This window comes from Enterovibrio norvegicus (assembly GCF_002876705.1).
GTDB lineage: Bacteria > Pseudomonadota > Gammaproteobacteria > Enterobacterales > Vibrionaceae > Enterovibrio > Enterovibrio norvegicus_B.
Window position 1 is genome coordinate 1 of sequence record NZ_MDAG01000011.1, and the last position, 57,671, is coordinate 57,671.

Genomic DNA, 57,671 nt, shown 5'->3' on the forward strand with positions numbered 1-57,671 from the left:
TTTGAGATTTTTCAGCGTGGTGTTCACCGCATCCAAAACGTCTTGTTGACTTCCTTCAACCGCGATAAGCACTGGGCTTTTCCGTTGAAGCAGGCGGGCATTCTACTGATTGAGTTGTTAACGTCAAGCGTTTATTTTCAATCAATTTTGAAGCCGTTTCGCCGTACTGATTCAGTGGCCAGTTCCGTGTGGAGCAGGTCGCCGTGTCAGTGAGGTCGCATTATAGGGATGGTTCAGATCTTGGCAAGGGGTTTTGCGAGGTTTTTCATGAAAAATGGCCTGTTCGGCCATTTTTCAATCAATGTGATGTTAAAGCGAGCCAAATCGCTCTGAAAGCAGCTTCACTCGGGCCCAATTAGTGTACTCAATTTCTTTTGTAGGGTCTGTTTCTCCCCCAGTCATCTTCATAATGAACTGAATCATTACTCTGTCGAAGAATTTATACCGAGGGTAATAGAGTGCACCGGCAAACACATCAAGTAACTTAGGCTGCCACGGAGACAGCGTTAAGAACTTCTTCATATAAACACTGGTTTCTGGCGTGTCTTTCTCGGGCTTTCTCGCCGTTAAGTTCACACAGAAGAACGCCGTCTTTGCTTTATCCAATTCAGAAAGGTGCCTATCAATGAACTTATAGAGCTTCTTATTAAGATGACCATAGCGAATTGATGCACCAATCATGACTTTGTCATACGGTGTAAAGTCGATATCTGGAGTCTCATGGAGATCCACCAGCTCGCACTGATGAGTATCAACCAGCTCCTTCTCTATATAACGAAGGATTTTGATGGTTTGCCCTTCACGGCTAGAGTGAAGTAGAAGCGCTTTTTTCACGAATTATCCTTATATAGCTAAAAGGCGTTTACTGACTAACTGCGCCAGAAGGTCGGGGTGAATAACACCAATAAGGTGAACACTTCTAAACGTCCGAAAAGCATAGAAACAATTAACACCCATTTCGCACTGTCATTAATATCACCAAAGTGCACAGCAACCTCTCCTAAGCCGGGGCCTAAGTTATTAAGCGTTGCGGTGACTGCAGAGAATGCACTCAACTCATCAAGACCTGTTGCGATTAATGCCAACATACATAGAACAAAGACCAACGCATATGCAGAGAAGAATCCCCATACCGCATCAACGACCTGCTGAGGTAATGCCTTGTTCCCAACTTTGATGGTGTAAACCGCCCTTGGGTGAACCAAACGTTTTAATTCACGAGAACCTTGTAGGGAAAGTAACAAGATTCGGATCACTTTCATCCCACCACCGGTTGAACCCGCACACCCTCCGATAAATGAAGAAAAAAGCAAAAGCACAGGCAAGAACAGGGGCCACTCAGAAAACCCTGTCGTGGTATAGCCAGCCGTTGTACTGATAGAAACGGTTTGGAAAATGGCTTGGTTAAAGGCTTCAAACTCAGAATCGTAGGTACTGTGGCTTAATAGCATCCAGAAAACGATAGAAAGCAAAATCAGCTGAATCACAATAAACGCGCGAAATTCGGGATCTTTAAAATAGTACCCAGGGTGTAACTTGCCACTCGAAAACGCAGCAAAGTGCAGTGAAAAGTTACAAGCAGATATAAAGAGGAAAAAGACCGTGATGAAGTTAATCGCCGGGCTATTGAAATAACCGATACTCGCATCATGGGTTGAGAACCCCCCAATCGCGACGGTAGAAAAGCTATGACTGATTGCATCAAAGACGCTCATGCCAGCCAGCCAGTAGGCGAATGCACACGACAAGGTCAACGCTAGGTAGATGTACCACAGCGCTTTTGCGGTTTCCGCAATCCTTGGTGTCATCTTGCTGTCTTTCACTGGCCCTGGGATCTCAGCGCGATACAGCTGCATACCCCCGATACCCAGCACGGGCAAAATCGCCACGGCCAAGACAATGATACCCATACCGCCGAACCACTGCAGAAGCTGGCGATAGAACAAGACCGCTTTTGGTAAGTCATCGAGGCCTACCATTACTGTTGCACCTGTCGTTGTCAGCCCAGAAAAGGATTCGAAAAAGGCATCAGTCACTGACATGGAAGGTTGTTCGGAGAGCATAAACGGGATTGACCCCGCGCTCCCGATAACCGTCCAAAACAACACAACAATAAGGAAGCCATCTCTGGCTTTGAGCTCATGGCGATAGCGGCGGTTCGGAAACCACAACATGCCGCCACCAGCAAGTAGGAGGAAGAAGGTGAGAACGAAAGGGAAACCCTCACCGTCTCGATAGATAAATGCCACCACTGCTGGCGCCAGCATGGTGATACTAAATAGTGCCAGGAGTAACCCGACAATTCGAATTATTGAACGAAACTGCATAGCCTGAGACGGCGCATTCCTTGTATCCAGGGGTTAGCCTGAATCATGATTTATTATCTAGCCCGGTAGCACTTACCTGACCCCGTGTGCGATTGAATATCTCACTGGCGATCTGGTCGGCACTCCGTGCATCCACTTCCACTGTCATCAACACATTATGGCTGAATTCAGTATTAACCTGAACCGCGTTGTGAGATGCCAAGATGGATTCAATCAAGGCAATGTGAGGGTATTCACAGCTTAGTGTGAACTGGACCGTAATTGCCTTTTCGTTTGTTGCAAGTTTTGTCAGCGCTTGTTGAACCCCTCCGCCATAGGCTTTAACCAAGCCACCCGTTCCTAATCGAATACCACCATAGTAGCGAGTAACCACCGCAGTTATCTCACCAACACCTGAACCTGTGAGCTGCGCAAGGATTGGTTTCCCTGCCGTTCCTGAAGGTTCTCCATCGTCACTAAAGCCCCAAGACATCGAATCATCAGGACGCCCAGCAACAAAAGCCCAGCAATTATGGCGGGCATCGCCGTGTCGCGCTTTGATATCTGCAACAAACGCTTTTGCGTTTTCAACGCCCGGCGTATGAGCTAGGTAGGTAATAAAGCGACTCTTCTTTATTTCCTCTTCTGACACCACTGCATCGGCAGGGATCAGATAAGGGGTGATATTCATTACATAGACCTATCATATAAAAGGCGCGGGATGTTAACACAGTAACACCTTTTCACGGCTAACCGCGTTTACGGGTTTCACAATGTCTCCAACGCGTTGAGACACAGATCAAACACTTGATTTAAACAATCGTTTAACATTTTGGTTGCTTTATTGATCGGTGACGTTCAGACTGAATTAACTGGTCTTACCAGACTAATCCTATTTACGGTAAACCAATAACCAGACATAGAGCTGGCAATACGGAGATAGAACATGATTTACCAAGGTGACACGCTGTCCGTACGCTATTTGGAAAATGGCCTTGCGGAACTCAACCTCGACGCACCAGGTTCTGTTAACAAATTTGACCTTGCAACGCTGGAAAGCCTCAACGAAGCCTTAGACGCATTAGCAAAAGAGACAGACGTAAAAGCCCTGCTTCTTACCTCTGCAAAAAGCGCCTTTGTTGTCGGTGCCGACATCACTGAATTTTTAGGTTTGTTTGCCAAACCCGAAAATGAGCTCTCAGAATGGGTCACTCACGCGAACAACATCTTCAACAAGCTTGAAGATCTGCCCTTCCCGACCATATCAGTAATCACTGGGTATGCATTAGGCGGTGGCTGTGAGTGTATCTTAGCGACAGATTTCCGTATTGCAGATTCCACTGCACGCATTGGTTTGCCAGAAACGAAACTGGGCATCATGCCGGGGTTTGGCGGCACAGTTCGTATGCCTCGCCTATTAGGGGCTGATACCGCGATGGAACTCATCACCGCGGGTAAAGAAAGCAAAGCCCCAGCCGCACTGAAACTCGGTTTGGTTGATGCAGTAACTGCACCGGATGACCTTCGTGATGCCGCAATTCAACTGGCGACACAAGCCGTTGAAGGAAAGCTTGATTGGCAATCACGCCGCGCACAGAAAAAAGCGCCACTGCAACTGAACAAGATGGAAGCCACCATGAGCTTCACCATGGCAAAAGGCATGGTTGCTCGTGTTGCAGGCCCACACTACCCCGCGCCAATGACCGCCGTTATCTCTATTGAAGAAGCAGCGCGAAGCGGCCGTGACGACGCACTTGTGGTTGAGAACAAACATTTCGTTAAGCTCGCGAAAAACGAAGTGACCCAAGCCTTGGTCGGCATCTTCCTCAATGACCAATACTTGAAAGCAGAAGCAAAGAAAGCAGCTAAAGCCGGTAAAGCGACAGAACGTGCATCCGTATTAGGTGCTGGCATCATGGGTGGCGGTATTGCCTACCAATCAGCCAGTAGAGGCGTACCAGTACTGATGAAAGACATCAGCCAAGCATCTCTTGAAACGGGGATGAAAGAAGCCTCCAAATTGCTTAACAAGCAATTAGAGCGCGGTCGAATCAACGGCCTAAAAATGGCAGATATTTTGGCATCCATCACCCCTAGTCTTCATTACGCAGGTATTGAACACGCTGACGTGATTGTTGAAGCCGTGGTTGAGAACCCGAAAATCAAAGCAGCTGTGCTCAGTGAAGTAGAAGACATGATCAGTGAAGATGCAGTGCTCGCATCGAACACATCTACCATCCCTATCGACTTGCTGGCGAAATCCCTCAAACGCCCAGAGAACTTCTGTGGTATGCACTTCTTCAACCCAGTGCACCGCATGCCATTGGTGGAAGTTATTCGCGGTAAAGACACCTCCGACGAAACGGTGTCTCGCGTTGTAGCTTACGCCGCCAAAATGGGCAAAAGCCCCGTGGTCGTTAACGACTGCCCAGGGTTTTTCGTTAACCGTGTCCTTTTCCCTTACTTTGCTGGCTTTAGCTTGTTACTGCGCGATGGTGCAGACTTCAAAGCTGTCGACAAAATTATGGAGAAGAAATTCGGCTGGCCAATGGGCCCGGCTTACCTGCTGGATGTGGTGGGTATCGATACCGCGCACCATGCACAAGCCGTGATGGCGGAAGGTTTCCCAGAGCGCATGGCAAAAGACTACAAAGATGGCGTTGATGTCATGTTTGAAAATGAACGCTTCGGTCAGAAAAATGGTTCTGGCTTCTACCGCTACTCCATCGACCGCAAAGGTAAGCCGAAGAAAGACGTGGATGCAGATGCGGAAGCATTGTTGGCACCGGTTGTTGGCAACAGCACGGAATTCAGTGATAGCGATACCATCAACCGAATGATGGTGCCGATGATCAACGAAGTGGTGCGCTGTTTAGAAGAAGGCATCATCGCTACGCCGCAAGAAGCGGACATGGCGCTGGTATATGGTCTTGGTTTCCCTCCTTTCCGTGGTGGCGTTTTCCGCTATCTCGACACCATCGGATTGGCGAATTATGTAGAAATGGCTGACAAGCTTGCTGACCTCGGTGCGGTTTATCACGTACCACAAGGTCTGCGCGATAAAGCAGCCAAAGGCGAAGGGTACTTCGATGCCCAACGACAGTCTGCCTAACCACACGGATTAAGAATAAGAGGGAAAACACAATGAACAACGTAGTGATTGTCGATTGCATTCGAACCCCAATGGGACGCTCCAAAGCCGGCGCGTATCGAAACGTCCGTGCGGAAGATTTGTCTGCACACTTGATGCAATCTTTGCTGGCACGTAACCCACAGCTCGATCCAGCAGACATTGAAGATATTTACTGGGGTTGTGTGCAACAAACCCTAGAGCAAGGTTTCAACGTCGCGCGCAACGCCTCGCTACTTGCAGGTATTCCGCACTCAGTGGCAGCGACCACCGTTAACCGCCTTTGTGGTTCATCCATGCAAGCCCTGCATGATGCAAGCCGTGCCATCATGATTGGCGATGCGGATGTCTGTCTGATTGGTGGTGTGGAGCACATGGGACACGTTCCTATGACCCACGGTGTTGATTTCCATCCAGGCCTGTCAAAATCTGTCGCGAAAGCTGCAGGCATGATGGGACTGACAGCGGAAATGCTCGGCCGCATTCACGGTATCAGTCGCGAACAACAAGATGCCTTTGCTGCGCGTTCACACCAACGTGCCTATGCCGCCACCGTTGAAGGACGCTTTAAAAATGAAATCATGCCAACCGAAGGGCATGACGACAAAGGCGGCCTCATCCTTCTGGAGAACGATGAAGTTATTCGTCCCGAAACGACCGTTGAAGGCTTGGCAGGATTGCGCCCGGTGTTCGACCCAGTGAACGGAACCGTGACCGCGGGAACATCATCAGCCCTTTCCGATGGTGCCGCGGCCATGTTGGTCATGAGCGAAGACAAGGCCAAATCACTCGGCCTTCCAATCCGCGCGCGCATTCGTTCAATGGCAGTTGCAGGTTGTGATCCGTCGATCATGGGTTACGGCCCTGTACCTGCGAGTCACAAAGCACTTAAACGTGCAGGTTTAAGCATTGATGACATTGGCATGGTCGAGCTGAATGAAGCATTTGCCGCACAGTCACTGCCGTGTGCGAAAGACCTCGGTTTGCTCGATAAGGTTGACGACAAAGTGAACCTTAATGGTGGCGCGATTGCTCTGGGTCACCCATTAGGTTGTTCTGGTGCGCGAATTTCAACAACGCTCATTAACCTGATGGAAGCGAACGATGTTGAATTTGGTCTTGCCACCATGTGTATCGGGCTTGGTCAAGGTATCGCAACCGTCTTTGAACGTGTTGAATAACTAACAATACGCGCAATCGAAAAGCCGGACACATCCTACGTCCGGCTTTTTCTTTTGATAACCACACGACAACCCACCCAAACATGTGTTTCATAATCGAACTGCCCCTCAGAAATTCACGTCACGTTGACCAAACACCATCATCTGACCGCATAGCATTGCGCTTAAGTATGCGAAACAAAACAATCTATGCTTTTAGCGCATAGGGCAAATGAATTAGATTCATTATTTTCATGGCGAATTTGGTTCTACACTCTAGGCATCATTTCTTGCCCTTTCCGGAGAATACGGCATGTTCAAAGCTCTCGTGCTGGATCAAGCAGACAAAATCACCACCTCAAGCATCCAAGAATTGGAAATCAGCCAATTGCCAGAAGGCGATGTATTGATTGATGTTGATTACTCATCATTGAACTACAAAGATGGTTTAGCGATTACTGGCAAAGGCCGTATCGTGCGTGATTTCCCAATGGTTCCTGGTATCGATCTTACCGGTACCGTGGTTGAATCTTCTGATGAGCGTTATACCGCAGGTCAGAAAGTGGTATTAACTGGCTGGGGTGTCGGTGAAGGTCATTGGGGTGGCATGGCGCAAAAAGCGCGCTTGAAAGCAGATTGGCTTGTTCCGCTACCAGAAACACTGTCTGGCGACCAAGCAATGAAAATTGGTACTGCAGGCCTAACCGCAATGCTTTGTGTGCAAGCGCTTCAAGATGCGGGCATTACACCAGAGAAAGGTGAAATCCTTGTCACTGGTGCAAGTGGCGGTGTGGGCTCTGTTGCCGTTACACTTCTTTCAACACTGGGTTACCAAGTGGTTGCTGTGACCGGTCGTGCAAGCGAAAACGGTGAGTGGCTGAAAGAACTAGGCGCATCTCGCATTGTTGAGCGCAGTGAATTCGATGACGCAGGCCGTCCACTCGAAAAACAACTGTGGGCCGGTGCGGTTGATACCGTGGGCAGCAAAATGTTGGCACGCGTTTTAGCACAAACAGATTACGACGGTGCTGTTGCAGCGTGTGGTTTGGCTGGCGGTTTTGACCTTCCAACCACCGTAATGCCTTTCATTCTGCGCGGCGTGAAATTGCTGGGTGTGGATTCTGTTTACGCACCGTTTGAACGCCGCCAAAAAGCATGGAAACGCATCTCAGAGATTCTACCGGCAAGCTACTTCGAGCACGGTTGTTCTGAAATCGGCCTAGAAGACGTTGCAGATGCTGCTGAAGCCATCACTAACGGTCAAATTAAAGGTCGCGTGTTGATCAAGCTATAAGCCAAGTCATCGCCCAATAAAAAACGGAGCCTCGCGCTCCGTTTTTTGATCTGCCCTGAGCAACTTCGCTGCTGTCCGCAAGGTCGCTACACCAACCCCATGTCTTTGGTTCGGCTCGCTATCAGTCGGCCACACTCTTCTTTGATCAAATTACGCAGCCATACTTGTGCCGTTGAATGCTCAGTACGCGGGTGCCAAATGAGTGAATAATCAAACGGCTTAAAATCAAATGGCAGCGGCTTGATCACTAAATCGTATTTCTCAGCCACTAAATAAGCGAGATCAGCGGGTACCGTAATGATCAAAGGAATCGAGTCCACCATCGCGAGCGCCGCTTCTAAATGATAAGCACGCAACGCCAATTTTGGTTTTGGGTACCCTCTTAACGCATCATCAATCAGGGTTTTCACGCCATCACTGATGGCTATCACTGCATGCGGATAAGACAGGTAATCGTCTAATGTTAAGGTTTCATCCGCCAATGGATGATGCTTCGCCAATAGGCAAAACACACTGACCAAGCCAAGTTTGTCTGACTCTAACGGGTCCACAGCACCTGTCGAACGACAGATCGCCATGTCGCACCCTTCCGATGCTAACTGTCGTAACAATTGATCGTGTTGCAACGGCGCAAACTCAAGCGACACATTCGGCGCTTCTTCGTAAATACGTGGCAGAGCAAACGGCAAGATCGTTTGCATGGCATAATCCGTCGTCGCTATCTTGAACAACTGATCGCAATTTGTAGGGTCAAACTCCTCGGGTGAAAGAATCGTCCGAAGTGAATCCAAAGGGGCTGTCAGTGAGGTATTGAGTTCCAGCGCACGTTGCGTTGGAATCAACTGCTGACCATGGCGTGTGAATAACGGATCACCCGTTAAACGGCGAAGACGACCCAGCACGCGACTCATCGCCGATTGACTCAAACTTAATCGCACCGCGGCCTTACTGACACTGCCTTCTTCTAGCAGTACCCGCAACGCGATGAGCAAGTTGAGATCACGGCGATAAATATCTTCAAGTTCCATAGATAGCTCAAACAAGGTAATGTGCGGCCATTATACTCAAGCGCGGCCATTATGCTTATGCGTCTGGCACGACTGAGATAGCCAAATTTTAGATAAAAAAAATCCCGCATATAGCGGGGAAGCCCAAGAAACTGGGTGTGAGTGTATCGATGAGTGAGTAGCTTAGCTGCTGAACCAACCTATTATCCGTATCGCGACAGAAGGAGAAGTCTGTCTGCTTAGGGGTTCACAACACAATCGTTAACAGCTTGTTAATTAAATTACACATATATTTTACAATTCCAAGCCCTGTTGAATATTTTGTCGTCATAAGTATGATCAGGTCGACGTTTTTAATGCGACGAAAGAATATGAGTTCAGAATTTGAAAAACCGGATCATTATTTAGACGCTGAAGGCCTGCGTTGTCCTGAGCCTGTAATGATGGTGAGAAAAACAATCCGTAACATGAAAGAAGGCGAATCGTTGTTAATTGTTGCCGATGACCCATCGACGACGCGCGACATTCCAAGCTTTTGCCGGTTTATGGATCATACGCTCGTCGCACAAGAATCAGAATCAGCGCCATATCGCTACCTGATCCGCAAAGGTGTGTGAACAGCGCTACAGTTCACACAATATATGCAGCAGGCAAAACAAGAAAAGGCAGCTTAGGCTGCCTTTTTTATTGTTCAATATTCAAACGCAGAGGACTGTTCAACATCACTTATCTTCTTACGCAGCACAACGTTTTCACGTTCAAGTTCCCGCAACTCTTTTTTCAGCGGCAAAATATACCGAACACGAATCAGCGCATCGATAGATAAGTAAGTGGTCACTATCGCACCAACCACCATGGGTATCCACATATCGGTAAGCATCATACCCAAAATATTGAGCGCTAACGCCGTGTGAAACAACCACAGTTGACTACGTGGACTGATCGCGAGAAACCGCTCCATAACGTGCTCCTTACATCAACCTAACTTCCCTCACGCTACCATGAAGTTTGTCATGGGAGTGTCGATATAATCACACATTTATACGCCGGAAGATGACATTACAGTTTCAATAACACCACCACCGCGAGGACTAAAAACACGGCTGCGGTGATATACCTCATGGTATCCAAAGGCAACGCATTCGCCGCTTTTTTTCCAAACAACACCACAGGTACATTGGCCAGCAACATGCCTATCGTCGTACCGATGATCACCAGCCACAACGCCTCATGATACTGGGCGCCAAGCATGGTGGTTGCCACTTGCGTTTTGTCCCCTATCTCAGCAATAAAAAACGCAATGAAGCTCGCCACAAAAGGCCCGTGTTTTGATTCAGACTCTTCGTCAAATTTATCGGGGATAAGTATCCAGCCCGCCATCGCAACAAAGCTCAGCAACAATACCCAATTCAAAATCTCGGGAGAAAGATAGTCTGCAACCACCACACCCAACCAAGCGGCTAATGCATGATTCAATAACGTCGCGAAAAAGATGGCCAGAATGATAGGTATGGGTTTGCGGTATCGACTTGCTAACAGCAAGGACAAGAGTTGAGTTTTATCACCGATTTCCGCCAAGGCGACGGTCGTGATAGAGACGACAAGTATGCTCATTATTGTTTTCCAGGGCGGGTGATTGATTCGACAACAATGACAGATCCCATGCCCCGCCGGTTCATGTGATATGTCATTGGTCTCGTCAAACTCACAATGTAAGTCGTCATTACCATGAAGCATGTGGCTTCAACTATGTTGATAATGACCTCGCTGGCGCGAGAGACTACTCCCCAAAAACGACCTGCATTCTACGATTATCTGTGGCACAGACTCAATAGTCTCAATTCAAGAGTTCCGACAAACATCGCTTGTCTCATGTTCAACGGACAAAAAACCGCCATCAACGCTACTTATCCCACGCCTAGCGCGTTATAATCGCGTGTTATTTTCCATTCACTAATCGCGCGAACCTGACGATGCAAAAATTCGACGTTAAAACTTTTCAGGGCATGATCCTCGCGCTGCAGGATTACTGGGCCCAACAAGGTTGCACCATCGTGCAACCACTCGACATGGAAGTAGGTGCAGGCACCTCTCACCCAATGACGTGTCTGCGAGCAATCGGCCCCGAGCCAATTGCAGCCGCATACGTTCAACCTTCACGTCGCCCGACTGATGGCCGTTACGGTGAAAACCCTAACCGTCTACAACACTACTATCAGTTCCAGACCATCATGAAGCCATCTCCTGACAACATTCAGGAATTGTACTTGGGTTCGCTACGTGTTCTTGGTATCGACCCAGAAGTGCATGATATTCGCTTCGTAGAAGACAACTGGGAAAACCCAACATTGGGTGCTTGGGGTCTTGGCTGGGAAGTTTGGCTAAATGGCATGGAAGTGACGCAGTTTACTTACTTCCAGCAAGTAGGTGGACTTGAGTGTAAGCCGGTTACCGGCGAAATCACTTACGGTATCGAACGTCTTGCCATGTACATTCAAGCGGTAGACTCTGTTTATGACTTGGTATGGACCGATGGCCCATTCGGCAAAGTGACGTACGGCGATATCTTCCACCAGAACGAAGTTGAGCAATCGACCTACAACTTTGAACACGCAGATGTAGATTTCTTGTTTGCGTACTTCGATCAGTGCGAGAAAGAGTGTAAGCACCTTCTCGAACTTGAAAAGCCACTGTCTCTTCCAGCGTATGAGCGCATTCTAAAAGCAGGCCATGCATTCAACCTATTGGATGCACGTAAGGCAATCTCTGTGACTGAGCGTCAACGCTACATCCTTCGCATTCGTAACCTGACGAAGTCAGTTGCAGAAGCGTACTACGCATCACGTGAAGCACTTGGCTTCCCAATGTGTAAAAAGGATGAGGAGAAGTAAGATGGCAAAGAATTTCCTGATTGAGCTAGGTACAGAAGAATTGCCACCAACGCAACTTCGTACCCTTGCTGAAGCGTTCGCTGCGAACTTTGAAAGAGAATTGAAAGACGCAGAGCTAACGCACGAAGGCATTACTTGGTACGCGACCCCTCGCCGCCTTGCATTGAAGATTGCATCGCTGGACGAGCAACAAGCTGACAAGCTGGTTGAGAAACGTGGACCTGCTGTGTCTGTTGCGTTTGATGCCGATGGTAATCCAACCAAAGCGGCACAAGGTTGGGCGCGTGGTAACGGTATCACCGTTGAACAAGCTGACCGTATTGCAACTGACAAAGGCGAATGGCTTCTGTTTAAACAAGAAGTCAAAGGCCAAGACGCGAAAGAAATCATTGTTTCACTGGCAGATAAAGCACTGGCCAATCTGCCTATCGCGAAGCCAATGCGTTGGGGAGATAAAGACACCCAATTCATCCGCCCTGTAAAAACCCTGACCATCCTGATGGGTGAAGACCTTATTGAAGGCACCATCATGGGCGTGGCTTCTGCACGCACTATCCGTGGTCACCGCTTTATGGGTGAACCAGAATTTACCATCGACAATGCCGATCAGTATCCAGCAATCTTGGAAGAGCGCGGTAAAGTCATGGCGGATTACGAAGCGCGTAAAGCCATCATTCTCGAGGATGCGAAGAAAGCGGCAGAGCTGGTTGGCGGTATCGCAGATCTAGAAGATGACTTGGTAGAAGAAGTCACCTCTTTGGTTGAATGGCCAGTTGTACTGACCGCAACCTTCGAAGAAGCGTTCTTGAAGGTACCTGCTGAAGCGCTGGTTTACACCATGAAAGGTGACCAGAAGTACTTCCCTGTTTACAGCGAAGACAAGCAGCTTCTGCCTAACTTCATCTTCGTATCAAACATCGAGTCAAAAGAGCCACGCCACGTTATTGAAGGTAACGAGAAGGTTGTACGCCCTCGCCTAGCGGATGCGGAATTCTTCTTCAATACCGACCGTAAGCGTCCGTTGATTGATCGTTTGCCACAATTGGAAACGGCGATTTTCCAGAAACAATTGGGCACCATCAAAGACAAAACGGATCGTATCACCGAGCTTGCTGGCTACATTGCTGACAAGATTGGTACTGACGTTGATAACGCGAAACGTGCAGGCCTGCTTGCGAAATGTGATTTGATGACCTCAATGGTTTTTGAATTCACTGACACCCAAGGTGTGATGGGCATGCACTATGCTCGCCACGATGGCGAAGCTGAAGAAGTTGCGGTCGCGCTGAACGAGCAATACATGCCACGTTTTGCTGGCGATGATTTACCTAGCAATGGTGTTTCATCTGCTCTGTCGATGGCTGACAAGCTTGATACTATCGTCGGTATCTTTGGTATTGGCCAAGCACCGAAAGGCTCTGATCCATTCGCGCTTCGTCGTGCATCTTTGGGTGTGCTTCGTATCATCGTTGAATACGGTTACGACTTGGATTTGGTTGACCTTGTTGCCAAAGCAAAATCACTGTTTGCGCTAGAAGATGGCACCAGCCGTCTGACTAACGACAACGTTGAGAGTGATGTTATCGAATTCATGCTGGGTCGCTTCCGTGCTTGGTATCAAGACGAAGGCCACAGTGTAGACGTTATCCAAGCGGTTCTTGCTCGTCGCCCTACTCAACCAGCAGACTTCGATCAGCGTGTTAAGGCGGTTACTCATTTCCGCTCACTAGACGCTGCAGAATCGCTGGCAGCCGCGAACAAACGTGTGGGTAATATCCTGGCGAAATTCGAAGGCCAACTACCCGCAGCCATCGATGCAAACCTTCTGGTTGAAGATGCAGAGAAAACACTGGCAGACAAAGTGACGTCTTTGGTTGAAAGCCTTGCACCGCTATTTGCGGCTGGTGATTACCAGACCGCGCTGACGCAGCTTGCAGACCTTCGTGAACCTGTAGACAGCTTCTTCGATAACGTCATGGTCATGGCGGAAGATGAAGCCCTAAAGGCTAACCGTCTCGCATTGCTGAATACCCTTCGTAGCCAGTTTATGAACGTTGCAGATATTTCTCTGCTTAAGAAATAAACCTAAACACGAAGAAGAAGCCCCGCATCATTGCGGGGCTTTTTTTTGTCCACTTCTCGCTTCTCAGGATAATTGTTCCACGTGAAACATCATTCTTACGTTATCTTTTACTCCCGAAAAACAATAAAGCGTTATACGTAAATCTGAATTCTAAGCTTCTCAGAAAAAGCCTGAAATCTGCGTTCAATTTGAGCAGTGTTTACGGTATGTTTGATGGATCGCGACGAACAATAAATAAAGGATTAAGGTCTCGCACGTATGCAGTTTTCTAAATTTGGGACGAAGTTTTCCCAACACTCTGGCATCACCCAATTGATGGATGATTTGAATGACGGCTTAAGAAACCCGGATGCCATTATGCTTGGTGGTGGTAACCCAGCAGCCATCCCTGAAATGACAAATCACTTCACTGCACTTAGCCAACAAATGCTAGATGATGGAACCTTGGTTGCCGCACTATCAAACTATGATGGCCCACAAGGTAAAACTGCGTTCATTGAATCACTCGCAACCATGCTCAGCGACACCTATGGTTGGCCGATCACGAGCAAGAACATCATGCTGACCAACGGCAGCCAATGTGCATTCTTCTATCTGTTTAATCTCTTTGCAGGTCACTACGACGATGGCAGTTTTAAGAAAGTGCTTCTTCCGCTCACACCAGAATACATTGGATATGCAGACTCAGGCTTGTCACCCGATATGTTTGTTAGCTTTAAACCTACCATTGAGTATTTGAAAAACCGTCAGTTTAAATACCACGTCGATTTTTCAACATTAGAGATTGATGAGTCAGTCAGCGCCATCTGTGCTTCCAGACCAACAAACCCTACTGGCAATGTTTTAACAGATAACGAAATAGCCCAACTCGACGTGTTGGCACGTAAGCACAATATTCCACTTATCATCGACAACGCTTATGGCGTGCCCTTCCCTAATATCATCTTTGAAGACGTAAAACCCTTCTGGAATGAAAATACGATTCTCTGTTCTAGCCTATCTAAATTAGGTTTACCCGGCGTTCGTTGCGGCATCATTGTCGCTGCAGAAGAAACCATTTCAGCCCTCACTAACATCAACGGCATCGTTAGTTTGTCCCCGTGCGGTGTGGGTCCGGCCATTGCCAACCAAATGCTAAATAATGGGGACTTACTCCGTTTGAGCGAAAACGTCATAAAGCCTTTTTATCAAAAGAAAGCACAACGAAGTGTAGAGCTACTTCAAAGTGCCATTCCAGATCCTCGTTTTAAAATTCACAAACCTGAAGGCGCTATATTTCTTTGGCTTTGGTTCGATGAACTTCCCATTACCACCAAAGAACTATACCAACGCCTGAAAGCAAGAGGATTGCTCATTGTTCCAGGTGAGTACTTCTTTATTGGCTCAGACAGCGAATGGGAACATACACGTCAGTGCTTGCGAATGAACTATGTTCAAGATGATGAGAAGATCCAAAAAGGGATCGAAATACTCGCTGTAGAAGTCGCGAAAGCGTATGGCGAGAAATAATGTTTCACGTGAAACGTTGAGTAAAAGCATCTAACTATTCCGAAGCCAGTTATTCATTAACTGGCTTTTTTTCGACCATCCCCTCGCCTCAGCGTGTTTTTATCAATCGCAATATTCCTACTGACATCTATTCGACATTGTTCTCAGTTCACCTAGCTACGCTCACTTCCCTGAGCAACGTTAATATATAGTGGCAAGTAACTGTTGGCGGACTCAAACAGCAAATATCCTCACATCTTTAGACGTTCAGCCGAGTCACTGGACACTGGCAGAGCCATAGCTTCGTGAACGTTAAACCGGCTATCTAGATGAAAATGCATATGAAAAAGTGAGGCCATGAACTTCGGTTAAATTAACAGTAAGAGAAAGCGAGACCCATGATCACGTGTTCCACGTGAAACATTTCTGTATCCGCGTATCAGGGAGGGTGAACAATGACGGAATCAGAGGTCGAAATAGACGTAGATGGTGGATTGATATCAGGGACGCTTGTCACTCATGAAGAAGCTCTCAACAGTGCTGTGTCGATCATTATTGCGGGGTCGGGTCCAACCGATAGAAACGGTAATCAAGAAGGTTTGCGAAATGACAGTTTAGAAAAGATATCCACCAGCCTTCTAAGACACCAATACGCCAGTTTTCGATTCGATAAAAGAGGTGTGGGTAAATCATGTTTCACATCACTATTAGAGTCAGATCTGACCATTGATACGTATGTGAAAGATATACACTCCATCATTCAAACACTTTCAGATGAATACGGATTTAGGACATTTAATCTTATTGGGCATAGTGAAGGAGGGCTCATTGCATTGCTCGTCGCGCAAACGGCATTTATAAATTCGTTAGTACTGATCGCAACGCCTGCCCTATCTTTTGCTGAAAACCTCATCAAACAGTATCAACTACGCGCACCACAATTTACGGAAGATGTTGAGACAATCCTTGAGGCGATTAAGAAAGGTAAAGCCGTTCAATGTGGTTGTGAACATCTATCCCTGGTGTTCCGCCCTTCAGTAATCCCGTATATCAAGTCATGCTATTTTATCGATCCCTTGGCCATAGCATCAACGTTGAGTCGACCCATACATGTGATACAGGGCGACAATGATATTCAGGTTGAGGCAATGAATGGAATGATGTTTGAAGAGGTAGTGGGGAAAAGTTTTGTACGTCTAACAATGTGCAAAGGCATGAATCACGTGCTAGTGCGCTCATTCAAAGATCACGACCAAAACATCCACGCATACAACGATCCAACCCAACCAATACACCCTAAGCTTCAAAACGCACTAATCGACGCCCTATAAACACCTATTAATCAATGGGTTAGATGGACAGGTAACGCTACGTAAAAAAAACGCCGCTAATGCGGCGTTTGATACACAGATTTTAAGCAGCGAACGCTGTAAAACAACTCACTAGACGTCTAGGTTTGCTACTTTCAGCGCGTTGTCTTCAATGAACGCACGACGTGGTTCAACATGGTCGCCCATCAGGGTTGTGAACAACTCATCGGCTGCGACTGCATCATTGATGGTCACACGCAGCATTCGACGAGAATCAGGATCCATTGTAGTTTCCCAAAGCTGATCAGGGTTCATTTCGCCAAGACCTTTATAGCGCTGGCGAGAAAGACCACGGTTCGATTCTTTAATCAACCAAGCCAGTGCATCAGCAAAGCTCTTAACCGGTTGCTTACGCTCACCACGTTGGATGTATGCTGTATCATCTAGCAAACCATCAAGTGCTTCAGACAGGTCAGCGATGCGGCCATACTCTTTCGAGTTCAACAGATCGTAGCTGATGAGGTATTCATGGTCGACACCGTGAGTACGTACGATAAGTTCAGGCTGATACGCATTATGCTCTTCATCAAACTTGATGATTGAGCTGTACTGACTTTCGCCAGAAGAGTTCTTATTCAGAACCGCAACGATGTTCTCAATCCAAGCTTGAACGTTCGCTTCGCTTTGAAGCTGATCAACAGACAAACGTGGTTGGTAAACAAGCTCGTTTAGCAACGCTGAAGGATAACGACGCTCCATGCGGCTAATCAACTTCATGACGCCATTATACTTTTGAATCAACTCTTCAAGTGCTAGGCCGCTAAGTGCAGGTGCATCTTGGTTAACAAACAAAGAGGCATTTTCTAGCGCAAGCGATACTTGGTACTGCTCCATCGCTTCATCGTCTTTGATGTATTGCTCTTGCTTGCCTTTCTTCACTTTATACAATGGTGGTTGAGCGATGTAGATGTAACCACGCTCAATCAGCTCAGGCATTTGACGGTAGAAGAAGGTCAATAGTAGCGTACGGATGTGCGAACCATCGACGTCAGCATCGGTCATGATGATGATGCTGTGGTAACGCAGTTTATCCGGGTTGTATTCATCGCGACCGATACCACAACCCATCGCAGTGATCAGCGTGGTCACTTCTTGAGAAGACAGCATTTTGTCGAAACGCGCTTTTTCTACGTTAAGGATTTTACCTTTAAGAGGAAGAATCGCTTGGTTCTTACGGTTACGACCCTGCTTGGCTGAACCGCCAGCAGAGTCCCCTTCCACTATGTACAGTTCAGACAGTGCAGGGTCTTTCTCTTGGCAGTCAGCCAACTTACCTGGCAGACCACCTAAATCTAACGCGCCTTTACGACGTGTCATTTCACGCGCTTTACGCGCTGCTTCACGCGCACGTGCTGCATCAATAATTTTTGAACAAACGATTTTAGCGTCTTGAGGGCTCTCAATCAGGAACTCACTCAATTTTTCGTTCATTGCCGATTCAACCGCAGACTTCACTTCTGAAGAAACCAGTTTATCTTTTGTTTGGCTCGAGAATTTTGGATCCGGTACTTTTACCGATACGACAGCGGTCAGACCTTCACGCGCATCATCACCTGATGTGGCTGCGTTGGCTTTCTTCGAGTAACCCTCTTTTTCCATGTAGCTATTGAGCGTACGCGTCAAGGCTGCGCGGAAACCTGCAAGGTGTGTACCACCATCGCGTTGAGGGATGTTGTTAGTAAAGCAGTAAATGTTTTCCTGGAAACCATCGTTCCACTGCATAGACACTTCAACGGTCACGCCATCTTCACGCTCATGCTCAAAATGGAACACTGATGGGTGAATTGGGTTTTTGTTGCGGTTCAAGTGCTCTACGAAAGCGCGGATACCACCTTCGTAAGTAAAGTGGTCACTCTTGTCTTCTTCGCGTTCGTCAACAAGACGAATAGACACGCCAGAGTTTAGGAATGATAACTCACGTAGGCGTTTCGCCAAGATGTCATAATGGAAGAGAAGATCAGTGAAGGTCTCACCTGATGGCCAGAAACGGATGCGAGTACCGGTTTCGTCAGTGTCGCCAATCGGGCCCAAAGGCGCTTCAGGAACACCGTGCACATAAATCTGCTGATGCACTTGACCATGACGCCAAATCGTAAGCTCAAGCTTCTCAGAAAGGGCGTTTACAACCGACACACCTACACCGTGAAGACCACCCGATACTTTGTACGAGTTATCATCGAACTTACCGCCTGCGTGAAGTACCGTCATGATAACTTCAGCCGCTGATACGCCTTCTTCTTCGTGGATATCAACAGGGATACCACGACCATCATCTTTTACTGAAACAGAGCCGTCTTCGTGGATGGTAACCACGATATCATTACAATGACCAGCAAGAGCCTCATCGATTGAGTTATCGACGACCTCAAAGACCATGTGGTGCAAACCGGTACCGTCGTCAGTATCACCGATGTACATCCCCGGACGCTTTCGTACTGCATCCAGACCCTTGAGTACCTTGATACTCGATGAATCGTAATTGTTGGACATTGAGTTACTCTCGCTTAATTTATTCTGCGGCTATTTTACCGTGTTCCACATGAAACATCTTACTATTTTCGTCGGACATTTCAGCGACCTGATCGGCACTAATGGCACTTACAAATACTTGCGCACCGGTGGCTTTTAACTGCTCAGCCAAGAGCGCCCGACGCTGGCTATCCAGCTCAGACGCAAAATCATCTATCAGATAGATACATTGCTTACCTTTGTCTTCAGTAAGCTGTTGGCCCTGCGCTAAGCGCAGTGCACACACCATCAGTTTGAGTTGACCACGAGACAGCACGTCTTCGACCGGCGTATTGTTAATACGCAAGCGCAAATCAGATTTGTGTGGGCCACTGACTGTATAACCTAACTGCTGGTCGCGAAGAAAATTATCACGCAGCAATTCGGCATAATCTGTGTCTTTCTCCCAGCCACGTGAATAGCTGAGTTTAATGTCGTATTCAGGCAAAAAAGCCTGACACAATGCAGAAGCACGCTCAGCGAGTTTGTTAATATATTCCCGCCTCCACTGATCGATCTGATTCGCTAACGGGGCCAATTCAGCATCCCAATAACTGAGCTCTCGATAGCTTCGTGCTGTTTTCAACAGTGCATTGCGTTGTTTGGTCAATCGCTTCACACGCGACCAAACTGGGTAAAACTGGGGTTCCACGTGGAACACGCCCCAGTCGATAAAGGCACGACGAAATTTAGGGCCACCTGTCAGCAACTCGAACCCTTCTGGGGTAATCAATTGCATGGGAAGCACTTCCGCCAGTTGCACCAATTTCTGACCCTTTTCTTCACCAATTTTTACGTCAGTGGAGCCATCTCTGTTCTTCTGTAAACCGACGGGCAACAGCGTGTCTGAGTCACTTGAAACCACGCGACCATGCACCACTAATCTCTCTTGCTGATGCCTAATCACACGGCCCGTCAATTGACTTCGAAACGAACGCCCATGGCCTAAATAGTAAACGGCTTCCAAAACACTGGTTTTACCGCTGCCATTCGGCCCGACAAGAAAATTGAAGCCTGATGACAGGCTAAGGTCACAGGCTTCAATATTTCGTAAATCGTGTACGGATAATCGGGTTAGTGCCATGTTATAGACGGATTGGCATTACCACATACATGGCGTCATCACTGTTACTGTCTTCCACCAAGGTACTTGCGGTACCGTCCGTCATAGAGAAACGTACCTGATCGCACTTGAGCGTATTCAGCACGTCGAGCACATAACTGACGTTAAAGCCAATCTCCAATTCTTCGCCTTGGTAATCGACATCAACAAACTCTTCAGCTTCTTCTTGCTCAGGGTTATGAGCAGAAATGCGCAATTGGCCATTGCTGACGTTAAGGCGCACACCGCGGAATTTTTCATTTGATAAGATAGCGGCACGAGAGAAAGCCTGGCGCAATTCATCACACCCCGCTTCCATTGTCTTATTGGAAGACTGAGGCATCACGCGACGATAGTCAGGAAAACGACCATCAACCAGTTTAGAGGTAAAAATAAACTGATTCACTTGCGCACGAATGTTCGCACTACCAATTTGAATCGTCACAGGTGCGTCTGGATGATCCAACAAGCGCATCAATTCCGTCACGCCTTTGCGTGGAACGATGACTTGTTGATTCTCTAGGCTGCTTTCTAGTGCTGTTGTGCCCACCGCCATGCGGTGACCATCGGTCGCTACGCTACGAAGCGTAGTGCCGTCAGTTTCAAGCAACATGCCATTTAGGAAATAACGCACGTCTTGGTTTGCCATTGAAAACGCGGTGCTTTCAATAAGCTGGCGTAACTTGCCTTGAGACAAGGTAAATTCGACCGTGCTTTGCCAATCTTCAATGTTCGGAAAATCAGCGGCTGGCAACGTAGATAGCGTGAATCGACTGCGGCCAGAGCGAATAACCGCACGATCACCTTCCGCCGTAAAATTAATGGGTGCGCTATCAGGAAGACCACGACAGATGTCGAGGAACTTACGAGAAGGCACAGTCACCGCACCATCTTCTACTTCACCTTCAAGCGGCAAAGACGCAATCAATTCAACTTCGAGATCGGTGCACGTCATCGTCAGTTGACCCGCATCTACTTTAAGAAGAATGTTGCCAAGAATCGGCAGAGTTGGTCGACCACCAAGCGCACCAGAAACCTGCTGCAATGGCTTTAAGAATACGTCGCGAGTAAGTGTAAATTTCATATTATGACGACAGAGTCCGGATCAGGTTTGAATAATCTTCTTTTATATCGTGGCTTTCTTCGCGCAACTGTTCAATCTTTCGGCACGCATGAAGTACCGTAGTATGATCGCGCCCACCAAATGCATCACCAATTTCCGGCAAGCTATGGTTTGTGAGCTCTTTTGACAACGCCATTGCCACTTGGCGAGGACGTGCTACGGAGCGGCTACGACGCTTAGATAATAGGTCAGCCATCTTAATTTTATAATATTCAGCAACAGTCTTCTGAATGTTATCGATGGTAACCAGTTTTTCTTGAAGCGCGAGCAGATCTCGCAGTGCTTCACGCACGAAATCAATGGTGATAGCACGGCCCGTGAAGTTAGCATTCGCTATCACGCGGTTAAGCGCGCCTTCAAGCTCTCGAACATTCGAACGGAGGCGTTTCGCAATGAAAAATGCCACTTCATCCGGCAAACGAATGTTGTGGTCTTCCGCCTTCTTCATCAAAATTGCCACGCGCGTTTCGAGCTCTGGTGGCTCGATCGCAACCGTCAAACCCCAACCAAAGCGAGACTTGAGACGATCTTCAACGCCGTTGATCTCTTTCGGATAACGGTCAGACGTTAGAATGATCTGCTGGTTACCTTCTAGCAATGCATTAAAGGTATGAAAGAACTCTTCCTGCGAACGTTCTTTGTTCGCAAAAAATTGAATGTCATCGATAAGCAAGGCATCAACGCTGCGGTAATAGCGTTTAAATTCTTCAATTTGGTTGTTTTGTAGTGCTTTTACCATGTCTTGAACGAAACGCTCAGAGTGCATGTACACCACACGAGCGTCGACTTTACGATCGCTGATCGCATTACCCACAGCGTGTAACAAGTGAGTTTTACCTAGACCTGTCCCGCCGTATAAGAAAAGAGGGTTATAAGCCGCGCCTGGGTTATCGGCGACTTGTCGTGCAGCCGCTAACGCCAATTGGTTTGATTTACCCTCAACAAAGTTGGTGAACTTGTGCTTAGGGTTAACATTTGATCTGTGATTAACGTCTGACTGAACCGGTGAAGGCGCAGGTTCCCATGTGCGACCGACACTCGGTCTCGCAACAGGAGCAGACGGCGCGGGTGCGACGGGTTGACTCGGTGGCGCAACAGGGGCGACACGTTTACTGCCGACTTCAAAACGCAACACAGGCATATCTACACCGCAAAACTCGTTGAGTAGCTGGTTGATACTGTTGAGATATTTATCTCTCACCCAGTCCAGTACAAAACGGTTTGGTGCAAACAAAGTCAAGGTGTTGTCATTTAACTCCGCCTGAAGCGGTCGAACCCACATGCTGAATTCTGTTGCAGGTAGATCCTCTTGAAGGCGCTGAAGGCACTGCAACCAAAGCGAAGATGACACGTCTGACTCCACACTCGATAAATGAAAAGGGAAGCAATTTTATACTTCTACGACAAGGATCGCTAGAGAGAAGATCCCTTTTGCAGTGAATAAGATCGAAGTTATACACACAGATCGCACAATTTACTTGCCGATCTGCACGGGTTTCACCCCAGTTACTCACAGATTGAGGCACTTTACGGTCGAAATAGTGTAGAACTGATCACAGTAGTTTTCAGTTTGGTCCACAAAATATTTCACACGATCAAATTAAACAGATTTGCAGTAAAGATCATATTTCCACTTCTTATACCAGACTTGTCCAATGAAAAGTTACAGCCTTCACACAAGGAAAAGTGGATAAGATCGGTGAAGGATCCTTGCGCTAACTTTTCGAATCCGTATAATTACGCGCCCAAGAGTTCGGATTGTGGCCATTTCTGGTTTATACATTATTGACTATAACTCGGTCAGTGATTACAATCCGCCCTCTTTGTTGAGAGGCGTCGGACTTTAGTCCCACGTCGGGTTAACAAACCTAAAAACTGATCAGTAATTAAGGTAGAAACCATGAAACGCACTTTTCAACCTTCCGTTCTAAAGCGTAAGCGCTCACACGGTTTCCGTGCACGCATGGCAACTAAGAATGGCCGTAAGGTTATTGCCGCTCGCCGTGCGAAAGGCCGTAAGCAACTTTCTAAATAATCACTAGTGATTTGTGAATAAGTTCGCTTTTTGTCGGGAGTTACGTCTGTTAACTCCCGCACATTTCAACTCTGTCTTCCAGCAACCTCATCGCGCTGGCTCACCACACTTAACCATTCTTGCGCGCAATAACACGCTTGACCATCCTCGTATGGGACAGGCAGTGCCAAAAAAACAAATCAAACTTGCTGTCGACCGCAACCGCTTTAAGCGTTTAGTTCGCGAAAGTTTTCGCCTGCATCAACATTCGTTGCCTGCGAAAGATTTTGTTGTAATTGCTAAGAAAAGTGCCAATGAGCTCAGTAACGAAGAACTGAGTGTGCTGCTCGATAAATTATGGCAACGTTTATCTCGACCGCCGCGAAAAAAATAGTCACTGGACTGTTTCGCGGATACCAACTCCTCATCAGCCCCCTTCTAGGGCCTAGATGTCGTTTCACGCCGACATGCTCCCAATACGCCATAGAAGCGGTCAACCGTCACGGTGTTGTAAAAGGGTGTTGGTTCGCTAGCAAACGTCTATTAAAATGCCATCCTCTTAATCATGGTGGGTACGATCCTGTGCCCCCGCGTCATCCTCATAATCGAGACAATTAGCAATGGATTCTCAACGCAATATCCTGTTGATTGCCCTAATGTTCGTTTCATTCATGTTGTACCTCAACTGGAATGAAGCAAACACCCCTCAACCACAGGGACCGGGCGTAACGCAGCAAGCACAACACAGTGGTGATGTACCCGCCAGTTCAGATGCTTCTCAGCCTCTGACTCAGGATTCAGTCTCTAACAAGCTGATCACTATCCATACCGATGTATTGACTCTGACTGTTGATACGCTTGGCGGTGATGTCATTCGTGCGGAATTGGAAAAATATGACGCGGCATTCGGCTCTGAGGACAAATTTGTTCTGCTGAAAAACCAGCCTGATCATGCATTCGTTGCACAAAGTGGCCTCATTGGCCCTAACGGCATCGATACGTTAAATGGCCGTGCACAATTCTCAACCACAGCAACTGAATTTACACTTGCTGATGGCCAAGATGAGCTTCGTGTGCCATTAACCGTGTCGAAAGACGGCATCGAATACACCAAAGTGTTCGTGATGAAACGTGGTGACTACGCCGTTGGCGTGGACTACACCATCAATAATGAAACTGACAAGCCTGCATCTGTTCAAATGTACGCACAACTTAAGCAAAACCTGCTTGATGATGGCGGCAGCTTGACCATGCCTACCTACCGTGGTGGCGCATACTCTGCAGATGACACTAAATACAAAAAATACAGCTTTGACGACATGCAGGATAAGAATCTTAACCTGACTATCGCCAACGACGGCTGGGCTGCCATGATGCAACACTACTTTGTTGCTGCTTGGATCCCACACGCTGAAGGTGAAGCAAATCTGTATACCCGTACCAGCAATGGTCAAGGTTTCATCGGTGTTCGCTACCCAACAACCACGGTTGCTGCTGGTACTGAAACTACGTTGGATTCAACCTTGTGGGTAGGTCCTAAGCTACAAGACCAAATGGAAGCGACCGCACCTAACCTTAACCTAACGGTTGATTACGGTTGGTTGTGGTTCATTGCAAGCCCACTGCACTGGTTGCTAGCAACCATTCATGGCTTCGTTGGTAACTGGGGCTTTGCGATCATCCTATTGACCTTCATCGTTCGTGGTGCGATGTACCCGCTGACCAAAGCGCAGTACACCTCAATGGCGAAAATGCGCATGCTGCAGCCTAAGTTGGCTGAAATGCGTGAGCGTATTGGCGATGACCGCCAGCGCATGAGCCAAGAAATGATGGAGCTGTATAAGAAAGAGAAAGTGAACCCATTGGGTGGCTGTCTTCCTCTTATCCTTCAAATGCCAATCTTCATTGCGCTTTACTGGGCATTGATGGAATCGGTAGAACTGCGTCACGCGCCATTCATGCTTTGGATTCAAGATTTGTCAGCACCGGATCCATACTACGTGCTGCCACTTCTGATGGGTGCTTCAATGTTCCTTATCCAGAAGATGAGCCCAAGCACCGTGACGGACCCGATGCAGCAGAAGATCATGACCTTCATGCCTGTAATGTTCACCGTGTTCTTCCTGTGGTTCCCAGCTGGCCTGGTACTTTACTGGTTGGTATCGAACATCGTAACGCTTATCCAGCAAACACTGATTTATCGTGCGCTGGAGAAAAAAGGCCTTCACAGCCGTAAGTAAGTGGTAACGAATAAAGACGAGGCGGCCATTGGCCGCCTTTCTTCGTTTATGCCCAGACGCATTTTCCAATCTCACTCTTTTTCGCTAGAAGTCTTCAGTCTGCAATGACGCTTAAGTCTGCATATTGATAAAGTTTGAGGTTACACTAGCAGCAATTTTCATCAGTAGGTTTTAACTACCATGAGTTACACAGACACTATCGTCGCACAAGCTACCCCGCCAGGACGCGGCGGTGTGGGTATCGTTCGCGTTTCAGGACCGAAAGCGAGAGAAGTCGCCATGGCAGTCACAGGCCGAGAATTGCCTGTTCGTCGTGCAGAATATTTGCCATTTAAAGATGAACAAGGCGCAGCGCTAGACCAAGGCATAGCCTTGTATTTCCAAGCGCCAAACTCGTTCACTGGTGAAGACGTACTCGAACTGCAAGGTCATGGCGGCCCTGTGATCATGGACATGCTGATCAAACGCATTGTGGCAATTGAGGGTGTGCGCACCGCCAAGCCAGGTGAGTTTTCCGAGCGTGCCTTTTTGAATGACAAGCTGGATTTAGCGCAAGCGGAGGCCATTGCAGATCTGATTGATGCAAGCTCAGAACAAGCGGCAAAAAGCGCACTGCAGAGCCTTCAAGGGGCGTTTTCTAACAAGATTAACCACCTTGTTGAATCACTGATTCACCTGCGTATCTATGTTGAAGCAGCTATCGACTTCCCGGACGAAGAAATCGACTTTCTATCTGACGGTAAAGTGGCGGCGGATCTCAACGGCATCATCGACTCACTGAACGATGTGCGCAAAGAAGCGAACCAAGGTGCCATCATGCGTGAAGGCATGAAAGTGGTCATTGCTGGTCGCCCAAATGCCGGCAAATCCAGCCTACTGAATGCCCTATCAGGTAAAGACAGTGCCATCGTTACCGACATTGCAGGGACGACACGGGACGTACTGCGTGAACACATCCACATTGATGGGATGCCGCTTCATATCATTGATACCGCAGGCCTTCGCGATGCATCTGACGAAGTAGAACGTATTGGTATTGAACGCGCTTGGGATGAAATAACACAAGCAGACCGCGTGCTATTTATGGTTGATGGCACCACAACAGATGCCACATCGCCAGAAGACATTTGGCCAGAGTTTATCGATCGTCTACCTGAAAACATTGGCATGACGGTAATCCGCAATAAAGCCGACGTCACCGGCGAGTCACTGGGTATCTGTCATGCAAGCCAACCTACCTTAATCCGCCTAAGTGCAAAAACAGGCGTAGGGGTGGATGCGCTTCGTGAGCATTTGAAAGCCTGCATGGGCTTTTCAGGTGCAACAGAAGGCGGCTTCATGGCTCGCCGACGTCACCTTGCAGCATTGGATGCCGCGTCACGCCACCTAGATACCGGAAAAGACCAACTTGAGGGCTATATGGCGGGCGAAATATTAGCGGAAGAGCTAAGGATCGCGCAGCAACACCTCAGCGAGATCACTGGAGAATTTAGCTCAGATGATCTGCTTGGCAGGATCTTTAGCTCCTTCTGTATCGGTAAATAATCCTTTAAAGCTGCCTCCGGGCAGCTTTTTTTCTGCCCTCGATATTGTCTCGTCTTTGCTACACTTATCTACACATCCCACCGAAGACAACCGTGAATGATAAATAGCCTTAACCCTATGCTTAATTTGGGCATAGCGCGCTGCGACAAGCTTCAGATACATCATCTTCGCATGGTGAACCTTCTGGCTTGCTTGTGTGCGGGCGGAACACTTCTGTTTTCTGCATTGTTTTGGTTTGCGTTTGGCAGTGCTTCCGCCGCGCTTTTCAATGGTCTCTTCGCGCTCATCTTTGCAATCACGTTCGTGCTCACCCGAGAAGGCATGCTTTGGCTGGCGAAATACTGGATTTTCATGGCGTTCTTCATCCAACAATTTACCCTCCCTTTGTTTGTCTTGTCGGATAATTTTGAAACCGAATTGCTCTTGCTAGTGGTTCCTACAGCTGTGGTTTTAGTCTTCGATCCTAACGACAGAATGCCGAGATATATTCTCTCGTTAATAGCCATCGTTCTGCTTTTTCTGGCCAAAACCATACCAGCACAAGACCCCATATTGGCGCTAACCGATGCTAACGCGCGTGCCGCATACTTGTGTGTTGTACTCGTACTTGTACTTGCCTCAGTGGCATTAACTGACTTTTATCTTGTTGATTTGCATAGTATTGATAAATCTTCGCGAAAACTTATCCACGAAGATTTACTCACAGAAACCACCAACAGTCAGACCATCTATAAACAAGCAGACGAGCTCTATTACCAAGCTCTTCGTAAAGATGCGTCTTTATCTGCGGTCGTCATAGACATTGATGATTTTAGACAAATCAATGAGATGCATGGAAGAACGACAGGTGATCACGTGCTCGTTCACATTGCAAAGCTGTTGAATGAAAACCTTCCTCAAGGCACGCCTATCGGTCGGCTCCATGCCGATGTGTTTGTCATTTTGCTAAAAGAAACCGCGCAAACAGACGCCATGCAGGTGGCTGAACAACTAAAAATTGCCGTCTGCCGCAGTGTCATTTTACTTGAACATACCGCCGTAAAGCGCACTGCAAGCCTTGGCATCTCTTCTCGACATGAAAGCTGCTCATCAGGATCTCAGCTCATAGACGACGCATATCTAGCTGCAAAAAATGCAAAAAAACGTGGTAAAAACAAAATCTTATCTCTCTCCTCTAGGAGTAAAAGTAGCTTAAACTACAAAGACTACGATAAAACGAGTTAGCTTGACTTGCCCTTCTTATCCCTTCAATACTGATTCCACCTAAGACAATCAGACGAAGACAACACATGACAACGATCACTTTGCTAACAGGCAGTACCTTAGGTGGTGCTGAATACGTTGGCGATCACCTTGCAGATTTGCTCACCAATGAAGGACACAATGTCACCGTCGTTAACGACGGTGAATTGTCGGATATTATTGATAGTAAGAGACTTTTACTTATCACCTCTACACACGGTGCTGGCGATTACCCAGAAAACATAGCACCAGTAATGGAAGAACTTGAGCAGCAAGCCCCGAGCTTAAACCATCTCAATTTTGCCGTTATTGCTATTGGTGACTCGAGTTATGACACGTTTTGTGGCGCTGGCCAGCATGCTGATAATCTACTTGCTTCGCTAGGAGCGAAGCGTGATGTGCCACGCTTAGAGATAGACATTCTTAACGATCCGCTTCCAGAAGAACCGGCAGAAGTGTGGTTATCCACGTGGAAAAAGTCATTTTGTGAATAAAGTGGCTTCTTCACTCATCAAAAAACATTCAAAAATGTGACCTTGCCTTTGTGGATAACTATAGATCTAAACGGTGATCAACCTATAGTTATCCCAAGAATAACTTTATCCACATTCTCCCCCTGTTGATAACTAGCCATTTTGATCCCAAGAAGTACCGTGTTTGATCCAAGCTATCACACAGCTAATGATCCTCAATAACTGCATGATCATGTTGATCATTTATCAGTTATCCACAAAGATCGGCTTTCTTAATAGAAGATCTAATAGAAGATCTATCTAAAAGATCTTTATATATTTTAAAGAGCCCCCCTACGATCTAAGATCACACTTTTGGTTCTCTCGCCTCAGGAAAAGCGGTAGAATGATCCTCCTTTGCTCAACCAATCGATCAACCTTTCCTTTTTCGAGGTCACACCATGTTTTACCAGGATAACTTTGATGTCATCGTTGTTGGTGGTGGTCATGCAGGTACGGAAGCTGCACTGGCTGCTGCACGTATGGGTCAACAAACCCTGTTGCTGACGCACAACATTGATACATTGGGGCAAATGTCATGTAACCCAGCCATTGGCGGGATCGGAAAAGGACATCTGGTGAAAGAAGTCGATGCACTCGGTGGCTTAATGGCCCGTGCAATCGACAAAGGTGGTATTCAGTTCCGCACGCTAAATGCATCTAAGGGGCCTGCTGTTCGTGCGACACGAGCACAAGCAGACCGTGCACTGTACAAGGTGGCTGTTCGTGAAACGCTTGAGAATCAACCTAACCTAATGCTTTTCCAACAAGCAGTTATCGATGTGATCGTTGACAAAGATCGCGTAACTGGCGTTGTAACGGAAATGGGTCTTAAATTCCGCGCAAAAGCGGTCGTTTTGACGGTTGGGACATTCCTCGGCGGGAAAATCCATATTGGTCTAGAGAATTATTCAGGTGGTCGTGCCGGTGATCCTCCATCGATCGCTTTGGCTGATCGCCTGCGTGAATTACCGTTCCGTGTTGACCGACTAAAAACCGGTACGCCACCTCGCATTGATGCGCGTACAGTCGATTTTAGTGTGATGGAAGAGCAACATGGCGACACACCACGTCCGGTGTTTTCTTTCATGGGTAGCACTGCTGACCATCCACGTCAGGTACCGTGTTACATCACTTACACGAACGAAAAAACACACGATGTTATTCGTAATAACCTTGATCGCAGCCCGATGTATGCTGGTGTGATTGAAGGTATTGGCCCTCGCTATTGCCCGTCGATTGAAGACAAGGTAATGCGCTTTGCGGACAAAGATAAACACCAAATTTTTGTTGAGCCTGAAGGCTTAACTACCCACGAGCTGTATCCGAATGGTATTTCCACCAGCCTGCCTTTTGATGTGCAGATGGGGATCATTCATTCGATCAAAGGCTTTGAGAATGCACGTGTGATCCGCCCAGGTTACGCGATTGAATACGATTTCTTCGATCCCCGCGATCTCAAGCAAACCTTTGAAACGAAACACATGCAGGGCTTGTTCTTCGCTGGCCAAATCAACGGCACTACCGGTTATGAAGAGGCCGCTGCTCAAGGTTTGTTAGCGGGTGCAAACGCTGCATTGTATGCGCAGGACAAAGAAGGCTGGTGCCCACGCCGTGACCAAGCTTACATGGGCGTGTTGATCGACGATTTGTCGACCATGGGCACAAAGGAACCGTACCGCATGTTCACCTCCCGTGCGGAATACCGTTTGTTACTTCGTGAAGACAATGCAGATTTGCGCCTCACCGAAGTCGGTCGTCAGCTAGGCTTGGTTGATGATGAGCGCTGGGCACGTTTCAACCAGAAATTGGAAAATATCGAGCAAGAAGCACAACGTCTTCGCGGTATTTGGGTGAACCCAACCTCTGAACATGCTGAAGCGATCAATGGCATCTTAAAAGCGCCGATGACACGAGAAGCAAACGGTGAAGATCTACTTCGTCGTCCTGAAGTGACGTACGATCAGCTTGTCGCTCAAGCGGCCTTCGCGCCAGCTCATGATGATAAACAAGCGCGTGAACAAGTTGAAATTCAAGTGAAGTACGAAGGCTATATCAATCGTCAAAAAGACGAGATAGAGAAATCGATTCGCCATGAGAATACGCAATTGCCGATCGACCTTGATTACAAACAAATCAAAGGTTTATCTAATGAAGTAATTGCAAAATTGAAAGATGCTCGTCCAGAAACTATCGGCAAAGCATCGCGCATTTCAGGTATTACACCTGCCGCTATTTCTATTCTTTTGGTGCACTTGAAAAAACAAGGCATGCTGAAAAAAGGAGCCTAACAGGCTGTGAAACAACGTCTAGCGCAACTCATTGAACAAGCAGGGATGGAGATCCCTGCTCATCAACAAGATCAATTGATCGGCTATGTTGAAATGCTTCACAAATGGAACAAGGCGTATAACCTAACGTCAGTACGCGATCCTCAAGAAATGATCATCAAGCACATCATGGACAGTATTGTCGTGAGTCAACACTTGGAAGGATCAACGTTCATTGATGTTGGTACAGGTCCTGGTCTTCCTGGGATCCCGCTCGCGATCGTAAACCCTGAAAAATCATTTACCTTGCTTGATAGTCTGGGTAAACGTATTCGTTTTATTCGTCAGGTCATTCATGAACTGAAAATTGACAATGTCACTCCGGTTCAAAGCCGTGTTGAAGACTTCCAATCGGAAGCTGGCTTTGATGGTGTACTAAGTCGTGCGTTTGCATCGATGAACGATATGATCAGCTGGTGTCATCATTTGCCAGCACCGAACGGTCACTTTCTCGCATTGAAGGGACAAGTCGACCAAGTCGAGATTGATGCCCTACCTGCTGATTGTTCTGTGACCGATATCAAACCTTTGACTGTTCCCGGATTGGAAGGGCAACGTCATCTAGTAATCTTGGCTAAATAGGATTGTCTGGCGAGGTTTACTTGTGGGAAAAGTCATAGCAATTGCGAACCAAAAAGGGGGCGTTGGTAAAACAACGACCTGTATTAATCTGGCTGCGTCTTTGGCCGCAACCCAGCGCAAGGTGCTTGTTATAGACCTAGACCCGCAGGGAAACGCGACAATGGCCAGTGGTGTCGATAAGTACGATGTCGATGCCACGGCCTATGATTTACTTGTTGAAGAAACCCCTTTCAATGACGTGGTGGTGACGGAAACAACAGGCGGGTATCATCTGATCGCTGCAAATGGCGATGTGACAGCCGCTGAAATCAAACTCATGGAAGTGTTTGCACGAGAAGTAAGATTGCGCAATGCGCTAGCGGAAGTGCGTGAAAACTATGATTTCATCTTCATAGATTGTCCACCTTCCTTAAACCTTCTTACAATCAATGCCATGACAGCATCAAACTCTGTACTTGTGCCGATGCAGTGTGAATATTTTGCACTGGAAGGATTAACAGCCTTGATGGATACCATCAGTAAGCTAGCAAGTGTTGTGAATGCAGATTTGCATGTCGAAGGTTTGCTCAGAACCATGTACGATCCAAGAAATCGATTGGCGACTGAAGTGTCCGATCAGATTAAGAAACATTTTGGTGATAAAGTGTATCGCACGGTAATACCGCGCAATGTTCGCCTTGCAGAAGCGCCGAGTCATGGGCGACCTGCCATGTATTATGATAAATACTCAAGCGGAGCAAAAGCATACCTTGCCCTAGCAGGTGAAATGCTTCGCCGAGAAGAACAAGCAAGATTTACGGCAAACGCAGCCAGCGCTTCTTAAGGAATTAAATGAACACTCCCAAACGTGGATTGGGCAAAGGGCTAGATGCCCTCCTTGCGACGAGTGCGAAAGCACAAGCACGCGTCGACATGAATGTTGAGCGCCAGGAAGCCGTTAATCATAGTGAGTTACAACAATTGCCTTTGGCGGTTCTTCGTCCTGGTATGTATCAGCCACGACAAGAAATGGAACCAGAAGCCTTAGACGAATTGGCTGAATCAATACGCGCTCAAGGCGTTATTCAGCCACTCGTTGTTCGTAGAGTTGATGTACAGCAATATGAAATCATTGCTGGTGAGCGTCGCTGGAGAGCATCGAAAAAAGCGGGTTTGACCCACGTACCGTGTTTAGTGCGTGAATTAAATGACAAAGCCGCTAGCGCCATCGCGTTGATAGAGAACATTCAACGCGAAGACCTCAATGCCATGGAAGAGGCAGAAGCCCTCAACCGATTAGTACAAGATTTCTCTCTGACTCACCAACAATTGGCTGAAGCATTGGGTAAATCCCGTACAACAATCAGCAATTTATTACGTTTAAACGGCCTCGAAGCCGGCGTGAAAAAGCTCTTATTTGGTCGCCAATTGGAAATGGGCCATGCGCGAGCACTCCTTTCATTGGAAGGTGAGTCGCAAATCGAAGCGGCGGTGTTAGCGGTGAATAAAAAATTCACTGTGAGACAGACCGAAGCTTTGGTGAAAAAGATGCAAACGCCAGCAGTAGAGTCTGCAGCAAATCAACCTTCACCTCAGATACTGGAAGTGCAAGACAGATTGGCAGATAAACTTGGCACCAAGGTGACGCTCTCACAAAGCCAAAGTGGCAGTGGGAAATTAGTCATCAGTTTTGACCAAAACGAAAAACTTATGCAAATTCTTGCAATTCTCGATAGAGAAGTGTGATTTCACGCGTTGAGATTTTGTTACATATTTTTGCTTACTGTGATCAGGTTACCCTGTTGTAAAATTTAGCCTCGCTTTTTGGAGCTATGAGATTGCATTCAAAAGGGTGACCCGTATAATTTTCGCAGTTTTCCCAGCACGACAAGTGCTACGAGGAAAGGAATCGAGGAACGAATACATGGTATCGACGCTCACGCGACCAGGTCGCAAGCTTGCGAAAAGGTTGCTGCTGTTACAGGTGTGCGTCGTGTTAGCAACGGCAATCTTGATGGTGACCACCATCAATGTCGACTGGGGAATTTCCGCACTCATTGGCGGTGGCATCTTTGTGGTAGCCAACGCAGCCTTTGCATTGTGTGCATTCCTGTTTAGTGGAGCAAGAGCGGCCAAGCTGGTTGTAGCATCTTTCTACAGCGGTGAAGTACTCAAAATTCTATTAACTGTCGTTTTATTCTCCGTTGTTTACCTGTATGCCGAGGTGGAACTTGTTCCCCTCAAACTGACCTATTTGCTGGTACTTGGAATCAACATCCTCGCGCCAGTTTTATTCATTAACAACAACAAATAGGATGAGTTATGGCTGCGCCAGGTGAAGCGCTTACACCGTCTAGTTATATCGCCCACCACCTTTCTAATCTGTCTACCGACAAATTAGGGCTGGTTGAGGGTGGTAGTTTCTGGGCCGTGCACATTGATAGCCTGTTTTTCTCAGTCTTGATCGGTTTTGGCTTTTTATGGCTATTCCGCTCTGTGGCGAAGAAAGCAACCACCGGAGTCCCTGGTAAGCTTCAGTGTTTTGTGGAAATGCTAGTCGAGTTCGTTGATGAGAACGTACGCGAAACCTTCCATGGAAAAAACCCACTGATTGCTCCACTGGCTCTGACCATTTTCGTCTGGATATTCTTGATGAATACGATGGATTTAATTCCTATCGATTTTCTTCCTTATCCGGCGGAACACTGGTTCGGTATCCCTTACCTTAAAGTGGTACCAACTGCAGACGTAAATATCACACTGGCGATGGCGCTGGGTGTCTTCTTCTTGATGATTTACTACAGCATCAAAGTAAAAGGCATTGGCGGTTTTGCTAAGGAACTGGCTCTTCACCCGTTCAATCACCCTGTTATGATCCCTTTCAACCTGCTTCTTGAAGTGGTATCGCTGCTGGCGAAACCAATTTCACTGGGTATGCGTTTGTTCGGTAACATGTTCGCAGGTGAAGTGGTATTTATCCTGATTGCGGCTCTACTGCCGTGGTGGGCGCAATGGTTGGGGGCATTACCGTGGGCAATCTTCCACATTTTGGTTATTACCATCCAAGCGTTCGTCTTTATGATGTTGACTATCGTGTACCTGTCTCAGGCACATGAAGACTCAGATCATTAATACGTTTTTAAGTAAGCAACTTTTGTTAGACCTTCCGGCATATAGGCCGACAACAAGAAACTGGAGATAGTGATGGAAACTTTATTGAGCTTTTCTGCAATTGCCGTGGGCATCATTGTAGGTCTTGCTTCCCTGGGTACTGCGATTGGTTTCGCACTGCTTGGCGGTAAATTCCTTGAGGGCGCTGCGCGTCAACCAGAGATGGCTCCTATGCTGCAAGTTAAGATGTTCATCATCGCTGGTCTGCTGGATGCTGTTCCAATGATCGGTATCGTAATCGCATTGCTGTTCACCTTCGCAAACCCATTCGTCGGTCAGCTGGGTTAAGTCGTCTGAATCGTACCTTTAGCCAACTAATGGAGGCGGTGTTGTGAATATCAACGCAACTCTAATCGGCCAGGCGATCGCTTTTACCATGTTTGTTGTGTTCTGCATGAAATATGTATGGCCACCAATCATGCAAGCGATTGAGGAACGTCAGAAGAAAATTGCTGACGGTCTAGCGGCAGCTGAGCGTGCCGCAAAAGACCTGGATTTGGCCCAGGCTAATGCTTCAGATCAACTTAAAGAAGCAAAGCGTTCTGCAACTGAGATCATCGATCAAGCAAACAAGCGTAAAGCTCAAATTATCGACCAAGCCCGCGAAGAAGCTAACACTGAACGCGAAAATATCCTTAACCAAGGACAGGCTGAACTCGAAGCTGAACGCAACCGTGCCCGCGATGAACTGCGCAAACAAGTTGCAACTCTAGCCGTGATCGGTGCTGAGAAAATCCTTGAGCGCTCAATTGATGAGAACGCTCACCGAGATATTCTCGATAAAATCACTGCAGAACTTTAAGAAGGAGGGGCAGATATGTCTGAACTGACTACCATCGCACGCCCCTACGCTAAAGCAGCCTTCGACCTTGCAGTAGAAAAAGGTGAGTTAGACCAGTGGTCTGAAATGCTTGCCTTTGCTGCTGAAGTCGCCCGTAACGAAACCATTGCAGATTTTCTCAGTGGCATGAATTCAGCGGAAAAGCTGACAGAAATTTTTGTTTCTGTATGTGGCGAACAGCTCAATGAACAAGGCCAAAACCTGATTAAGGTAATGGCCGAGAATGGACGCCTTGCAGCGTTGCCGGATGTATCTATTCAGTTCTTGGCGTTACGCCGTGAACTTGAAAAGCTAGTGGATGTTGAAGTCCTCTCAGCCATCGCGCTTAGCCAAGCGCAAATAGATGCTATTGCCAGCAAACTGGAAGCGCGCCTTGAGCGCAAAGTGAAGCTGAACTGTAGTGTAGACGAGACCCTGGTTGCCGGGGTTGTGATTCGAGCTGGAGACTTGATCATTGATAACTCAGTAAGCGGCCGTGTCCGTAGACTGAGCGATGCATTGCAGTCTTGATTTGGGGAATTGGAGCATGCAACTTAATTCCACGGAAATTAGCGAACTAATCAAACAACGTATCGAAAACTTTAACGTTGTTAGTGAAGCTCGCAACGAAGGTACCATCGTGTCAGTCAGTGACGGTATCATTCGTATCCATGGCCTTGCTGATGCGATGCAAGGTGAAATGATTGAACTACCAGGCAACCGCTTCGCGTTGGCGCTCAACCTTGAGCGCGACTCTGTAGGTGCGGTTGTTATGGGTCCATATGCCGACCTTCAGGAAGGCATGAAAGTAACCGGTACTGGTCGCATTCTTGAAGTGCCAGTAGGTCCTGAGCTACTGGGTCGTGTGGTTAACACCTTGGGTGAACCTATCGACGGTAAAGGTCCGATTGAAGCAAAATTAACTTCTCCTGTAGAAGTGATTGCACCGGGCGTTATCGCTCGTCAATCTGTTGACCAGCCAGTACAGACCGGTTACAAGGCAGTTGATGCCATGATCCCAATCGGCCGTGGCCAGCGTGAGCTGATCATCGGTGACCGCCAGACAGGTAAAACTGCGATGGCTATCGATGCGATCATCAACCAGAAGAACTCTGGAATCTACTCTATCTATGTTGCTATCGGCCAGAAAGCGTCAACCATTGCTAACGTGGTTCGCAAACTGGAAGAGCACGACGCACTGAAGAACACCGTCGTTGTTGTTGCATCTGCTTCTGAAGCAGCGGCACTGCAATACCTTGCACCTTATGCAGGTTGTGCGATGGGTGAATACTTCCGTGACCGTGGTGAAGATGCGCTGATCGTATATGATGATTTGTCTAAGCAAGCAGTTGCTTACCGTCAAATTTCTCTATTGCTACGTCGTCCACCAGGTCGTGAAGCATTCCCAGGTGATGTTTTCTATCTCCACTCACGTCTTCTAGAACGCGCTGCGCGCGTCAATGCTGACTACGTTGAGAAATTCACCAACGGTGAAGTGAAAGGCAAAACAGGTTCTTTGACCGCACTGCCTATCATCGAAACCCAAGCGGGTGACGTATCTGCGTTCGTTCCAACCAACGTTATCTCGATTACCGATGGTCAGATCTTCCTGCAGTCCGAACTGTTCAACGCGGGTATTCGCCCAGCTGTTGACCCAGGTATTTCGGTATCTCGTGTAGGTGGTTCAGCACAAACCAAGATCATGAAGAAGTTGTCTGGTGGTATCCGTACCGCACTGGCGCAATATCGTGAACTTGCGGCGTTTGCTCAGTTCTCATCAGATCTTGATGAAGCAACGAAGAAGCAGCTGGATCATGGTCAAAAAGTGACCGAGCTGATGAAGCAGAAGCAATATGCACCAATGTCTGTGTTTGAGCAGGGCTTGGTAATTTTTGCAGCTGAAAAAGGCTATTTGACTGACGTTCAGTTGGTGAAACTGGCTGACTTCGAAGCTGCTCTGCTTGCATTTGCTAAGGCGCAATATGCTGAGTTGGTTGCCCAGATTGAAGAATCGGGTAATTACAACGGCGAAATCGAAACGCAACTTGCTAAGTTGGTTGAAGATTTCAAGGCAACGCAAACCTGGTAATGCGTAGAAGGCCGCTTATGCGGCCTTCTGACAACGGAGAGTAACGATGGCCGGCGCAAAAGAAATTCGTAACAAGATCGGAAGTGTGAAAAGCACACAGAAGATCACCAAAGCGATGGAAATGGTAGCAGCTTCTAAAATGCGTCGTTCGCAAGACGCAATGGAATCTTCTCGTCCATACGCGACTACTATGCGCAAAGTGATCGGTCATGTCGCCCTTGGTAAATTAGAGTATCGCCATCCTTATTTGGAAGAGCGTGAAGCCAAGCGCGTCGGTTATATCGTCGTATCATCTGATCGTGGTCTGTGTGGTGGCTTGAACATTAACGTGTTCAAGCGTGCTATCACTGAAATGCAAGAGTGGACTCAAAAAGGTGCAGACGTTGAAACTGCACTTATTGGTGCAAAAGCAACGGCATTTTTTAACAGCTACGGCGGAAATGTTTCAGCACAAGTTTCTGGCTTGGGTGATAACCCATCACTGGAAGACCTGATCGGTACGGTCGGTGTGATGCTGAAAAAATACGATGACGGCCAACTGGATCGCCTATATCTGGTGTACAACAAGTTTGTAAACACCATGACGCAGGAACCAGTGATCGATCAATTGCTGCCTTTGCCTAAGTCAGAAGACGAAGAAATGAAACGCAGCCATGCTTGGGATTACATTTATGAGCCTGAGCCTAAACCACTGCTAGATACCTTGTTGGTTCGCTATGTTGAATCACAAGTTTATCAAGGTGTAGTGGAAAACCTCGCGTGCGAACAAGCGGCGCGAATGGTTGCGATGAAGGCTGCAACAGATAATGCAGGTGACATCATTGATGAACTGCAACTGGTGTATAACAAAGCCCGTCAGACTGCAATTACACAAGAGCTCTCGGAGATTGTCTCCGGTGCAGCGGCCGTGTAAGGCAAGGGCCAACGAACTATTTTAGAGGAATAACGATGGCTACAGGTAAGATCGTTCAGATCATCGGTGCGGTAGTCGACGTGGAGTTTCCACAGGAATCAGTACCTCAGGTATATGATGCCCTGAACGTGAAACGTGAAGGCGAGCGTCTGGTGCTGGAAGTTCAGCAACAGCTGGGTGGTGGTATTGTCCGTACCATCGCGATGGGTTCGTCTGATGGTCTGCGTCGTGGACTAGAAATAGAGAACACAGGCAAGCCGATTGAAGTGCCAGTAGGCACTGCAACCCTAGGTCGTATCATGAACGTACTGGGTGACTCAATCGACGAGCGTGGCGATATCGGTGAAGAAGAGCGTTACTCTATTCACCGTGCCGCACCAAGCTATGAAGATCAGTCTAACGCGACTGAGCTGCTAGAAACCGGTGTAAAAGTAATCGACTTGGTTTGCCCATTTGCGAAGGGTGGTAAAATCGGTCTATTCGGTGGTGCTGGTGTAGGTAAGACCGTCAACATGATGGAACTTATCAACAACATCGCACTGCAACACTCAGGTCTATCAGTATTCGCAGGTGTTGGTGAGCGTACTCGTGAGGGTAACGACTTCTACTTCGAAATGCAGGAAGCCGGTGTTGTTAACATCGAAAACCCAGCAGAATCAAAAGTAGCCATGGTTTATGGTCAGATGAACGAGCCACCAGGTAACCGTCTACGCGTAGCGTTGACCGGCCTTACTATGGCTGAGAAGTTCCGTGACGAAGGCCGTGACGTACTTCTGTTTATCGATAACATCTACCGCTACACCTTGGCAGGTACTGAAGTATCAGCACTGCTAGGTCGTATGCCTTCTGCGGTAGGCTACCAGCCTACACTAGCGGAAGAGATGGGTGTTCTTCAAGAACGTATCACGTCTACCAAGAGTGGTTCTATCACATCTGTACAGGCCGTTTACGTCCCTGCGGATGACTTGACTGACCCATCACCAGCAACCACGTTTGCTCACTTGGATGCGACCGTTGTACTTTCACGTAACATCGCCTCTTTGGGTCTATACCCAGCGATTGACCCATTGGACTCGACATCTCGTCAGCTAGATCCATTGGTTATCGGTCAAGAGCACTATGATGTTGCGCGTGGCGTTCAGTCTGTACTGCAGCGTTACAAAGAACTGAAAGACATCATCGCTATCTTGGGTATGGATGAATTGTCAGAAGACGACAAACTTGCGGTATCTCGTGCTCGTAAGATTGAACGTTTCTTGACGCAGCCATACCACGTTGCTGAAGTATTCACTGGTCAACCTGGTGTTTACGTTTCGCTTAAAGAAACCATCGCTGGCTTTAAAGGCCTGATGAGTGGCGAGTACGACGATATCCCAGAGCAGGCATTCCTGTACTGTGGTGGTATGGAAGAAGTACTCGAAAAAGCGAAGAACCTGTAAGGGTTTTTAGGAGGCGATATGGCAGCGATGACCTTCCACCTGGATGTAGTAAGTGCAGAGAAACAATTGTTTTCTGGCCGTGCTGAATCTATTCAGGTAACTGGTAGCGAAGGTGAGCTTGGTATTTTCCCAAGTCACACCCCGCTGCTGACCGCCATTACGCCCGGCATGATCCGAATTACTAAACAACATGGCCATGAGGAAGTGATTTATCTTTCTGGTGGTACGTTGGAAGTACAACCAAGCACAGTTACTGTGCTTGCTGATACCGCGATTCGCGGTGTTGATTTGGACCAAGCTAAGGCGGAAGAAGCGAAGCGACGTGCTGAGGATCGTATCCTCAACAAGCACGGTGATATGGACTTCGCTCAGGCGGCCAGTGACCTGGCCAAAGCGATTGCCCAGCTACGAGTTATCGAGCTGACAAAAAAGGCGCGCTAATATCCGGCCGGATAAACAGCCAAAAATAAAAGGCGACCAAATAGGTCGCCTTTTTTATCACTAAAAATTCTCACTTCGTCGATTTATTGATACAGAGTGACGGAAATCTTTCTTATTCTTAATAATTTGAATCCCGTTCCCCGAGTGAAATCGCTACAATACACAACAATTATATTTGAAGTTGATACTGAGCAATAAGGATACCTCTTCTCATGAATTTCAGTGCCGTCATTCTGGCCGCGGGCAAAGGCACCCGTATGTATTCAAATTTGCCAAAGGTGCTTCATACCCTTGCGGGTAAACCAATGGTGAAACACGTTATCGATACCTGCTGTTCGTTGGGTGCTCAGCAACTTCACTTGGTCTACGGACATGGCGGCGATGACATGAAAGCGGTGTTGTCTCAAGAGCCAGTTAATTGGGTATTGCAGGCAGAGCAACTGGGAACCGGTCATGCGGTTGATCAGGCATCTAGTGAGTTTCGAGATGATGAGCAAGTGTTGGTGCTATATGGTGATGTTCCACTCATCAGCGAGCAAACAATTGAAAACTTGTTAGATGCACAGCCTGACGGCGGTATTGCGCTTTTGACTGTCGTGCTTGATGACCCATCGGGTTATGGTCGTATTGTTCGCCGTAACGGTCCTGTTGTTGCCATTGTTGAAGACAAAGATGCGTCGCAAGAACAAAAACTGATCAAAGAAATCAATACCGGGGTCATGGTCGCAACAGGCCGAGACCTACGCCGTTGGTTATCAGCGCTGAACAATGAAAATGCGCAGGGTGAATATTACCTCACGGACGTGATTGCTATCGCTCACAACGAAGGCCGTGCAGTTGAAGCCGTACACCCAGAAAGTGCGATTGAAGTTGAAGGTGTTAACAACCGTATTCAATTGGCACGTCTTGAGCGTGCTTTCCAAGCGGCACAAGCTGAAAAGCTATTGGAAAGTGGCGTGATGTTGCGTGACCCAGCGCGTTTCGACCTTCGTGGCCAACTTCAATGTGGTACGGATGTCGAAATCGACGTGAATGTCGTTGTCGAAGGTACAGTGACTTTGGGCGATAACGTGGTTATCGGCGCGGGTTGTGTACTAAAAGATTGTGAGATCGATGATAACACCGTTGTTCGTCCTTACAGCGTGATTGAAGGTGCGTCAGTCGGTGAAGATTGCACCGTGGGTCCATTTGCACGTTTACGCCCTGGTGCGGAGCTGGTGGGAGACTCTCACGTAGGTAACTTCGTTGAAGTGAAAAACACCCGATTAGGTAAGGGGTCGAAAGCTAACCACTTAACATACCTCGGTGATGCTGAGATTGGCGATCGTGTGAATATTGGTGCGGGCGCAATTACCTGTAACTATGATGGTGCGAACAAGCATAAAACCATTATTGAAGATGATGTGTTTGTTGGGTCTGATACTCAGCTAATCGCACCTGTTACAGTGAAAAAAGGTGCGACAATTGGTGCTGGCACCACGCTAACCAGCGATGTCGCAGAAGGACAGCTTGTTATCACCCGTGCAAAAGCACGTGCTTTTGATGGTTGGACTCGGCCTGTTAAGAAGAAATAACGCCTGCCATGCATAAAAAAACACCGCAAAAGCGGTGTTTTTTTATTGAAGCGATTAAATCGCCATCAAACGAAAAATAGGGGGTTGACGGCTTTCTGAATCCGCAATACTATACGCGCCTCAGTTGGGATATCGCCAAGCGGTAAGGCAGCGGCTTTTGATGCCGCCATTCCCTGGTTCGAATCCAGGTATCCCAGCCAAATGCGCGCGTAGCTCAGCTGGATAGAGTACCTGGCTACGAACCAGGCGGTCGGAGGTTCGAATCCTCCCGCGCGCACCATCTTTTCTCTTTTGAGAGAGATGAGAGAAACAAAATGCGGAAGTGGCGAAATTGGTAGACGCACCAGATTTAGGTTCTGGCGCCGCAAGGTGTGAGAGTTCAAGTCTCTCCTTCCGCACCATATTAAAGGATCATGCGATAAGCGTGGTTGCTGTTGGGATATCGCCAAGCGGTAAGGCAGCGGCTTTTGATGCCGCCATTCCCTGGTTCGAATCCAGGTATCCCAGCCATATTTTGGCATGGCTACGTAGCTCAGTTGGTTAGAGCACATCACTCATAATGATGGGGTCACAGGTTCGAATCCCGTCGTAGCCACCATTAATTCGAAAGCGTTGGCTTTCAAACAGACTGACGCACTACCAAGTGTCTAGAGTGACAAACTCAAAGTCTGAGCAAAACATGCGGTGGTGGCGGAATTGGTAGACGCGCTAGCTTCAGGTGCTAGTGTCCTAACGGATGTGAGGGTTCAAGTCCCTCCCTCCGCACCAGATTTACTGTCCCTTTAAGGGATAGGCAAAAAGAAACACGCGGAAGTGGCGAAATTGGTAGACGCACCAGATTTAGGTTCTGGCGCCGCAAGGTGTGAGAGTTCAAGTCTCTCCTTCCGCACCATATAAAAAAAGCAGGCTTATTAGCCTGCTTTTTTTTCGTCCAAATTTTATCCTCAGTGTTCAATCTCCCTCGTTGTTACAGTCCCTTGTATAATGTCTCTCTTCACGCTTTAACAAAATTGCTGTGAGTTTTCTCGCATTTGATTCTTGATCTTTAGGTTAAAGTGAATATTATCTTTCGAAACGAAAGTTTGGTGGTTACATGTCGAAACGTAATACTCAACAACGGCGTCACGCCATCGTGGCAATGTTGAGTGAGAAAGGAAAGGTCAGTGTAGATGAGCTCTCGGGCTTATTTGAAACATCCGAAGTTACCATCCGTAAAGACCTTGCTGAGCTTGAGAAAAACGGAATTCTACTTCGTCGTTACGGTGGTGCCGTGCCAGTTCCGCATGAAATGGTTTCGGAAAATGCCGTAAAAGTTTCGGAACAAAAGTTATCGATAGCGAAAATGGCAGCAAGCCGTATTCGGGACCATAATCGTATTGTGGTAGATAGCGGTTCAACAACCGCAGCGCTAATTCCTCTTCTGAATCAAAAACGTGGATTGGTTGTCATGACAAACTCTTTAAGTGTTGCGCAAGCAATCAAAGAGTTGGAAAACGAACCCACCCTATTGATGACAGGAGGCACATGGGATCCGCACTCTGAGGCGTTTCAGGGGCAAATGGCGGAACAAGCACTGCGTGCGTATGACTTTGACCAATTATTTATCGGTGCTGACGGTTTAGATGTCATTCGAGGTACCACGACGTTTAATGAGCTCGTTGGACTCAGCCAAGTCATGGCAGAGGTTTCCAGAGAGATTGTCGTGATGATTGAATCGGAAAAGATAGGACGAAAAATCCCTAATCTAGAATTGCCTTGGCAGGTAATTACGACCGTTATTACAGATAACAATATCGACAGTACCACAAGACTGGCCATTGAAAAGACGGGCACAGAGGTTATCTGCGCCCCAGATTGATAACGGGGATTTGCTATGTGTGGAATTGTTGGCGCGGTGGCGCAAAGGGATGTGGCGGAAATTCTAGTCGAAGGGTTACGCCGATTGGAATATCGCGGATATGACTCCGCGGGTTTGGCGGTGATCGATGCTGACTCGCAACTGAGCCGCTTGCGCCGATTAGGCAAAGTAAAAATGTTGTCTGATGCACTCGACGACCAACTCATTGCTGGTGGTACAGGGATCGCACACACCCGCTGGGCTACACATGGCGAACCCAGCGAAGCAAATGCGCACCCACACATGTCGGGTGAAAACATTGCTGTGGTTCATAACGGCATTATCGAGAACCACGAGCCGCTGAGAGAGCGACTCATTGGCCGAGGTTATACCTTCGCGTCGCAAACAGATACCGAAGTTATCGCGCACCTCGTACATTGGGAGCTCGAACAAGGCGGTTCGCTGCTTGAAGCCTTCCAGCGCACAGTCGCGCAATTAGAAGGCGCTTACGGCACCGTTGTGATGGATCGTCGTGATCCGGACAGATTGATCGCTGCGCGTTCTGGTAGCCCACTGGTGATCGGCTTAGGGATCGGTGAAAACTTCCTGGCGTCTGATCAGTTGGCGTTATTAAACGTGACGCGCCGTTTCATGTTCCTCGAAGAAGGTGATATTGCGGAAATTACACGCCGTAATGTGGACATTTTTGATGTTGATGGCAATGCAGTTACGCGCACGGTTCACGAATCAACGGCAGAGCATGATGCTGCGGATAAAGGAAAATACCGCCACTACATGCAAAAAGAAACCTTCGAACAGCCTTCTGCCATTATTAATACCCTTGAGGGGCGCATCGATTCTGAATCTGTGCTGGTGGATGCACTGGGCCATGGTGCGAAGGACATTTTGCAAAAAGCAGAGCATATCCAGATCATCGCCTGTGGCACGTCATACAACGCAGGTATGGTCGCTCGCTATTGGTTTGAATCGATTGCGGGTGTGGGTTGTGATGTAGAGATTGCCTCTGAATTTCGTTATCGCAACTTTGTGACGCGTCCAAACAGTGTTCTCATTACACTGTCGCAATCGGGCGAAACGGCAGATACGCTGGCGGCGTTGCGTTTGGCAAAAGAGCGTGGTTTTATGGCTGCCATGACGGTGTGTAATGTGGCTGGCTCGTCGTTGGTTCGTGAATCCGATATTGCCATCATGACGCGTGCAGGCACCGAAATAGGTGTGGCATCCACCAAAGCCTTTACGACGCAATTAACGGCTCTTTTGATGATGGTGACAGCACTTGGTAAACAAAAAGGTACGGTGAGCGCGGAGAAAGAAGCCGAGATCGTAAAAGCCTTGCACCGTTTGCCTATGGACATAGAACAGGCATTGAAATTTGATAAGCAAATTGAAGCGCTTGCAGAAGGTTTTGCTGATAAGCATCACGCCTTGTTCCTTGGCCGTGGTGAGTTTTACCCTATCGCCATGGAAGCGTCGCTCAAGCTCAAAGAGATTTCTTACATTCACGCTGAAGCGTATGCTGCTGGTGAGCTCAAACATGGCCCTCTGGCGCTTATTGATGCGGACATGCCGGTGATTGTGATAGCGCCAAACAATGAACTGCTAGAGAAGCTTAAATCGAACATCGAAGAAGTGCGTGCTCGTGGTGGTCAGTTGTATGTGTTTGCGGATGAATCGGCGGGATTCCAAGAAAGCGAAGGGATGACGATCATTGCTATGCCGCATGTTGATGAAGTCAGTGCGCCGATCTTTTACACAGTGCCAATGCAGCTTTTGTCGTATCACGTGGCCCTTATTAAAGGTACGGATGTGGATCAGCCGCGTAACCTAGCGAAAGCTGTAACGGTAGAATGATTTATATTTCAATGAAATAGCGGGCTATCTCTTGCTCGCGAAAATCACATAAAGGCGCTTATAGCGCCTTTTTTGTATCGTAAATAAGACATTCAATTTGCTCTTTGCTATTTGCAACTTCGAAATATTGGCTGATATTTGCATTTTGCAAATCATTTCGCAGTGATAACAAGACATCCCGCCTAGAAAGATAAACACAACACCATTCTGTATATATAACGCTATGATTTTTATTGATTTAACGCTTGTCTAAATAGTTGGCGCGTATTGTGCATATTGTCGATAAAGCAGCAATAATCAAAAACGAGCTGCACGTCGTAGGGAGTGAAGGTGAAGTATGATTGACTCAAAATCACAAGTAGCGAAACGCATCAAAGAAGCACGTGAGTGGAAAGGTATCACTCAGGTAAAAATGGCAAAACTACTGGAAGTAGCGCGCCAAACATATTTAGACATCGAAACCGGTAAAACAGAACCTCGCGTTCGAATGCTGTCTGAGATTGCAGAAATCACAGAACGCCCATTGGTTTGGTTTGTTTACGGTGATGCAGATGTAGAACTGCATGATGTTCAATATAAGCAAGATGTAAATCGTCTGCTTGAACACTTCTCAAAACTGCCTCATGAGGCACGTACTGCCATCCTAAACCAAAGTGTAAACATGGCATCATTTTTAGTAAATTACTCTAAATCAGCCCAAAGAGGTTGAGCACTTACTTACGCGGCAGGCTAGGTCAGACCTTGCCTGCCAAAATAGGTATTGCACTATTTGCTTGTCATCTGGCTTAGGCAACAACGGCCTAGATTCACAATTCAATGACGCTTTACATGTGAAGCCAACGCCGCTGTGCATAATGCAGGATCTAGCTGTTAAGCGCTTTACGGTGGTGTGGCAATTTCGCTACAACGCTTTAGTGTCGAGTTGTGGGGCAAGAAGTGATGTTGATTGTCAAAGCTCACGTTGCGCAGCGCATTCGAGAAGCGCGCGAATATCGCGAAATTACGCAAGTAGAAATGGCGCAACATCTTGATGTTGCACGCCAGACGTATTTGGATATCGAGTCGGGAAAGACTGAACCAAAAATTTCGTCGCTTGCGGTAATTGCTGACGTTACTGGCCGACCATTAAACTGGTTGTTATACGGTGAAAGTACACGCAGTGATATCGCGTTTACGCACAGAGATGAGTTGAACACATTATTAATGTTGTTTAATAAATTACCTCTGTCCGCGCGTCACCTTGTGATGGAGCAAGCTTTATTGTTGGCGGCGTATATGGTTGATATCGGCTCGTCACCAAACAATGAATAACGTGAAAAAAAAACCGGCTGACGCCGGTTTTTTTATCTCTATTTTTTACATTATTGCTTCGCAAGAAAGAAACGATAAGACGGGTTTTCCGTTTCATCTTTCCACGAATACCCAAGCTCACGGAGATGGGTGGTGAACGAAAGCAGATCCGCGTCTTCAAGCTCGAAACCACAAAGTACACGCCCATAGTCAGCACCATGGTTGCGATAGTTAAAGATGCTGATGTTCCAATGTGTGCCCAGTGTGTTGAGAAAGCGTAGCAATGCACCAGGGTATTCTGGAAATTCGAAGCTGTATAAACGTTCCTTCATGACTTTGGTTGGTCGCCCGCCAATCATGTAGCGTACGTGAACTTTTGCCATTTCATCGTCTGATAAATCTTCGACCGCATACCCGCCTTTACGCAAATCTGCAGTGATGCTATCAAGCTCTTCTTGGCCATTAAGCAAACGGACACCGACAAAGATGTTCGCTTCTGCGTCATCGCTGTGGCGATAGTTAAACTCGGTCACCGCGCGTCCGCCTAGCACTTTGCAGAAATCCAAAAACGCACCGGTACGTTCAGGGATGGTAACCGCAAGTAACCCTTCACGTTTTTCACCCAGTTCAGCGCGTTCAGACACGTAACGAAGGCTGTGGAAGTTTGTGTTTGCGCCCGACAGTATAGTGGCAAGGTTCTTATCTTTGAGCTGGTGCTGCTCGACATAACGCTTCAGGCCAGCGAGGGATAATGCCCCTGAAGGCTCTGAAATGGCGCGGGTGTCTTCAAAGATGTCTTTCACCGCCGCACAAATTTCGTCGCTAGACACGGTAATGATGTCATCAATATGTTCTTGGCAAAGACGGAAAGATTCGTCACCAATGCGCTTAACGGCAACACCGTCGGCAAAGGTACCCACATTATCGAGGGTAACGGGCTCTCCAGCGTCGAGTGCCGCTTTCAAACACGCGGAGTCTTCCGCTTCCACTGCGATGATCTTTATGTGTGGCATCAGCTGTTTAACGATGACTGCAACGCCGGCAGCGATGCCGCCTCCGCCTACGGGCAGGAAAATGTAATCTAGGTGGCCATTTTGCTGCAGCATTTCCAGACCGATGGTGCCTTGTCCTGCAATGATCGATGGATGGTCGAATGGTGGAACGAAGGTGTAGCCGTGCGCTTGTGAGAGTTCAATGGCTTTTGCTTTGGCTTCATCAAAGTTATTGCCATGTAAAATCACGTTGCCGCCAAAGCTGCGTACCCCTGACACCTTGATATCTGGTGTCGTTCTTGGCATCACGATCGTGGCTTTCACGCCCAACTTGCTGCCAGACATCGCAACACCTTGAGCGTGATTACCTGCAGAGGCGGCGATCACGCCGGCCTTTCTCTGCGTCTCAGTCAGTTGAGACATCATGTTGTAAGCGCCACGCAACTTAAACGAATGCACCGGTTGGCGGTCTTCACGCTTCAATTGAATAGTGTTGCCTAATCGCTGGGAAATTCGTGGCATGTCCTGTAAAGGACTGATAATCGCCACTTCATACACAGGCGCGCGCAAAATGTCGCGCATGTAATCGGCATCACTAAGCGGTGCAATGTCTTTCGTCTGTTGGTGGGCCTGCGTCATGATTACCCCTCCAGTTTGCTTTTATCGCGAACAGCACCTTTGTCGGCACTGGTCGCAAGGCTTGCATAGGCTTTTAGTGCCAAGGATACAACGCGTTCACGTGAAACGGGCTTCCAACCACGCGCATCCGTTTCTGCACGACGGGTAGTCAGTTCGGCGTCATCAACTTCTAACACAATGGAACGGTTAGGAATATCGATAGCTATGATGTCGCCTTGCTTCACCAAACCGATTGTGCCGCCGCTTGCCGCTTCTGGTGAAACGTGACCGATAGATAAACCACTGGTTCCGCCAGAGAAGCGCCCATCGGTGATCAACGCACACGCTTTCCCTAAGCCCATGGATTTCAGATAGGTGGTTGGGTACAGCATTTCTTGCATACCCGGGCCGCCTTTCGGGCCTTCGTAACGAATAACAACCACTTCGCCCGCTTTCACCGCACCAGACAAAATGCCGCTAACCGCATCTTCTTGTGCTTCAAAGACATGAGCTGGGCCACGGAAGACGAGATTCTCTTCATCTACGCCCGCCGTTTTAACGATACAACCGTTTTCGGCAAGGTTACCGCCAAGTACAGCAAGGCCGCCTTCTTGGCTGAATGCATTTTCACGGGTACGGATACAGCCGCCAACACGGTCATCATCAACGGTGTCCCAACGACAGTCTTGTGAGAAGGCTTTGGTGGTACGAATACCTGCAGGGCCAGCACGGAAGAAGGTTTTCACGTCTTCATCTTCGGTCACCATGATGTCGTATTGCGCAATGTTTTCAGCCATGGTTTGGCCTAGTACGGTCGGTACGTCGGTATTGAGCAAATCTGCACGCGCTAGCTCGCCCAAAATTGCGATAACGCCACCAGCACGGTGCACATCTTCCATGTGGTATTGCTGAGTAGATGGCGCCACTTTACAAAGGTGAGGGACACGACGAGACATGCGGTCGATATCATCCATATCGAAGTCAATCTCACCTTCTTGGGCAGCTGCGATAAGGTGAAGCACCGTGTTACTCGAACCACCCATGGCGATATCGAGCGCGGTGGCGTTCTCAAACGCGGCACGGCTTGCGATGTTACGCGGAAGCACAGATTCGTCGTCTTGTTGGTAGTAACGCTTGGTTAAATCAACGATGCGGTGACCGGCTTTCAGGAACAATTGCTCACGATCGGCGTGGGTTGCCAGCATTGAACCGTTCCCTGGCTGGCTAAGGCCCAGCGCTTCGGTGAGACAATTCATTGAGTTTGCAGTGAACATGCCAGAACATGAACCACAGGTTGGGCACGCAGAACGTTCTATCTGCTCGCTTTGCTCGTCTGACACTTTTGGATCAGCACCTTGGATCATGGCATCTACCAGATCCAGTTTTAAGATCTGATCAGAAAGCTTGGTTTTACCCGCTTCCATTGGGCCACCTGAAACAAAGATCACCGGGATGTTGATGCGCATGGCGGCCATCAGCATTCCTGGGGTGATTTTGTCACAGTTCGAAATACACACCATGGCATCTGCACAGTGTGCATTCACCATGTATTCCACGGAGTCTGCAATTAGCTCACGTGATGGCAGGCTGTAAAGCATGCCGCCGTGGCCCATGGCGATACCGTCATCCACGGCGATGGTGTTAAATTCTTTGGCGATACCGCCTGCTTTTTCAATCTCGCGTGCAACGAGTTGGCCCATGTCTTTTAGGTGAACGTGTCCCGGTACGAACTGGGTAAAAGAGTTCACTACGGCAATGATGGGTTTTCCGAAATCTTCATCTTTCACGCCAGTGGCACGCCAAAGTGCGCGTGCGCCGGCCATGTTACGGCCGTGAGTGGTGGTGGCTGAACGATACTTAGGCATTTCCTTGTCCTCTTTTACTGCTTATTTGGCTTCCGGAGAGACCGGATCGAGCCATCCCCATTTGTCTTCTGTTTGGCCGTTGAACAGGCCAAAGAATGCGGATTGCACTTTTTCTGTGATTGGGCCGCGCGCGCCTTCACCCACGGTGATTTGGTCAACGCTGCGAACCGGCACGATTTCAGCGGCGGTACCTGTCATGAAGACTTCATCAGCCAGATACAACGCTTCACGTGCGATGTTTTCCTCGCGCACTTCATAACCCATGTCACGAGCAAGGATCATGATGGAGTCACGGGTAATGCCCGGCAAAATTGCGCTGGTGGCAGGTGGCGTAGAAATCACCCCATTTCTGACCACAAACAAATTCTCGCCAGCGCCTTCTGATAAATAACCATCCACGCTCAGTGCAATACCTTCAGCATAGCCATGACGGCGTGCTTCACCACCGACGAGCAAGCTCGACAGGTAGTTCCCCCCCGCTTTAGCCGCGGTTGGAATGGTGTTTGGTGCAGCGCGGTTCCAGCTTGAAATCATCGCATCCACGCCGTTTGCCAGCGCTTCTTCACCGAGGTATGAACCCCAGCCGAAAGCGGCAATGATGAGGTCCATTTTGGTTTCTGGTGGTGGGCAAACGCCCAAACCTACGTTACCGACAAAACCCAACGGGCGAATGTAAGCCGAGTTCAGTTTGTTGGCGCGAAGGGTTTCACGACAGGCTTCCATCAGCTCATCGACGCTGTATGGGATCGGGAAACGGTAGATTTTTGCACTGTCTTTCAGACGTTGCATGTGCTCACGATGGCGGAAAACGATAGGGCCATTAGGTGTGTCGTAGCAACGAATGCCTTCGAACACCGATGTACCATAATGCATCGCGTGAGTCAGAACGTGAACCGTGGCATCTTGCCAAGGAATGAGTTCACCGTTAGACCAAATATAATCCGCTGTGTTTGCCATGTATTCATCCTTTTTAGTAACGCACTACTATTATTCTTGCGGGAGCAGACGTACGTGTGAGACATCCCATAATTTGTCTAATTGGCTGTGAAGGTTGGCAACAGGGCGAGTGCTCTCCACCTTCAAGGTAATTTCAACCACATCATTACTGTCAGTATGATGCATGTCTAAGCGGGTGAGGCGAAAGCCACGGTGACGCACGATGCGAAGCAATCGCTCCAGCAATTCAGGCTTATCGTCCGCTTCAATAAGTAGGGTATGTGATTGGCTCATGTTCTCTCCAACATATCCTGGTTGGCGGCGCCGGGTGGAACCAGCGGCCATACGTTCTCTTCCTCTGAGATAGCAACATGCAGCAGGTAGGCTGTGTCACTGGCCATCATCTCTTGCAGGGCAGGGATGACCTCTTCTTTACAGGTAATGGTTTTGCCGGGAATGTTAAACGCGCTAGCGAGCGTCACAAAATCCGGGTTGTCAGACAAATTGGTTTCGCTGAAGCGTTTGTCGAAAAACAGCTCCTGCCACTGTCGAACCATCCCTAAGCGCTGATTATCCAATAGCACCATTTTGACGGGTATATTACGTCGTTTTAAAGTTCCTAGCTCCTGAACGTTCATCATAAATGAACCATCTCCCGAAACTAATACAACCTCATCTTCAGGCCTTGCCATTTTCGCGCCCATGGCGGCGGGTAAGCCAAATCCCATGGTGCCTAGCCCCGCTGATGTCAGCAGGTTTTCAGGGCGTCGAGGACATACGTGTTGTGCCACCCACATTTGGTGTTGACCCACATCGGTCGCGACCACGGTTGAATCTGGCATCATGTCAGAAAGTTGCTTTAACAACAGCGGCGCATAGATGGCGTCGCCGGGGTGATCGTAACGCCAACCGAAATCTTTCATCATGGTGTCGATGTTTTGCTGCCATTCAGAAATATCAGATGGTTCGCCTAGCTGCGGCAAAATGGCATTCAGCTCACCGCGAAGCGGCACATTGGCACGACGCAGTTTGTTAAACTCAGCAGCGTCGATATCGATGTGTACCACGGTCGCATTCGGCGCAAAGGTATCGAGCTTGCCTGTCACGCGGTCATCGAAGCGCGCACCAATCGCAATGAGTAGATCAGCCTGCTGAACCGCAAGGTTAGCCGCTTTGGTGCCATGCATGCCCAGCATACCCAAGTAGTACGGATAATCGCGATGGACCGATCCTAGGCCTTTCAAGGTGCAGGTTGAGGGGATTTGACTGTGATTCAAGAACTGACGCAGGGTGTCTGTTGCGTGTGCCAGTTGAACGCCGCCACCGACATACACAATAGGCTGTTTACTTGCTGCAATGAGCGTGTTGGCTTCTTGCAGTGACGTGATGGACACGTCTGGTGCAGCAGGCGTGGATATATTAGGTGCTGTTGTGTCGTCGATTTGCCCGAGTTGGACGTCTTTCGCGATGTCCACCAGCACAGGGCCGGGACGGCCTTCTTTCGCCACGACGAAAGCTTCTGCAAGGGTTTTGGCTAACTCACGTTGGTCAGTCACCAGAAAGCTGTGTTTGGTACACGCAAGGGAAAGGCCGAGCACGTCGACTTCTTGAAACGCATCGGTACCGATAAGGGGGCTGGCGACTTGGCCTGTGATAGCGACGATAGGCACGGAGTCCATCATGGCATCCGCAAGGCCTGTGATCAGGTTTGTCGCACCCGGGCCGGAGGTGGCAAGGCAAACGCCTACACCGCCAGTAGAACGTGCATACCCGATGGCAGCCATGGCAGCGCCTTGTTCGTGTCGACAAAGGACATGGTCGACACCGCCATCATAGAGGGCGTCATAGACGGGCATGATCGCCCCGCCTGGGTATCCGAAGATGGTTTCTACGCCTTGCTCGCGCAATGCGCTTACCACTAATTGTGCACCTGTCATCCTTGCATCCTCCCTGTCGGCATTGGAGAGAAAAGCTGCTGCTCTGCTTCCTGTGGTGTTTCCATACCGCGTTTTCCTTCTGCGTTTACAACCGGACTTCCAATGTTAAAAAGCCCCCGAACCTTTCGATGCGGGGGCTGGTTGCGATGTTGTTGTTACTTTCTAAACGTCGCTGCCCCTCGCGGTAGTACCACCACGATAATTGAAATAATAATGACGAGGGCGCGAGTTGATAAATTCATTTTGTCTCTTACGTTAACCACCAAATGTTAGGTGGTGATCGTTTATGTCAACGTTTGTTTGCATACTTGTTGTCTGCCCTTAGTGGTATCACAGACGTTCGTCGCATGACAAGTAAAAAGTGAGCGGTTTTCAGGATTTTCGCGTCGTAATGCAGCAATACTATTGTTTTATGCATTTAACTTTATGATAAATAACTAATTAAGCATTTACCCTTATGAGTCTTGCGATTATTCAAAGCCGAGCGTGTGTCGGCGTCAGTGCACCACTTGTTACTGTTGAAGTACATATTAGTAACGGACTACCCGGATTCAACCTTGTTGGCCTTGCAGAAACCACCGTAAAAGAAGCTCGCGATCGTGTGCGTAGCGCCATCGTGAATTCGGGTTTCGAATTTCCCGCGAGACGGATCACCGTCAATCTTGCGCCTGCGGATTTGCCCAAAGAAGGGGGGCGTTTTGATCTACCGATTGCACTGGGCATTCTTGCAGCGTCCTCTCAAATCCCGATGACAAAATTGAATGGCCATGAGTTTGTGGGTGAATTGGCATTGTCAGGGCAGCTTCGCTCAGTAAAGGGTGCGTTACCTGCGGCTGTCGCCAGCATTGATGCAAACAGAAGCCTCGTCGTGCCCGATGACAATGGCGGACAGGTGGCGCTGGTGGGGCGAGACATCCATGTTTCCGCGCCGGATCTGATGTCAGTGTGTCGTCACTTGAGCGGGCAAGGTGCATTGATGCTTAAAGAGCCAGAAAATGCCGATGTTGAGCACGTCACTAACCCTCGCTGTATGCAAGACATTATCGGTCAGCAGCAAGGAAAACGGGCGTTGGAAATTGCCGCGGCAGGATCGCACAATTTATTACCTATAGGTACTAATAGACCTATAAATAAAAAATTAGCCTCTACTATGTTGGTAGTCATTGGGAAAATAGAGGTTGAGACTAGCCTAAGCGCTATTAACTAGCTGGAAGAGTTAATATGCCCATAGCTTTAAGTCTTTGATTTATCGAAAGTGATGTCAGATTTTTTGGCTACATTGTCAATTATGAGTCAATAATGTATTGATTTTCGAGCATAGTTAACTTAAAGTTAAATCAGACCAATTAGGGTCACGCGTCGTCAGGTACGGCGGGACTTAAGCCACTTTATGTGGCTTTTTGTCTTTCTGGGGGGAAGCAATAGTACTTAACTCCCATGGACGATATGTCTTCGACAACACAATCTACGACCTTCTTGTTCTGCATTAACAGCTTATATGGGGGATATTCTGGATTGTACCCTGCCTTAATTAAGGGATAGAGAACGAGATCGGCTATCTGCATGAGCCTACTATCTTTAGTTTGAAATTTTACTTTTTTGCTTACAATGGCACTTATCTCATCACCTCCTATTGGTGAGTATGTCGAACTCCTACCTACATCAAACTCCATTCCTTGAGTTAGCAAGTTATCGTGATAGTTCTGAATCTTCCTATCTTCTTTTGGCCCTGTTTTTTCAACATAAACAATTAGCTTTCGCCCTCCAACGGAACGAACAAATTTAACTGCTCTCTCAATTAATATTTGATAGGCACTTCGACATAGACCCCATTTATCTTGATATACACCATCATAGCGAAGACGATAAGCCTGTCGATCAACTACACAGGCATGTGCAATGATTGGTAATTCACAAATGAATGAGTTTAGAGCATCAATAAATGCTGCTTCCCTGTTTTGGTCTTTAAGCACATCAAAGTGCTTTTTCTTGCATCTGATTTTTGTTGAATGTAAATGATGCTTAAAAGTTCCTTCAGGACATTCAAACCCTTGGCTAACCATCAGTGCTTTGTGGAGTTCTTTTACACGCTCCACCTCCTTCTCCTGAATCAAGAAACCACCCAACGCAAATGCATCAAGGCCATCTCTTCTTTGCGGTTCAATCCTATCTGGACAGGGAGACCCACTATCATCAATGAATAAAAAATAAGTCTCAGGTGCGGCTTTCATGGTTAGTCCTTGTTCTTTTTGTCTCAAATATATTACTAAACACTTCAGCTCTCGTAAACACACTACAAGTCACTTTGTGGGTATTTCTGTGTGTATGTGTAGTATAACTGATAGTTATGCACAGAAATTTCCATTTTCCCTGTGTTTGTTGTGATATGGTCGACTTTTTTTAGACTTCTGTGGATAAGATTATTTTTCCACTTCTGTTAATAGCGAATCTAGATCGATGTACTTGTGCTGGTTAGGTATACCCAAACGAGCACACCCAAAAACCACCAATGCCGTACCCGTAAGACTTGCTTTATAATTATGACCACATTATTATTTGCAGCATCTTAGACCTTTACGGGTACACATAATGGCTCACATTGCCTACCTACGTGTTTCTACAGCGGAACAGAACACAGACCGCCAGCTAGCAGATACGGGACTGTCTTTTGATAAGACGTTCATTGATAAATGCAGTGGTGGAACTGTTACAAGACCAGCCCTAGAAGACCTCAAAACATACATTAGAGAAGGCGATTGTGTTCATGTTCATAGCATTGACCGTTTAGCTCGTAATCTTGTTGATCTGAAAGAGTTGGTTAGCGGCTGGAACAATCAAGGTGTGAACGTCAGGTTTCACAAAGAGAGCCTTTCGTTTAATGCTGGTGGGTCAGACCCAATGTCTGAGCTAATGCTGAATATGCTTGGAGCAGTTGCTCAGTTTGAGTTGTCCATGATTCAAGAGAGACGACAGGAAGGCATTGTGAAAGCTAAAGCCGCTGGTAAATACAAAGGACGACCAACAAATCAGAACAACCACCAGCAAATCAAACAACTTAGAGCAGACGGAGTGTCATTAAGGAAGATTGCCTCTGAAGTGGGAGTGTCCCTCTCAACGGTGCAGCGTGCTCTTGCTGCTGAATAGGTAATGAATGAAACAGTACATTGAAGACAGCTATTTTAGCTATTTAGACCCTAGAGCGTTAACCCTTGACCCAGCAATGCAAGCTAGGGACACAACGCTCATTAGGGATAAGAGACTGAGAGCAGCCCAAGAGATTAAGCAAGCAGCTCAGGATGAAGCAATCCTAGAAGGCCTTCGTAATGGCGTAGGAATAAAACAGCCAATTACTGTATTTGAGGTAGATGATAAAAAGTATGTTGTTGATGGTTTCCATCGAACAGGTGCTTGCCTCGCTTACTTCAAAGAAGAACCTGAATCTGACCTAATGATTCGCTCTCGCATTATCCGCAATAGGACGTATCAAGAGGCTTTTGAAGCCGCACAACAAATGAATCAAGACCATGGTGTAGGTGTTACACCTGAAGAACAGGGACAATCAAAGTTTCGCGCCTTGGTAGTGGCTAACAGGTTTGAGTTATCTGTTTCTGAAATTGTAAAAGAGCTAGGCTGTAGTCGTGGTCAAGCAAACCATGTATCACGAGCACTTAAAGCTTGTAACAAGGCTATCAAAGGGAAAGTAGTAGCTGACTTCTCAAAGCTGACAGATTTCATAGAGCATCTTCAATTCGGTCTTGAATCAAACTACTACCTCCCTAGAAGCATTTGGGATACCCATGGTTTTCCTAAAGTGAGAAGGCTGTCAGATGCTGTTACTGGCAAGGATTTCACACCAAGGGATATGGATAACGAGGAATGGCAAAAACACCAAATTAACAGCGTTGAGGAGCGAATTAACAGGCTACTTAAAGATTACGATGAGGATTTCTTTAGGGAGGGCTTGAGAAAGG

At 47.7% G+C, this 57,671-nt stretch carries 53 protein-coding genes, 7 tRNA genes, 1 pseudogene and 1 riboswitch (1 of these 62 running past the window's edge); of the genes and pseudogenes, 44 read left to right on the top strand and 17 right to left on the bottom strand.

Features of this window, described 5'->3' with window-relative positions; translation table 11 throughout:
- On the top strand, window positions 1-213 hold a 213-nt coding region (locus tag BCT27_RS25750; RefSeq protein WP_206748022.1), incomplete at its 5' end, for a hypothetical protein.
- Between the two features lie 96 nt (window positions 214-309).
- Here the strand turns inward: BCT27_RS25750 and hemG are convergent.
- Genes hemG through BCT27_RS06585 form a run of 3 tightly spaced genes read right to left on the bottom strand, consistent with a single transcriptional unit; the run spans window position 310 to window position 2,997 of the window.
- Window positions 310-834 (bottom strand): menaquinone-dependent protoporphyrinogen IX dehydrogenase, encoded by a 525-nt coding sequence (gene hemG / locus BCT27_RS06575; RefSeq protein WP_102395360.1) that lies wholly within the window; start codon window positions 832-834, stop codon window positions 310-312.
- 35 nt (window positions 835-869) lie between these two features.
- Window positions 870-2,327: a TrkH family potassium uptake protein gene (locus BCT27_RS06580; RefSeq protein ID WP_017014627.1), complete on the bottom strand. Its 1,458-nt coding sequence runs from the start codon at window positions 2,325-2,327 to the stop codon at window positions 870-872.
- A 43-nt stretch (window positions 2,328-2,370) separates the two neighbouring features.
- Window positions 2,371-2,997 (bottom strand): YigZ family protein, encoded by a 627-nt coding sequence (locus tag BCT27_RS06585; protein WP_102317210.1) that lies wholly within the window; start codon window positions 2,995-2,997, stop codon window positions 2,371-2,373.
- 255 nt (window positions 2,998-3,252) lie between these two features.
- Between BCT27_RS06585 and fadB the strand changes: the two genes are divergently transcribed.
- The 3 genes from fadB (at window position 3,253) to acuI (ending at window position 7,890) form a co-directional block, all read left to right on the top strand.
- Window positions 3,253-5,418: a fatty acid oxidation complex subunit alpha FadB gene (gene fadB / locus BCT27_RS06590; RefSeq protein WP_102395361.1), complete on the top strand. Its 2,166-nt coding sequence runs from the start codon at window positions 3,253-3,255 to the stop codon at window positions 5,416-5,418.
- Window positions 5,419-5,450: 32 nt separating this feature from the next.
- Window positions 5,451-6,617 carry an acetyl-CoA C-acyltransferase FadA gene (fadA, locus tag BCT27_RS06595; RefSeq protein ID WP_102317212.1) on the top strand — a complete coding sequence of 389 codons (1,167 nt, stop codon included), beginning with the start codon at window positions 5,451-5,453 and terminating at the stop codon, window positions 6,615-6,617.
- A gap of 292 nt (window positions 6,618-6,909) precedes the next feature.
- Complete coding sequence (acuI, locus tag BCT27_RS06600; protein ID WP_102395362.1) at window positions 6,910-7,890, top strand: acrylyl-CoA reductase (NADPH); 981 nt, start codon at window positions 6,910-6,912, stop codon at window positions 7,888-7,890.
- Between the two features lie 86 nt (window positions 7,891-7,976).
- Here acuI and BCT27_RS06605 read toward each other — a convergent pair whose 3' ends face one another.
- Window positions 7,977-8,918, bottom strand: a complete 942-nt coding sequence (locus BCT27_RS06605) for a LysR family transcriptional regulator (RefSeq protein ID WP_102317214.1) — start codon at window positions 8,916-8,918, stop codon at window positions 7,977-7,979.
- Window positions 8,919-9,268: 350 nt separating this feature from the next.
- Here BCT27_RS06605 and tusA point away from each other — a divergent pair, with 350 nt between their 5' ends.
- A complete protein-coding gene (tusA, locus tag BCT27_RS06610; RefSeq protein WP_017010567.1) occupies window positions 9,269-9,514 on the top strand; it encodes a sulfurtransferase TusA in 246 nt (81 codons plus the stop codon).
- Window positions 9,515-9,588: 74 nt separating this feature from the next.
- On the opposite strand, the gene BCT27_RS06615 is transcribed toward tusA, so the two are convergent.
- Both BCT27_RS06615 and BCT27_RS06620 read right to left on the bottom strand, forming a co-directional pair.
- A complete protein-coding gene (locus BCT27_RS06615) occupies window positions 9,589-9,858 on the bottom strand; it encodes a hypothetical protein (RefSeq protein ID WP_017010568.1) in 270 nt (89 codons plus the stop codon).
- A 98-nt stretch (window positions 9,859-9,956) separates the two neighbouring features.
- On the bottom strand, window positions 9,957-10,511 hold the full coding sequence (locus tag BCT27_RS06620) for a TMEM165/GDT1 family protein (protein WP_102395363.1): 555 nt from the start codon (window positions 10,509-10,511) through the stop codon (window positions 9,957-9,959).
- An 87-nt stretch (window positions 10,512-10,598) separates the two neighbouring features.
- A riboswitch (yybP-ykoY riboswitch) is annotated at window positions 10,599-10,698 on the bottom strand.
- 172 nt (window positions 10,699-10,870) lie between these two features.
- Between BCT27_RS06620 and glyQ the strand changes: the two genes are divergently transcribed.
- From glyQ to BCT27_RS06640, 4 genes are all read left to right on the top strand, one after another.
- Window positions 10,871-11,788, top strand: coding sequence for a glycine--tRNA ligase subunit alpha (glyQ, locus tag BCT27_RS06625; protein ID WP_017010570.1), 918 nt, complete (start codon window positions 10,871-10,873; stop codon window positions 11,786-11,788).
- A 1-nt stretch (window position 11,789) separates the two neighbouring features.
- Window positions 11,790-13,871 (top strand): glycine--tRNA ligase subunit beta, encoded by a 2,082-nt coding sequence (glyS, locus tag BCT27_RS06630; RefSeq protein WP_102395364.1) that lies wholly within the window; start codon window positions 11,790-11,792, stop codon window positions 13,869-13,871.
- Window positions 13,872-14,129: 258 nt separating this feature from the next.
- Window positions 14,130-15,380 carry a valine--pyruvate transaminase gene (locus BCT27_RS06635; RefSeq protein ID WP_102395365.1) on the top strand — a complete coding sequence of 417 codons (1,251 nt, stop codon included), beginning with the start codon at window positions 14,130-14,132 and terminating at the stop codon, window positions 15,378-15,380.
- A 434-nt stretch (window positions 15,381-15,814) separates the two neighbouring features.
- A complete protein-coding gene (locus BCT27_RS06640) occupies window positions 15,815-16,690 on the top strand; it encodes an alpha/beta hydrolase (protein WP_102395366.1) in 876 nt (291 codons plus the stop codon).
- Between the two features lie 111 nt (window positions 16,691-16,801).
- Here the strand turns inward: BCT27_RS06640 and gyrB are convergent, their stop codons facing one another.
- Genes gyrB through dnaA form a run of 4 tightly spaced genes read right to left on the bottom strand, consistent with a single transcriptional unit; the run spans window position 16,802 to window position 22,813 of the window.
- Window positions 16,802-19,219: a DNA topoisomerase (ATP-hydrolyzing) subunit B gene (gene gyrB, locus BCT27_RS06645; protein WP_102317219.1), complete on the bottom strand. Its 2,418-nt coding sequence runs from the start codon at window positions 19,217-19,219 to the stop codon at window positions 16,802-16,804.
- Between the two features lie 19 nt (window positions 19,220-19,238).
- A complete protein-coding gene (gene recF, locus BCT27_RS06650; protein ID WP_102390279.1) occupies window positions 19,239-20,321 on the bottom strand; it encodes a DNA replication/repair protein RecF in 1,083 nt (360 codons plus the stop codon).
- A gap of 1 nt (window position 20,322) precedes the next feature.
- The gene (gene dnaN, locus BCT27_RS06655; RefSeq protein ID WP_102317221.1) at window positions 20,323-21,423 is read right to left on the bottom strand and encodes a DNA polymerase III subunit beta; all 1,101 of its coding nucleotides are present in this window, start codon (window positions 21,421-21,423) and stop codon (window positions 20,323-20,325) included.
- Window position 21,424: 1 nt separating this feature from the next.
- Entirely contained in the window at window positions 21,425-22,813 is a 1,389-nt protein-coding gene (dnaA, locus tag BCT27_RS06660; protein WP_017010578.1) for a chromosomal replication initiator protein DnaA, read from the bottom strand.
- Window positions 22,814-23,362: 549 nt separating this feature from the next.
- On the opposite strand from dnaA, the gene rpmH reads away from it, so the two are divergent.
- From rpmH to mnmE, 5 genes are all read left to right on the top strand, one after another.
- Window positions 23,363-23,497: a 50S ribosomal protein L34 gene (gene rpmH, locus BCT27_RS06665; RefSeq protein WP_017010579.1), complete on the top strand. Its 135-nt coding sequence runs from the start codon at window positions 23,363-23,365 to the stop codon at window positions 23,495-23,497.
- 13 nt (window positions 23,498-23,510) lie between these two features.
- Entirely contained in the window at window positions 23,511-23,870 is a 360-nt protein-coding gene (rnpA, locus tag BCT27_RS06670; protein ID WP_017010580.1) for a ribonuclease P protein component, read from the top strand.
- Window positions 23,834-24,094: a membrane protein insertion efficiency factor YidD gene (yidD, locus tag BCT27_RS06675; RefSeq protein WP_074926955.1), complete on the top strand. Its 261-nt coding sequence runs from the start codon at window positions 23,834-23,836 to the stop codon at window positions 24,092-24,094. Before rnpA ends, yidD begins: the two co-directional genes overlap by 37 nt.
- A gap of 2 nt (window positions 24,095-24,096) precedes the next feature.
- Complete coding sequence (gene yidC / locus BCT27_RS06680) at window positions 24,097-25,716, top strand: membrane protein insertase YidC (protein WP_102395367.1); 1,620 nt, start codon at window positions 24,097-24,099, stop codon at window positions 25,714-25,716.
- Window positions 25,717-25,896: 180 nt separating this feature from the next.
- Window positions 25,897-27,261 (top strand): tRNA uridine-5-carboxymethylaminomethyl(34) synthesis GTPase MnmE, encoded by a 1,365-nt coding sequence (gene mnmE / locus BCT27_RS06685; RefSeq protein ID WP_017010582.1) that lies wholly within the window; start codon window positions 25,897-25,899, stop codon window positions 27,259-27,261.
- Here mnmE and BCT27_RS25810 read toward each other — a convergent pair.
- Window positions 27,211-27,633: a hypothetical protein gene (locus tag BCT27_RS25810; protein WP_241905077.1), complete on the bottom strand. Its 423-nt coding sequence runs from the start codon at window positions 27,631-27,633 to the stop codon at window positions 27,211-27,213. The two genes, mnmE and BCT27_RS25810, sit on opposite strands and share 51 nt — an antisense overlap.
- On the opposite strand from BCT27_RS25810, the gene BCT27_RS06690 reads away from it, so the two are divergent.
- The 27 genes from BCT27_RS06690 (at window position 27,613) to BCT27_RS06820 (ending at window position 47,373) form a co-directional block, all read left to right on the top strand.
- On the top strand, window positions 27,613-28,485 hold the full coding sequence (locus BCT27_RS06690; RefSeq protein ID WP_241908522.1) for a GGDEF domain-containing protein: 873 nt from the start codon (window positions 27,613-27,615) through the stop codon (window positions 28,483-28,485). The two genes, BCT27_RS25810 and BCT27_RS06690, sit on opposite strands and share 21 nt — an antisense overlap.
- Window positions 28,486-28,550: 65 nt before the next feature.
- Window positions 28,551-28,997, top strand: coding sequence for an FMN-binding protein MioC (gene mioC / locus BCT27_RS06695; RefSeq protein ID WP_102395369.1), 447 nt, complete (start codon window positions 28,551-28,553; stop codon window positions 28,995-28,997).
- A 419-nt stretch (window positions 28,998-29,416) separates the two neighbouring features.
- Window positions 29,417-31,306, top strand: coding sequence for a tRNA uridine-5-carboxymethylaminomethyl(34) synthesis enzyme MnmG (mnmG, locus tag BCT27_RS06700; protein ID WP_102395370.1), 1,890 nt, complete (start codon window positions 29,417-29,419; stop codon window positions 31,304-31,306).
- Between the two features lie 6 nt (window positions 31,307-31,312).
- Window positions 31,313-31,927, top strand: a complete 615-nt coding sequence (rsmG, locus tag BCT27_RS06705; RefSeq protein WP_017010586.1) for a 16S rRNA (guanine(527)-N(7))-methyltransferase RsmG — start codon at window positions 31,313-31,315, stop codon at window positions 31,925-31,927.
- A 22-nt stretch (window positions 31,928-31,949) separates the two neighbouring features.
- Window positions 31,950-32,750 (top strand): ParA family protein, encoded by an 801-nt coding sequence (locus BCT27_RS06710; protein ID WP_017010587.1) that lies wholly within the window; start codon window positions 31,950-31,952, stop codon window positions 32,748-32,750.
- 8 nt (window positions 32,751-32,758) lie between these two features.
- Window positions 32,759-33,652: a ParB/RepB/Spo0J family partition protein gene (locus tag BCT27_RS06715; RefSeq protein WP_102317226.1), complete on the top strand. Its 894-nt coding sequence runs from the start codon at window positions 32,759-32,761 to the stop codon at window positions 33,650-33,652.
- Between the two features lie 178 nt (window positions 33,653-33,830).
- Window positions 33,831-34,220, top strand: a complete 390-nt coding sequence (locus BCT27_RS06720; RefSeq protein WP_017010589.1) for a F0F1 ATP synthase subunit I — start codon at window positions 33,831-33,833, stop codon at window positions 34,218-34,220.
- 8 nt (window positions 34,221-34,228) lie between these two features.
- Window positions 34,229-35,038, top strand: coding sequence for a F0F1 ATP synthase subunit A (atpB, locus tag BCT27_RS06725; protein ID WP_017010590.1), 810 nt, complete (start codon window positions 34,229-34,231; stop codon window positions 35,036-35,038).
- Between the two features lie 72 nt (window positions 35,039-35,110).
- Window positions 35,111-35,365, top strand: coding sequence for a F0F1 ATP synthase subunit C (gene atpE, locus BCT27_RS06730; protein ID WP_002540812.1), 255 nt, complete (start codon window positions 35,111-35,113; stop codon window positions 35,363-35,365).
- A gap of 43 nt (window positions 35,366-35,408) precedes the next feature.
- On the top strand, window positions 35,409-35,879 hold the full coding sequence (atpF, locus tag BCT27_RS06735; protein ID WP_017010591.1) for a F0F1 ATP synthase subunit B: 471 nt from the start codon (window positions 35,409-35,411) through the stop codon (window positions 35,877-35,879).
- Window positions 35,880-35,894: 15 nt separating this feature from the next.
- A complete protein-coding gene (atpH, locus tag BCT27_RS06740) occupies window positions 35,895-36,428 on the top strand; it encodes a F0F1 ATP synthase subunit delta (protein WP_017010592.1) in 534 nt (177 codons plus the stop codon).
- Window positions 36,429-36,444: 16 nt separating this feature from the next.
- Window positions 36,445-37,986 (top strand): F0F1 ATP synthase subunit alpha, encoded by a 1,542-nt coding sequence (gene atpA / locus BCT27_RS06745; protein ID WP_017010593.1) that lies wholly within the window; start codon window positions 36,445-36,447, stop codon window positions 37,984-37,986.
- Between the two features lie 46 nt (window positions 37,987-38,032).
- Window positions 38,033-38,899 (top strand): F0F1 ATP synthase subunit gamma, encoded by an 867-nt coding sequence (gene atpG / locus BCT27_RS06750; RefSeq protein ID WP_017010594.1) that lies wholly within the window; start codon window positions 38,033-38,035, stop codon window positions 38,897-38,899.
- A 35-nt stretch (window positions 38,900-38,934) separates the two neighbouring features.
- A complete protein-coding gene (gene atpD / locus BCT27_RS06755; protein ID WP_102317227.1) occupies window positions 38,935-40,338 on the top strand; it encodes a F0F1 ATP synthase subunit beta in 1,404 nt (467 codons plus the stop codon).
- An 18-nt stretch (window positions 40,339-40,356) separates the two neighbouring features.
- Window positions 40,357-40,779: a F0F1 ATP synthase subunit epsilon gene (locus tag BCT27_RS06760; RefSeq protein ID WP_017010596.1), complete on the top strand. Its 423-nt coding sequence runs from the start codon at window positions 40,357-40,359 to the stop codon at window positions 40,777-40,779.
- A 212-nt stretch (window positions 40,780-40,991) separates the two neighbouring features.
- Entirely contained in the window at window positions 40,992-42,353 is a 1,362-nt protein-coding gene (glmU, locus tag BCT27_RS06765; protein ID WP_102317228.1) for a bifunctional UDP-N-acetylglucosamine diphosphorylase/glucosamine-1-phosphate N-acetyltransferase GlmU, read from the top strand.
- Window positions 42,354-42,478: 125 nt separating this feature from the next.
- Window positions 42,479-42,553, top strand: a tRNA-Gln gene (locus BCT27_RS06770).
- A 3-nt stretch (window positions 42,554-42,556) separates the two neighbouring features.
- Window positions 42,557-42,633 (top strand) — tRNA-Arg (locus BCT27_RS06775).
- Window positions 42,634-42,669: 36 nt separating this feature from the next.
- A tRNA-Leu gene (locus BCT27_RS06780) sits at window positions 42,670-42,754 on the top strand.
- 34 nt (window positions 42,755-42,788) lie between these two features.
- Window positions 42,789-42,863 (top strand) — tRNA-Gln (locus tag BCT27_RS06785).
- Window positions 42,864-42,874: 11 nt separating this feature from the next.
- Window positions 42,875-42,951 (top strand) — tRNA-Met (locus BCT27_RS06790).
- Between the two features lie 83 nt (window positions 42,952-43,034).
- Window positions 43,035-43,121 (top strand) — tRNA-Leu (locus BCT27_RS06795).
- Between the two features lie 39 nt (window positions 43,122-43,160).
- Window positions 43,161-43,245, top strand: a tRNA-Leu gene (locus tag BCT27_RS06800).
- 201 nt (window positions 43,246-43,446) lie between these two features.
- Window positions 43,447-44,211, top strand: coding sequence for a DeoR/GlpR family DNA-binding transcription regulator (locus BCT27_RS06805; RefSeq protein WP_017012302.1), 765 nt, complete (start codon window positions 43,447-43,449; stop codon window positions 44,209-44,211).
- Window positions 44,212-44,226: 15 nt separating this feature from the next.
- The gene (gene glmS, locus BCT27_RS06810) at window positions 44,227-46,062 is read left to right on the top strand and encodes a glutamine--fructose-6-phosphate transaminase (isomerizing) (RefSeq protein WP_102319242.1); all 1,836 of its coding nucleotides are present in this window, start codon (window positions 44,227-44,229) and stop codon (window positions 46,060-46,062) included.
- A 337-nt stretch (window positions 46,063-46,399) separates the two neighbouring features.
- Window positions 46,400-46,771 carry a helix-turn-helix transcriptional regulator gene (locus tag BCT27_RS06815; RefSeq protein WP_017012300.1) on the top strand — a complete coding sequence of 124 codons (372 nt, stop codon included), beginning with the start codon at window positions 46,400-46,402 and terminating at the stop codon, window positions 46,769-46,771.
- A gap of 230 nt (window positions 46,772-47,001) precedes the next feature.
- Window positions 47,002-47,373, top strand: coding sequence for a helix-turn-helix domain-containing protein (locus BCT27_RS06820; RefSeq protein WP_017012299.1), 372 nt, complete (start codon window positions 47,002-47,004; stop codon window positions 47,371-47,373).
- A 50-nt stretch (window positions 47,374-47,423) separates the two neighbouring features.
- Here BCT27_RS06820 and ilvA read toward each other — a convergent pair whose 3' ends face one another.
- From ilvA to ilvG, 5 genes are read right to left on the bottom strand one after another with little or no spacing between them, the layout of a single operon-like run.
- Window positions 47,424-48,983 (bottom strand): threonine ammonia-lyase, biosynthetic, encoded by a 1,560-nt coding sequence (gene ilvA, locus BCT27_RS06825; RefSeq protein ID WP_102319243.1) that lies wholly within the window; start codon window positions 48,981-48,983, stop codon window positions 47,424-47,426.
- A 2-nt stretch (window positions 48,984-48,985) separates the two neighbouring features.
- Window positions 48,986-50,827 (bottom strand): dihydroxy-acid dehydratase, encoded by a 1,842-nt coding sequence (ilvD, locus tag BCT27_RS06830; protein WP_102390275.1) that lies wholly within the window; start codon window positions 50,825-50,827, stop codon window positions 48,986-48,988.
- Window positions 50,828-50,848: 21 nt separating this feature from the next.
- Window positions 50,849-51,784, bottom strand: a complete 936-nt coding sequence (locus BCT27_RS06835; RefSeq protein ID WP_017012296.1) for a branched-chain amino acid transaminase — start codon at window positions 51,782-51,784, stop codon at window positions 50,849-50,851.
- 30 nt (window positions 51,785-51,814) lie between these two features.
- The gene (gene ilvM / locus BCT27_RS06840; protein WP_017012295.1) at window positions 51,815-52,057 is read right to left on the bottom strand and encodes an acetolactate synthase 2 small subunit; all 243 of its coding nucleotides are present in this window, start codon (window positions 52,055-52,057) and stop codon (window positions 51,815-51,817) included.
- Window positions 52,054-53,700: an acetolactate synthase 2 catalytic subunit gene (gene ilvG / locus BCT27_RS06845; protein ID WP_102395371.1), complete on the bottom strand. Its 1,647-nt coding sequence runs from the start codon at window positions 53,698-53,700 to the stop codon at window positions 52,054-52,056. The genes ilvM and ilvG overlap by 4 nt, the downstream gene beginning before the upstream one ends.
- A gap of 457 nt (window positions 53,701-54,157) precedes the next feature.
- On the opposite strand from ilvG, the pseudogene BCT27_RS06850 reads away from it, so the two are divergent.
- Window positions 54,158-54,877, top strand: a pseudogene (locus BCT27_RS06850) (magnesium chelatase domain-containing protein); the annotation flags it as partial.
- A 211-nt stretch (window positions 54,878-55,088) separates the two neighbouring features.
- Here the strand turns inward: BCT27_RS06850 and BCT27_RS06855 are convergent.
- The gene (locus BCT27_RS06855) at window positions 55,089-55,931 is read right to left on the bottom strand and encodes a DUF3800 domain-containing protein (RefSeq protein ID WP_017005299.1); all 843 of its coding nucleotides are present in this window, start codon (window positions 55,929-55,931) and stop codon (window positions 55,089-55,091) included.
- 358 nt (window positions 55,932-56,289) lie between these two features.
- On the opposite strand from BCT27_RS06855, the gene BCT27_RS06860 reads away from it, so the two are divergent.
- Both BCT27_RS06860 and BCT27_RS06865 read left to right on the top strand, forming a co-directional pair.
- Window positions 56,290-56,844, top strand: a complete 555-nt coding sequence (locus BCT27_RS06860; protein WP_017005300.1) for a recombinase family protein — start codon at window positions 56,290-56,292, stop codon at window positions 56,842-56,844.
- A gap of 7 nt (window positions 56,845-56,851) precedes the next feature.
- Window positions 56,852-57,671, top strand: partial view of a ParB N-terminal domain-containing protein gene (locus tag BCT27_RS06865; protein WP_017005301.1) — the 5' portion only. 140 nt of this gene lie beyond the right edge of the window; 820 of the gene's 960 nt are visible here — the first part of the coding sequence; its start codon is at window positions 56,852-56,854; the stop codon falls past the right edge of the window.

Bases quoted from the DNA above. Each gene is read 5' to 3' on its own strand.
- atpD (WP_102317227.1), top strand. From the start codon at position 38,935: ATGGCTACAGGTAAGATCGTTCAGATCATCGGTGCGGTAGTCGACGTG.
- ilvM (WP_017012295.1), bottom strand. From the start codon at position 52,057: ATGAGCCAATCACATACCCTACTTATTGAAGCGGACGATAAGCCTGAA.
- BCT27_RS06760 (WP_017010596.1), top strand. From the start codon at position 40,357: ATGGCAGCGATGACCTTCCACCTGGATGTAGTAAGTGCAGAGAAACAA.
- atpG (WP_017010594.1), top strand. From the start codon at position 38,033: ATGGCCGGCGCAAAAGAAATTCGTAACAAGATCGGAAGTGTGAAAAGC.
- fadA (WP_102317212.1), top strand. From the start codon at position 5,451: ATGAACAACGTAGTGATTGTCGATTGCATTCGAACCCCAATGGGACGC.
- glmU (WP_102317228.1), top strand. From the start codon at position 40,992: ATGAATTTCAGTGCCGTCATTCTGGCCGCGGGCAAAGGCACCCGTATG.
- dnaN (WP_102317221.1), bottom strand. From the start codon at position 21,423: ATGAAATTTACACTTACTCGCGACGTATTCTTAAAGCCATTGCAGCAG.
- BCT27_RS06720 (WP_017010589.1), top strand. From the start codon at position 33,831: ATGGTATCGACGCTCACGCGACCAGGTCGCAAGCTTGCGAAAAGGTTG.
- BCT27_RS06715 (WP_102317226.1), top strand. From the start codon at position 32,759: ATGAACACTCCCAAACGTGGATTGGGCAAAGGGCTAGATGCCCTCCTT.
- ilvD (WP_102390275.1), bottom strand. From the start codon at position 50,827: ATGCCTAAGTATCGTTCAGCCACCACCACTCACGGCCGTAACATGGCC.
- BCT27_RS06690 (WP_241908522.1), top strand. From the start codon at position 27,613: ATGGCGTTCTTCATCCAACAATTTACCCTCCCTTTGTTTGTCTTGTCG.
- atpH (WP_017010592.1), top strand. From the start codon at position 35,895: ATGTCTGAACTGACTACCATCGCACGCCCCTACGCTAAAGCAGCCTTC.
- mnmE (WP_017010582.1), top strand. From the start codon at position 25,897: ATGAGTTACACAGACACTATCGTCGCACAAGCTACCCCGCCAGGACGC.
- BCT27_RS06805 (WP_017012302.1), top strand. From the start codon at position 43,447: ATGTCGAAACGTAATACTCAACAACGGCGTCACGCCATCGTGGCAATG.
- BCT27_RS06635 (WP_102395365.1), top strand. From the start codon at position 14,130: ATGCAGTTTTCTAAATTTGGGACGAAGTTTTCCCAACACTCTGGCATC.
- BCT27_RS06860 (WP_017005300.1), top strand. From the start codon at position 56,290: ATGGCTCACATTGCCTACCTACGTGTTTCTACAGCGGAACAGAACACA.
- BCT27_RS06815 (WP_017012300.1), top strand. From the start codon at position 46,400: ATGATTGACTCAAAATCACAAGTAGCGAAACGCATCAAAGAAGCACGT.
- mioC (WP_102395369.1), top strand. From the start codon at position 28,551: ATGACAACGATCACTTTGCTAACAGGCAGTACCTTAGGTGGTGCTGAA.
- rpmH (WP_017010579.1), top strand. From the start codon at position 23,363: ATGAAACGCACTTTTCAACCTTCCGTTCTAAAGCGTAAGCGCTCACAC.
- BCT27_RS06585 (WP_102317210.1), bottom strand. From the start codon at position 2,997: ATGAATATCACCCCTTATCTGATCCCTGCCGATGCAGTGGTGTCAGAA.
- gyrB (WP_102317219.1), bottom strand. From the start codon at position 19,219: ATGTCCAACAATTACGATTCATCGAGTATCAAGGTACTCAAGGGTCTG.
- atpE (WP_002540812.1), top strand. From the start codon at position 35,111: ATGGAAACTTTATTGAGCTTTTCTGCAATTGCCGTGGGCATCATTGTA.
- BCT27_RS06580 (WP_017014627.1), bottom strand. From the start codon at position 2,327: ATGCAGTTTCGTTCAATAATTCGAATTGTCGGGTTACTCCTGGCACTA.
- yidD (WP_074926955.1), top strand. From the start codon at position 23,834: ATGGCAACGTTTATCTCGACCGCCGCGAAAAAAATAGTCACTGGACTG.
- BCT27_RS06615 (WP_017010568.1), bottom strand. From the start codon at position 9,858: ATGGAGCGGTTTCTCGCGATCAGTCCACGTAGTCAACTGTGGTTGTTT.
- BCT27_RS06605 (WP_102317214.1), bottom strand. From the start codon at position 8,918: ATGGAACTTGAAGATATTTATCGCCGTGATCTCAACTTGCTCATCGCG.
- atpB (WP_017010590.1), top strand. From the start codon at position 34,229: ATGGCTGCGCCAGGTGAAGCGCTTACACCGTCTAGTTATATCGCCCAC.
- glmS (WP_102319242.1), top strand. From the start codon at position 44,227: ATGTGTGGAATTGTTGGCGCGGTGGCGCAAAGGGATGTGGCGGAAATT.
- acuI (WP_102395362.1), top strand. From the start codon at position 6,910: ATGTTCAAAGCTCTCGTGCTGGATCAAGCAGACAAAATCACCACCTCA.
- BCT27_RS06640 (WP_102395366.1), top strand. From the start codon at position 15,815: ATGACGGAATCAGAGGTCGAAATAGACGTAGATGGTGGATTGATATCA.
- BCT27_RS06835 (WP_017012296.1), bottom strand. From the start codon at position 51,784: ATGGCAAACACAGCGGATTATATTTGGTCTAACGGTGAACTCATTCCT.
- BCT27_RS06820 (WP_017012299.1), top strand. From the start codon at position 47,002: ATGTTGATTGTCAAAGCTCACGTTGCGCAGCGCATTCGAGAAGCGCGC.
- ilvG (WP_102395371.1), bottom strand. From the start codon at position 53,700: ATGACAGGTGCACAATTAGTGGTAAGCGCATTGCGCGAGCAAGGCGTA.
- glyS (WP_102395364.1), top strand. From the start codon at position 11,790: ATGGCAAAGAATTTCCTGATTGAGCTAGGTACAGAAGAATTGCCACCA.
- glyQ (WP_017010570.1), top strand. From the start codon at position 10,871: ATGCAAAAATTCGACGTTAAAACTTTTCAGGGCATGATCCTCGCGCTG.
- tusA (WP_017010567.1), top strand. From the start codon at position 9,269: ATGAGTTCAGAATTTGAAAAACCGGATCATTATTTAGACGCTGAAGGC.
- recF (WP_102390279.1), bottom strand. From the start codon at position 20,321: ATGGCACTAACCCGATTATCCGTACACGATTTACGAAATATTGAAGCC.
- BCT27_RS06855 (WP_017005299.1), bottom strand. From the start codon at position 55,931: ATGAAAGCCGCACCTGAGACTTATTTTTTATTCATTGATGATAGTGGG.
- yidC (WP_102395367.1), top strand. From the start codon at position 24,097: ATGGATTCTCAACGCAATATCCTGTTGATTGCCCTAATGTTCGTTTCA.
- BCT27_RS06620 (WP_102395363.1), bottom strand. From the start codon at position 10,511: ATGAGCATACTTGTCGTCTCTATCACGACCGTCGCCTTGGCGGAAATC.
- mnmG (WP_102395370.1), top strand. From the start codon at position 29,417: ATGTTTTACCAGGATAACTTTGATGTCATCGTTGTTGGTGGTGGTCAT.
- fadB (WP_102395361.1), top strand. From the start codon at position 3,253: ATGATTTACCAAGGTGACACGCTGTCCGTACGCTATTTGGAAAATGGC.
- atpA (WP_017010593.1), top strand. From the start codon at position 36,445: ATGCAACTTAATTCCACGGAAATTAGCGAACTAATCAAACAACGTATC.
- ilvA (WP_102319243.1), bottom strand. From the start codon at position 48,983: ATGACGCAGGCCCACCAACAGACGAAAGACATTGCACCGCTTAGTGAT.